Source organism: Parabacteroides sp. B2-S-102, assembly GCF_023656665.1.
GTDB classification, from domain to species: domain Bacteria; phylum Bacteroidota; class Bacteroidia; order Bacteroidales; family Tannerellaceae; genus Parabacteroides; species Parabacteroides distasonis.
Genome location: NZ_JAMOKM010000001.1, coordinates 57,672 through 115,342 on the forward strand (window position 1 = coordinate 57,672; position 57,671 = coordinate 115,342).

The 57,671-nt window shown below is 48.9% G+C and carries 36 protein-coding genes, 1 tRNA gene and 2 pseudogenes (2 of these 39 cut by a window edge); 28 read left to right on the plus strand and 11 right to left on the minus strand.

What is annotated here, in order from left to right; translation table 11 throughout:
• The 6 genes from NBH07_RS00265 to NBH07_RS00290 form a co-directional block, all read right to left on the minus strand.
• On the minus strand, window positions 1–181 hold the 5' end (the start) of the coding sequence (locus NBH07_RS00265) for a redoxin domain-containing protein (RefSeq protein ID WP_009017794.1). It extends 944 nt beyond the left edge of the window; 181 of the gene's 1,125 nt are visible here — the first part of the coding sequence; its start codon is at window positions 179–181; the stop codon falls past the left edge of the window.
• A gap of 140 nt (window positions 182–321) precedes the next feature.
• Entirely contained in the window at window positions 322–3,300 is a 2,979-nt protein-coding gene (locus NBH07_RS00270; RefSeq protein ID WP_156682644.1) for a M26 family metallopeptidase, read from the minus strand.
• 12 nt (window positions 3,301–3,312) lie between these two features.
• The gene (locus tag NBH07_RS00275; protein WP_009017796.1) at window positions 3,313–6,180 is read right to left on the minus strand and encodes a hypothetical protein; all 2,868 of its coding nucleotides are present in this window, start codon (window positions 6,178–6,180) and stop codon (window positions 3,313–3,315) included.
• 142 nt (window positions 6,181–6,322) lie between these two features.
• A complete protein-coding gene (locus tag NBH07_RS00280) occupies window positions 6,323–9,328 on the minus strand; it encodes a M26 family metallopeptidase (RefSeq protein WP_009017797.1) in 3,006 nt (1,001 codons plus the stop codon).
• 14 nt (window positions 9,329–9,342) lie between these two features.
• Window positions 9,343–12,246, minus strand: coding sequence for an autotransporter outer membrane beta-barrel domain-containing protein (locus NBH07_RS00285; RefSeq protein WP_009017798.1), 2,904 nt, complete (start codon window positions 12,244–12,246; stop codon window positions 9,343–9,345).
• A gap of 119 nt (window positions 12,247–12,365) precedes the next feature.
• Window positions 12,366–14,075, minus strand: coding sequence for a helix-turn-helix domain-containing protein (locus tag NBH07_RS00290; RefSeq protein WP_009017799.1), 1,710 nt, complete (start codon window positions 14,073–14,075; stop codon window positions 12,366–12,368).
• A gap of 551 nt (window positions 14,076–14,626) precedes the next feature.
• Here NBH07_RS00290 and NBH07_RS00295 point away from each other — a divergent pair.
• The 5 genes and pseudogenes from NBH07_RS00295 (at window position 14,627) to NBH07_RS00310 (ending at window position 24,188) form a co-directional block, all read left to right on the plus strand.
• Window positions 14,627–16,270 carry a diphosphate--fructose-6-phosphate 1-phosphotransferase gene (locus NBH07_RS00295; protein WP_005855923.1) on the plus strand — a complete coding sequence of 548 codons (1,644 nt, stop codon included), beginning with the start codon at window positions 14,627–14,629 and terminating at the stop codon, window positions 16,268–16,270.
• A gap of 129 nt (window positions 16,271–16,399) precedes the next feature.
• Window positions 16,400–18,277: pseudogene (locus NBH07_RS00300) on the plus strand (glycoside hydrolase family 35 protein); the annotation flags it as partial.
• A 60-nt stretch (window positions 18,278–18,337) separates the two neighbouring features.
• A pseudogene (locus NBH07_RS22720) lies at window positions 18,338–18,697 on the plus strand (DUF302 domain-containing protein); the annotation flags it as partial.
• Between the two features lie 382 nt (window positions 18,698–19,079).
• Window positions 19,080–22,370, plus strand: coding sequence for a SusC/RagA family TonB-linked outer membrane protein (locus tag NBH07_RS00305; RefSeq protein ID WP_250833438.1), 3,291 nt, complete (start codon window positions 19,080–19,082; stop codon window positions 22,368–22,370).
• Window positions 22,371–22,409: 39 nt separating this feature from the next.
• A complete protein-coding gene (locus NBH07_RS00310) occupies window positions 22,410–24,188 on the plus strand; it encodes a RagB/SusD family nutrient uptake outer membrane protein (protein ID WP_156682643.1) in 1,779 nt (592 codons plus the stop codon).
• Between the two features lie 532 nt (window positions 24,189–24,720).
• Here the strand turns inward: NBH07_RS00310 and NBH07_RS00315 are convergent.
• Window positions 24,721–25,218, minus strand: coding sequence for a glucosaminidase domain-containing protein (locus NBH07_RS00315; protein ID WP_005868062.1), 498 nt, complete (start codon window positions 25,216–25,218; stop codon window positions 24,721–24,723).
• Between the two features lie 41 nt (window positions 25,219–25,259).
• Window positions 25,260–25,712 (minus strand): HU family DNA-binding protein, encoded by a 453-nt coding sequence (locus tag NBH07_RS00320; protein WP_039848681.1) that lies wholly within the window; start codon window positions 25,710–25,712, stop codon window positions 25,260–25,262.
• Between the two features lie 200 nt (window positions 25,713–25,912).
• On the opposite strand from NBH07_RS00320, the gene NBH07_RS00325 reads away from it, so the two are divergent.
• Both NBH07_RS00325 and NBH07_RS00330 read left to right on the plus strand, forming a co-directional pair.
• Window positions 25,913–26,905, plus strand: a complete 993-nt coding sequence (locus tag NBH07_RS00325; protein WP_009017804.1) for a virulence RhuM family protein — start codon at window positions 25,913–25,915, stop codon at window positions 26,903–26,905.
• Between the two features lie 41 nt (window positions 26,906–26,946).
• On the plus strand, window positions 26,947–27,168 hold the full coding sequence (locus tag NBH07_RS00330; protein ID WP_005868065.1) for a DUF4248 domain-containing protein: 222 nt from the start codon (window positions 26,947–26,949) through the stop codon (window positions 27,166–27,168).
• Between the two features lie 301 nt (window positions 27,169–27,469).
• Here the strand turns inward: NBH07_RS00330 and NBH07_RS00335 are convergent, their stop codons facing one another.
• Together NBH07_RS00335 and NBH07_RS00340 are read right to left on the minus strand one after the other, a co-directional pair.
• Complete coding sequence (locus tag NBH07_RS00335) at window positions 27,470–29,626, minus strand: virulence-associated E family protein (protein WP_009017805.1); 2,157 nt, start codon at window positions 29,624–29,626, stop codon at window positions 27,470–27,472.
• Window positions 29,627–29,745: 119 nt separating this feature from the next.
• On the minus strand, window positions 29,746–30,090 hold the full coding sequence (locus NBH07_RS00340; RefSeq protein WP_005855952.1) for a hypothetical protein: 345 nt from the start codon (window positions 30,088–30,090) through the stop codon (window positions 29,746–29,748).
• 163 nt (window positions 30,091–30,253) lie between these two features.
• Here NBH07_RS00340 and NBH07_RS00345 point away from each other — a divergent pair, with 163 nt between their 5' ends.
• The 11 genes from NBH07_RS00345 to NBH07_RS00390 all read left to right on the plus strand — a co-directional run bounded on the left by NBH07_RS00345 (window position 30,254) and on the right by NBH07_RS00390 (window position 44,144).
• Entirely contained in the window at window positions 30,254–30,946 is a 693-nt protein-coding gene (locus NBH07_RS00345; protein ID WP_009017807.1) for a hypothetical protein, read from the plus strand.
• Window positions 30,943–33,696, plus strand: coding sequence for a TonB-dependent receptor (locus NBH07_RS00350; protein ID WP_156682642.1), 2,754 nt, complete (start codon window positions 30,943–30,945; stop codon window positions 33,694–33,696). The genes NBH07_RS00345 and NBH07_RS00350 overlap by 4 nt, the downstream gene beginning before the upstream one ends.
• A gap of 12 nt (window positions 33,697–33,708) precedes the next feature.
• Window positions 33,709–34,869, plus strand: coding sequence for a DUF4249 domain-containing protein (locus tag NBH07_RS00355; protein WP_009017809.1), 1,161 nt, complete (start codon window positions 33,709–33,711; stop codon window positions 34,867–34,869).
• A 10-nt stretch (window positions 34,870–34,879) separates the two neighbouring features.
• A complete protein-coding gene (locus NBH07_RS00360; RefSeq protein WP_009017810.1) occupies window positions 34,880–36,562 on the plus strand; it encodes a hypothetical protein in 1,683 nt (560 codons plus the stop codon).
• Between the two features lie 55 nt (window positions 36,563–36,617).
• Window positions 36,618–36,719 (plus strand): DUF6722 family protein, encoded by a 102-nt coding sequence (locus tag NBH07_RS22540; protein WP_307822229.1) that lies wholly within the window; start codon window positions 36,618–36,620, stop codon window positions 36,717–36,719.
• 283 nt (window positions 36,720–37,002) lie between these two features.
• The gene (locus NBH07_RS00365; protein ID WP_009017811.1) at window positions 37,003–38,025 is read left to right on the plus strand and encodes a threonine aldolase family protein; all 1,023 of its coding nucleotides are present in this window, start codon (window positions 37,003–37,005) and stop codon (window positions 38,023–38,025) included.
• A 14-nt stretch (window positions 38,026–38,039) separates the two neighbouring features.
• Entirely contained in the window at window positions 38,040–39,926 is a 1,887-nt protein-coding gene (locus tag NBH07_RS00370; protein ID WP_009017812.1) for an endonuclease/exonuclease/phosphatase family protein, read from the plus strand.
• Window positions 39,927–39,934: 8 nt separating this feature from the next.
• The gene (locus tag NBH07_RS00375) at window positions 39,935–41,260 is read left to right on the plus strand and encodes a nucleobase:cation symporter-2 family protein (protein WP_156682641.1); all 1,326 of its coding nucleotides are present in this window, start codon (window positions 39,935–39,937) and stop codon (window positions 41,258–41,260) included.
• Window positions 41,261–41,266: 6 nt separating this feature from the next.
• Window positions 41,267–41,833, plus strand: coding sequence for a xanthine phosphoribosyltransferase (gene xpt, locus NBH07_RS00380; RefSeq protein ID WP_005855972.1), 567 nt, complete (start codon window positions 41,267–41,269; stop codon window positions 41,831–41,833).
• Between the two features lie 10 nt (window positions 41,834–41,843).
• Complete coding sequence (locus tag NBH07_RS00385) at window positions 41,844–42,257, plus strand: PaaI family thioesterase (RefSeq protein WP_005855973.1); 414 nt, start codon at window positions 41,844–41,846, stop codon at window positions 42,255–42,257.
• Window positions 42,258–42,284: 27 nt separating this feature from the next.
• Complete coding sequence (locus NBH07_RS00390; RefSeq protein ID WP_009017815.1) at window positions 42,285–44,144, plus strand: serine hydrolase; 1,860 nt, start codon at window positions 42,285–42,287, stop codon at window positions 44,142–44,144.
• Window positions 44,145–44,339: 195 nt separating this feature from the next.
• Here NBH07_RS00390 and NBH07_RS00395 read toward each other — a convergent pair.
• Window positions 44,340–44,411 (minus strand) — tRNA-Met (locus tag NBH07_RS00395).
• A 150-nt stretch (window positions 44,412–44,561) separates the two neighbouring features.
• On the opposite strand from NBH07_RS00395, the gene NBH07_RS00400 reads away from it, so the two are divergent.
• From NBH07_RS00400 to NBH07_RS00445, 10 genes are all read left to right on the plus strand, one after another.
• Complete coding sequence (locus NBH07_RS00400) at window positions 44,562–45,155, plus strand: TetR/AcrR family transcriptional regulator (RefSeq protein WP_011966477.1); 594 nt, start codon at window positions 44,562–44,564, stop codon at window positions 45,153–45,155.
• Window positions 45,156–45,171: 16 nt separating this feature from the next.
• The gene (locus NBH07_RS00405; RefSeq protein WP_005855976.1) at window positions 45,172–46,116 is read left to right on the plus strand and encodes a 3-oxoacyl-ACP synthase III family protein; all 945 of its coding nucleotides are present in this window, start codon (window positions 45,172–45,174) and stop codon (window positions 46,114–46,116) included.
• A gap of 20 nt (window positions 46,117–46,136) precedes the next feature.
• On the plus strand, window positions 46,137–46,883 hold the full coding sequence (fabG, locus tag NBH07_RS00410) for a 3-oxoacyl-[acyl-carrier-protein] reductase (protein ID WP_008771802.1): 747 nt from the start codon (window positions 46,137–46,139) through the stop codon (window positions 46,881–46,883).
• A 1-nt stretch (window position 46,884) separates the two neighbouring features.
• Window positions 46,885–47,559, plus strand: a complete 675-nt coding sequence (locus tag NBH07_RS00415; protein WP_009017818.1) for an RluA family pseudouridine synthase — start codon at window positions 46,885–46,887, stop codon at window positions 47,557–47,559.
• 279 nt (window positions 47,560–47,838) lie between these two features.
• A complete protein-coding gene (locus NBH07_RS00420; RefSeq protein WP_009017819.1) occupies window positions 47,839–49,005 on the plus strand; it encodes an efflux RND transporter periplasmic adaptor subunit in 1,167 nt (388 codons plus the stop codon).
• Complete coding sequence (locus NBH07_RS00425) at window positions 49,002–52,166, plus strand: efflux RND transporter permease subunit (RefSeq protein ID WP_009017820.1); 3,165 nt, start codon at window positions 49,002–49,004, stop codon at window positions 52,164–52,166. Before NBH07_RS00420 ends, NBH07_RS00425 begins: the two co-directional genes overlap by 4 nt.
• The gene (locus NBH07_RS00430; RefSeq protein WP_009017821.1) at window positions 52,163–53,542 is read left to right on the plus strand and encodes an efflux transporter outer membrane subunit; all 1,380 of its coding nucleotides are present in this window, start codon (window positions 52,163–52,165) and stop codon (window positions 53,540–53,542) included. The genes NBH07_RS00425 and NBH07_RS00430 overlap by 4 nt, the downstream gene beginning before the upstream one ends.
• Window positions 53,543–53,804: 262 nt before the next feature.
• Window positions 53,805–55,040 (plus strand): DUF4934 domain-containing protein, encoded by a 1,236-nt coding sequence (locus NBH07_RS00435; RefSeq protein ID WP_009017822.1) that lies wholly within the window; start codon window positions 53,805–53,807, stop codon window positions 55,038–55,040.
• Between the two features lie 49 nt (window positions 55,041–55,089).
• Window positions 55,090–56,022 (plus strand): homoserine O-acetyltransferase MetA, encoded by a 933-nt coding sequence (metA, locus tag NBH07_RS00440; RefSeq protein ID WP_005855991.1) that lies wholly within the window; start codon window positions 55,090–55,092, stop codon window positions 56,020–56,022.
• Window positions 56,023–57,671, plus strand: the 5' portion of a protein-coding gene (locus NBH07_RS00445; RefSeq protein WP_156682640.1) for a peptidase U32 family protein. The gene runs 196 nt beyond the window's last position; only the first 1,649 of its 1,845 coding nucleotides appear in the window; it begins with the start codon at window positions 56,023–56,025; its stop codon lies off the right edge, out of view.

The window sequence follows — 57,671 nt, forward strand, 5'->3', positions numbered from 1 at the left end:
TGCCGTTCTGCACCAATGCGCTATCCATTGGGGCGGCGTCTTGTACGCCATATTCATACAGGTAAACGTATTTTCCGTTTAGATCGGTGTTCGCTACGGTACCGTTGATCTCGTAACCCGGTTTTTCGCTGCATGCGGCTAGGAGCAGGGCTGATGCGGCAAGAATAAGATACTTTTTCATTTTGTATTCGTGTATTAAGTAATGTATATGAGATATAAACTTCGCAAATATACGAAGTCTTTTGTGATAATCGGGCGCAAACCGATGAATAGTTTGCACCCGATTTGGATATATATAGATGATGTTAAAAGGGGCGTATCTTATGGGTTGTATTTTGCGAATTGGAAATAACAAGATTGCAAATAAGGGAGTTGTGCGCATATTTGGTTGTATGTTCCTCCTATCTGCCAAGTTCCTTGGAAATCGAATCCGGAATATAAAGTCTTTTCGCTTTCGTCTCCTTTACGGCTATCTGGCAGGGTTGCGGTTGCTGCGAAATCTTTTCCCGTATCCTTTACTAAATAGCTCGACTTCATGTTTTTATCGGTAAGATACCCGGCAAGGGCATTCCCATAGTCCACTTTTGCGGCGTTTATGACGAAGTGGCAATTTGCGTCTTTTCCCATATTTCCGACAATACCTCCCCTGTAATCTCTCCTTCCCCAGGATGTTGAGTGCTTTTGCCCTGTGACAGTTCCTTGGTTATAACAATCTGTTATGTTCCAATTGCCTGCTTTCGTATGTTCGATGCTACCGATAAGACCACCTATACCGCCATTTTCTTTTTCAGAGTCTCTGGAGAGATCTATATTTCCCCAGTTACAACAACAATTAACCCATGGAATACTACAGTTTGCGTATCCTAAAATTCCACCTGCGCCCCAATAGTCTTTACTTGCTGTGACATGTCCGTGATTTACGGAGTTATGGATCTGCACATTCATCGAAGAGTAGCCAACGATACCACCTATGGCATCGTTTTTATCCCATCTTCCTTTTTTACCGCTGATATCTCCGTAATTTGCAGAGTGATAAATTTTAAGTACGCTTGTTCCCGAAATGTACCCAATAATACCACCTATTCTATAATTAGCGGTTAAATTTTTGAGATTTACGACTTTTCTCAATGTAATGTTTGAGGAACAGTCTGCATGTCCGATTATACCTCCTATACCATCTCCGACATCATTAATGGATGTATAATTCACCAAATTCTCGTAGTTGCACGCTTTGTTGTTGGATAAATATCCGATGATTCCACCCAACGAATAGACTTCGCTATAACTTCCGTTGTTAAATACGCCACAATTGGCTGCGCAGTTGTAGACGGTTGTGTTATTTACGCTTCCGGCGATTCCACCGACGTATCGATTGCCACATAAAGAAGGAGTGACATAGAAGCCATCTATACTTGAATTATCTACGCTTCCCGCTATACCACCTATGTATTGGGCACTAGAACTCTTGTCGTCAGAATTGATTTTACCTGCGAAGAATGACATATCGTCCTTATTGGTAATCACATCGGTATCGCTGAAGTTTGGCTTATAGTCTCCTTTGAGATTCGTTGATACAATTATTCCGGAGAAACCTCCTAATCCACTGTTTCCTCTAATAGACATTAAAGGGCTTAATTGTACTTTTTGTGTATTTACATTAATTGTTCCACCGTTTTCCAATGAACCGGCGAAACCTCCCGCATACTGATTGGCCTTTATGTTTGCGATGTTTAAATTTATTTTGGCGGAATTGTTAAATTCTATCTTTGTTTGTTGCGCTTGGCCTAAAACACCCCCCGCATATTTGCCAGAAGAAGTGATAGGGGATGTGATTGTGGATTCCCCGATTAATTTTAAAATGATATTACCTTGTTTTGCGGATGATAAACCGATTAGTCCTCCTATCTTACTTTCTCCTTTAATAGGTTGATCTCCTTGAGATCCCGTAGATTTGTTATAAGTGTCTATGCTTAGCGTGAAAGAACTCGTTGAAGATGCATACAGCTTCCCAATCAATCCTCCCACTTCATCGTGTCCATCAATAGGCAGATTAATCGTGATATTATTTAAAGAGGAAGAATTGGTCATATAGAATTCTCCTATCAATCCTCCGGTACGATTATTTCCTGTGATGATCTTCATATTCGGATCATCGGTGGTGTGTGTCAATTTAATGTTATTGGCGGATATTGTACCATACAATTTACCGATTAAACCTCCTGTATTATCTTTTCCGGTTAATATGCCGAAGGGAGAGGATGTTGTTATATTATTGATATCCATTTGTACGCTTTCGGCCCATCCAACCAATCCTCCGACATAAGACCCGTTATCAACGAAGGTTACATAGAATTTAGTATCATTGATCGTGAGGTGGCCTTGTTTGTTGCCTGCTTTTTCCGCATAGCCAATCAGCCCTCCGATTTTATCTTTTCCCATATTAATCGTACCACGTACCTCCACGTTCTCTATACGTACCTCCCCTTGTGCTACTCCTGCAAGAAGACCGCATTTGGAGCCTGGACTTTGGATATTCGCACCCATAAGGGTAAGGTTACGGATGATGGCTCCGTCAAGGAGCGTGGAAAATAGGCCAACTGATTCTTCCGTGGAACTTCCAGTGAACGCCATACCCTGTATTTGTTTCGAGTTTCCATCGTATATGCCGGCAAAGGGGGCGCATTTATAACCATTTCCTTGGTAAAGACAGTCGGTGACAGGCGCTAAAATATCGGCTACCTGTTTAAAATATTGGTTTTTACCATGGCTACTGTCATACATAAGGAGCTGCTGTACCATATATGCGAAGTCCTCGGTGGACGTGATCAAATAGGGATGATCTACTGTGCCTTCTCCTTGCAATTGGTCATATTTATGTACAGTGGCAAGTACAGCGCTTACCATTTGCTCTTGGAACGTAAGGCGATAACCTTGAGGGTATAAATTTCCTTCCATTTCGCTCCGTATCCACATTATATAATCCCCGTCGGCGATTTCTTGATTGTTCGGGATATAGATTTCGCAAGTGAGATTTCCCGAAAGGAATCTTAAGTTTCCCTCGAAATCGAGAGTGCTATTGTCACTCAATGACGTGAGTTGTAGGTATATGATTCCGTCCTTATTGATGATTTCACTATTCTCTTGGGGCAAAGTAAAGGAGCTGACCGAATGGTCGCCGTTTTCTTTCAAGGAAGAACCGATGCTGTTTCTCCGCATATCGTCATCTGAACAACTTCCGGCCAGCGATAAGATGAACAGGTATAGAAGTAAGTGCCAGATAGGCTTATTAATCGTTTTCATATTTGCTTGTTTTTATAATTGGGGTTCTTTGTATTGCATCTCAGATTGATAAGGAACCGGGAAGTAGCCCAGTCCTGTGTAGGGAATCTTCCAAAGTCTTTGGAAATCCCAGCCTTGGAATGTGGAAGTGGTCGATAATTGTGGCAGGGTTAAGCCGGTGGCGCCATGGATATTTCTATTTTCGATCGTATTTTCTAGGCAATAGTTATCTTCAAATCGGCTTAGTGCATTACCCGTATAGGCGAAATTTTTCCACTGGCTACCGATATTCAGGCATTTTTTTACGACAGCTTGCTTTTCCGGACTTCCTACCGTAGCTCCTCCTATTTTATTGCCATCGCTTCCGTTTAGGCAATCCGATATCAGGCAACCTTCATCAAAATGTCCGATGAGTCCTCCGTTGTAATCGCCGTACGGGCCTGTTTTCGCCCTAATGTTTCCGAAGCTGACACATTGGCTGATTACCACAGCATTTTCTTGGAAATCGTCCGCTATAGCTGTTATGGAGTTTGCGTATCCGACCACACTGACGACCACACCGGCTGCGGCGATTATCGTGCTGACACCACCTGTGGCAACGAATCCGGCGACAAAAGCGGCTGTGCTGGCTATAAAACATACCCCGTCTGCCAAGGTATGGATGATCTTTTCTGTTTTCTTGATATCCAGTATTTGATTATAGCGAAGATTTCTTTTGTAATTCATTGCGTCACGGAAATCCTCATGGTTTTTGCCGGTCTCATACCAAGCAATCACTTTTTTCCTGTATTCGTTCATGAATTGATCGATCATTCGCCCATATTGAAGATTGGGTGTGCTAAACTGAAGAGCTGATAATTTATTTCGCAGTATATTATCCATATCTGTTTCCAGTTTTTCCATCCCCTTGGTGACTAATCCACTAAGCGAAGTTGTGTAGTCCTTTCGTTGCATTGGACGGAAAAGGTCGGCCATTTCTTTTCCCAATGAATAGGCACTGATACTTTCCATTACTGCGTCGTGTGACGTGATTAGATTGTTAAGGATCGTCGTTCCCGCATCAGCGATACCGACAACGGTATTAAAAACTGAAAGGCCAAGCTCGATAGTGGCGAATATGGCGGAGCGTTTCTCGGCCTCTGTCCATTCCCTTGAATCGCCGACTTCTCCGATTAATCCGGCGATATACCCATTTCCTTCTACATCTGCTAAGTTAGCGCAATAGTTCATGGATAGGCAACCTCCTGCGATACCGGCCATCCCTCCGATATATGTACTCCCCGAGATCTTGCCCATATTCACATTTAACGCCAATGATCCGCTTTGTATTTGTCCGGTCATGCCGCCACTGAACCGTGAGGCAGATACAGTTCCGAAATTGATTGTGTTGGTGATACTGGATAATGGGGTAGCCCCGATTATGCCACCGGCATAGTAGCCATCTGCTGTTACCTTTCCTTCATTGTAAGATTTGTAAGTTCCTAATTGTGCTTCACCGCATAGTCCGCCTACATTCTCTTTTCCGTTGACTCTGCCCTTATTAGAGCAACATCCTATAAATGTATTATTATATGTTGCCGGATTAAGAATGACTAAAGTACTTCCTATGATCCCTCCAACACCTCTCTGGCCATTTACGCTCCCCTCGTTCCGGCAGGTTATGATTGAGCTGATTCCGCTTCCGCCGACGATACCTCCGGTACCCATGAAACCAGATAATCGATCAGGTTTGTGTGAGTGTGTGCCGCCTTTTACCTGCGATTTGTTCGTGCAGAGATAGACGTATAAGGAATCAGCGTAGCCGACAATTCCTCCTGCGTTCATGTAATATGCCTCTACCTTGCCTTTTTCGTTACTGGAGTTGGTGATTTGTGTTGTCGAAAGTACGTTGGCCCCGCCAAGAATACCGCCTACGGCTATAGCTCCTTGTACGGTATTATCGTCTACTTTGCATGAATCGATCCATAATTTAGTGTTTGGATCTACGGAACCTACAATTCCACCGATTCCCATACCGTCCCCTTGACTTTGGATGGTCGATGATTTTACCGTGCATCCCTTGATAAAGGTTGGATCTTGTCCACTTCCCGATGTGACGATCGCTCCAGCTATGGCGGATACGGCACAATAGCCGGTGATGTCTGCGTTTTGGATTGTCAGGTCCATGATGACAGCCTTGTTTACGTATCCGAACAAGCTGGCGGCAATCTTGTTTGGATCTTTGAGGGTCATGTTCTTTATCGAGTATCCGTTCCCGTAATAATATCCGGTAAATGGATAAGTTGCGGATTGCCCGATCTGGTACCAATTTCCCTCCCAGCCGCATTTGTCGTTATAGCCGGTCATGTCAATATTGTTTTGTTGGGAATAACAAGTGGAAGAGGACACATATCGGTTGGATATCCCGGTTCTGATCTTATTCAAGTCATCATTTGATCCGATCAGATAAGGATCATCGGGGGTACCGGCTCCGTAAAGTTTCATATTGGAGTTATAGGTGCTTTCTATCCGGATACCATCCGGGGTTATGTTTATCTGGCAACATAATCCGAATTGGCGTTTCAGTCCGTCGATTTCCGGACAATCCGATTTCACGGTATATTCCATATAGAGTAATTGGTATTTACCCTCTTTCAGTCCCTTTTCCATGATGAAATGGGATATTCCAGAAATCCGTTGGTGCTTAGCCTTTCGTTCGATAATACTTCCGTCTGGTACCTTGATATAGAAAGCTAGTTCTCCATACGTGAAGTCCTCGGTTTCATTTGAAAACTTGATTTGATCATGAACCCCTTCATACGTATCGTTTGTATTTGGGGGTAATTCCGGTGTTATTTTATCATCCGAACATCCGGTAAGGATGATAAAGAAAAAGTATAGGAAAAAATAATTTGTCTTCATAATATAAATTTGTTTCTAGAATTATCATGCCATCCATAATATTTTCTCGGTACTTCTCAGAGAGACCTTGAAATTTACCAATCTTCCAGCTTTACGTTATAGCTATGGGAATGCTTGCTACCTTGTATAGTTTGTCAATCCTTTATGGGGCATATTTTGCGAATTGGAAATAACATTTTCCTGAATGCAAGTAGGGTAGCATTTTATTCTCCGAGCTATATGTGCCACCCAGAACCCAGACCGGTTGCCGGTTTGGATCATGATCTCCCGTGAAGTCGAATCCTTGGTAAATATTTTTATCTTCTCTGGTTGGTTGGGGGATATACGTTGCCCCAAAGTCTTTGCCTGTACCGGGCGAGATATAGATATGTGTCAGGTTCTTCTTGTTGCCGTATCCGACACCTGCGTTTCCAAAGCGGACATAGCCCCCGTTTACGGCCCGGTAACATCTCCCGTGGCTTCCGAGGTTTCCTACGATCCCTCCCCGGTAGTCGGTACCAAGCGTGCTGATCGCTTTTTGCTGTCCGTTGATTTCTCCCATATTGTAGCAATCCAGTACGTAACTGTCGTCGTTATCGTTAGCCTTTTCTATGCTACCCACGATACCTCCAATGCCATGGCTGTCTTCTTTATCTTTCGGATAGTCTATATTTGCCCGGTTACAACAGTAACGGACATGTGCTCCCCCTTGCTTCACATACCCCAAGATACCTCCTGCTCCATAATACTTGGCATTCCTGTTTATGGTGATATTTCCGTGGTTAACGGATTTATAAATTGTAATGGCATCCTCGGCGGCACCGGCTATACCGCCCACTCCGTATTCTTTATCTCCTGCGATACCTTGGATTACGCCGAAATTAGCCGCGTCATAAACCTCTATGTCTTTTCCTGAAGTTTTCCCTATGATACCGCCTACGTTATTTGTGGCTGATATCTTACCTAAATTCACGACTTTATTGATCTTTACGCTAGTTCCTGCTACCATACTCCCGAAAATGCCTCCGATATAATTGGATCCTGAGGAGATATCACTGTAATTTACTAGATTGGAAAACTCACAGTGGGATGAGCACGATGCTTGTCCGATAATTCCTCCTACCATAATGGCGCTATTATTCCCATTATTAAATGTTTCTGTTTTCACGCCACAATCTGATATTTGAGTATCGCTCGCATATCCGATGATTCCTCCGACAGTACTTCTGCCGTAAATGGAAAGTTGCGTGAAGAGTCTTCTGAGGGTAGATTTATCGGCATATCCGACAATTCCTCCAACAGAAGCGGCATTTTCTCGATAGGGTTTTTCCGAATTTATGTTACCCGGGAAAATAGGTCGTGGAATCTTGCTCACGATTACGTTCGTGGCACTGAATTCGGGGGTATAGGTTCCTGTCAACGTCCCATTATATAATGTTCCGATGATTCCTCCTACGTTATTTCCTCCTTTTATTTTGATGTTGGGATTAATCACCAATATTTCCGGATCCAAAAGAATTTCTTTCCCCGGTTCTTGGTAAGATAAGGCTCCGGCTAAAGTGCCACAAATCCCTGAAGAAGCTTCAAGGGATTCATTATCCATATACAATCGTGAGGCCGGGGTAAATTGTATTTGGGTATCATCTAAAGAACCGAAAATACCTCCTATAACAGACTGCCCGGTTATCGAGGCATGAAACAAGGATTCCCCTTTAAGCTCTATCGTAAATGCGTTTGCGTGTGTTTTGTGGGAATATCCGATCATTCCACCCACATAACTACCCCCTTGGATTTGAGACCGATTTGCCGGATTGGACAACTGGAAGTTCTCGATGGTGATGAGGGTACTGGTAGGGGCTTCCGACCGGATCTGACCGATTAACCCGCCGACATAGGAGCTACCTTTGATCGGCATGTCGATGGTTATGTCTTTGAAACTGGATGCCGCCTGTAAGAATGCCTCACCGATCAATCCGCCTACGTTCTGGTTTCCGGATATCGGGAAATCGTTTAAGGTGGTATGTTGCAGCTTAATTTTTCTGGCATCGATTTGACCATATAATTTCCCGATCAGACCGGCCACATGATTATTCCCTCTCAAGTTTTTGAAAATCCCGTCGCTACTGATATCCTCCACTTGAATGGAAGCGTTCTCGGCCCAGCCGATCAACGCTCCGATATAAGAGCTGCCGGATTCCGAGAATGAGACGCCTAATCGCACATTCCGGATACTGATTTGCGCCAACGACTGGGCGTTGCCCTCGATATAGCCTATTAAACCGCCAACCTTATCCTTCGTGGACTTGATATTACCGTTTAAGGTTAAATTCTCGATTCGTATATTCCCGTTAGCTACTCCCGCAAGCAATCCGCAACAATTCCCCGGATACTCTATATCCGCTCCTTCTATATCAAGATTCCGGATCACTGCCCCGTCGTGTAAAATGGAGAAAAGCCCGATTGCGTCGCTTTGCTCTCCGCCGTTCGTCCCGAGATAGGTTAGGTTTAGTATCTTGTGGGAATCACCGTCGTAGTTTCCTGCGAACGGGGCGCTTTTATAAGCGTTGCCTTGATACAGGCAATTGGGGATAGGAGCTTTGATGTCGGCTATTTGCTTGAAGAATTGCCCGTATCCGTAATTACTGTCGTACGTGGCTAATTGAGACACGAGATAGGCGAAATCGTTGGTGGAAGTAATCAGATAAGGATTTTCTTCCGTACCTTCGCCATTCAGCATCTCGTAAATATATTTAGTATCACGTACCATACTGACCATCTTGTCACGGAATGTCAGATGATAGCTTAGTGGATAGACGCTGCCTTCTTCATCGAATTTTAACCAAAGTATATAGTCTCCATCTTCTAATACCAGATTATTGGGGATAAACATTTCACAGGAAAGAATCCCCGCGTTTTTCCGGATCTTACCTTCCATGAGCTGTATGGAGTTATCGCTCAGCGATCTCAACTGGAAAAAGATCTGTTCTCTCGTATCTTGTATGGGAGTTTTGCCTTCCGGCAAGGAGAACGTGCTTATTAGATGAGATTCTGTCTCTTGCAAGGTCGATCCGCAGTCGTTTCGTATGATGTCATCGTCCGCGCATCCGCCGAGCAAGATGATAAGCATGCATGCGCATATATTCCATATTGTTTTAGTGTATGTTTTCATGTTTGTTCGTTTATTTATAAATTAGGTTTATCAAATTGCATCTCGGATTTCTTAGGGATCGGAAAGCTGCCTGTTTCGTTGGATGGTATTTCCCATTTTACATCAAAGTCCCATCCAGTAAAGGTCTTTTCCGATTTTAAGTCTTGTAAGCTGAATATGCTCATAATCACAGGATTCGGTTGCTCTACAGTGCCCAGCATGCAGTAATTCCCAAAATAAGAAACGGATGCGGGAGGTGCGAAAAGATACCAATTCTCCCCGACATTCAAGTTCCTGCCTACCCTTACGTTTGGATTGACAACTCCAATTAGGGCATTGGCTCTTTTATTTGAGCGTCCCATATTTATACAATCGGAGATAAGGCAGCTTTGCTGAAGTTGGCCTACCAAGCCTCCGCTGCTATATTGGCCAATCTCTCCGGCGTTCAAGCATTGTGTGATAACGACGGAGTTTTCCACGAAATCATCAAGAGTGGCCGAAACCGAATTGCCGAAACTGACTAACGCTAGCGCACCTCCCATCAAGGCTACAGCGGGAACACCTTCGGGGAAAGTGATAACTGTAACAAAAAGCAAGGCTGAATTGACCGCGCAACAAACACCACTGACAACCGTATGTAGAACTTCTTCGTTTTTTTTGCTTTTAAGGATCTGTTTGGAGAGTAATCCTCTCTTATAATTCATCGCGTCACTATAAATCTGGTGGTTTGCCCCACTTTCAAACCATTCTGTTAATGCCTTTCGATTAGACATGAACCTATTTGTCATATCTTTGCTCCTCAGTTTGATGCTTGCGAACGATAGGTTATCTATTTTATTGGCCAGTTTCGTGTCCATGTCTGATTCCAACATGGCGATATCATGGGTAATGACACCTTTCAGCCTCTCTGTTTCTATAATCTCCGGATGACCGTGTGAAATAAGCCCGAATACGCTAAAACCTTCTGATAAAATATCGATATCATTTAAGACGAGGCTAAGTACTGTAAGGGCGCAGTTAACAAGGATTTCTCCGCTTTCTCCCACGATTTTAGCGAAAGGGACAAATCCGACAAGAGTAGACGCTAGTTCGAATGTGGCAAACCCCAAGGATACGCCGTCCATGATCGTCCATTTCCTTGCGTCGCCTACCTCGCCGATCATACCACCGAGGTATGAGGAACCTGATATCGGTGCGAAATTGGAACAATAGTTCATGGCAAGCGTATTCCCTGCCCTTCCTATCATACCACCGGCATATTCATGGTAGGAGGCTACTTCCCCCAGATTCGTGTTAATACCCAACGAGCCGGCAAGGATGGAACCGGCTATTCCTCCGCTATAAGAGGAGGCGATTACTTTATTGAAATTCGCCGTGTTGGTGATGGAGGCCAAGGGAGCGAATCCTAAAATTCCACCAGCGAAGGATGAATTAGCCTCGATCATACCCTCATTATACGATTTATAAGCGCCAAGTTGCGCCTCACCGCATAATCCTCCTATATAACTGTCGCCGTTTATATTCCCCGAGTTCGAGCAAAAACCGATAAACGTGTTATTATAATAAGTTTTCGGCTGGGTAGTTACCAGTGTGCTTCCGATAATTCCCCCTACGCCCCTGCTTCCTTGCACCGTCCCGCTGTTTCGGCTGGAAATGATGGTGCTCAATCCGCTTCCTCCGGCGATCCCGCCCGCTCCTACATTATATATAGAATTGGCAGGAAGGTTTCCGGGAGGAGCGGTTGTGGATGCGGCACCTTTGATAGAGCCATTATTGCTGCATGAATATACATAGAGCGTATCGGCGTACCCAACGATTCCTCCGGCACAATTGTAAGATGCGGTTACCTTGGTATTCCGGTTGTGGGAGTTCGTGATTTGTGTCATTGAGTACACTGTTCCTCCGCCAAGGATTCCTCCTACGGCAATCGCCCCGTTTATAGTGCAATCCTCTACCGAGCAGGAATCTATCCAGAGATTTACGTTTGGGTCTACCATGCCGGCGATCCCGCCTATGGCCATGCCGTCCGTGACTACGCCATCGCTACGGCTTTCGATGGTGGATTTTTTTACTATGCACCCTTTTATGAATGTCTTATTGATGCTTCCCCCCTTGGTGGTAACGGCTCCTACGATAGCCGATAGCGCCCCATAGCCGGTTATGGTGGCTTTCTCGATGGTGAGATTCGAGATGATGGCTTGATTTACGAAGCCGAACAAACTAGCGCCCACGGCGTTTTTATCTAACATTTTCAGATCCCGGATCGTATAGCCGTTGCCGTCATAGTAACCCGTGAAAGGATAACTGGCTGATAATCCGATCTGGTACCAGTTGCCCTCCCAGCCGCATTGGTCATTATAGTTGGCCATGCTAATGTCATTTTGTTGCTTGAAGCAGGTGGAGGAATTAACAAGGTTACCATTGTTGTGGAAGTTGAGGATCGCTTCTTGTATCTTCGCCAAATCATCGGCAGAGGTTATCCGGTACGGATCTTCCGGCGTACCGTTCCCATACAGGCCGATTCGCTCGTCACGGTTGGTTTCGGTGGAGATCCCATTCTCGCTGACGGTAATGTAGCACCCCATGCCGAACTCCCCATTTCGCCCGTCAATGTCCGGGCAATCCGATTGGATGGTATATTCCATATATAGTAGCTGGTATTTACCCTCCTTCAGCCCTTTTTCCATGGTGAATAGGGAAGTTCCGGATAATCGCCGGTGCTTGGCTTTCCGTTGGATAATGTTCCCGCCGGGAGTCTTGATGTAGAAAGTCAGGTCTCCATACGTGAAATCTTCGGTTTCTTTCGTGAAACTGATCAGATCGTGTACTCCTTCATAGGTGTCCTCTGTGGAGGCCGGGATATCCGGAATGTTTTTGTCATCCGAACATCCCATCAGAATCAAAAGAAAGAAAAGGAGAAAAAAATAATTTGTCTTCATATATAGTTTGTTTTTAGGATTAACAGATATCGCTTCAATATGCGAATAGTAATCCTAAAAGCTGTCCGTGTGGCGCAAAACATTTGTCCGTGTGGCGCAAGTTTTTGAAATATAGTATTTTAATTTTCTTTTTCTTTCTCCGCAAGTTTTCGATATTCGTTAGGAGACAGACCATAGCTCTGTCGGAAAAGGCGGTAAAATACCGAGCGGGAAGCGAACCCGGAGTCATAGCAGATTTGATCGATCGAGAGGGCGGAGGGAGAGGAGAGCAGTTCGGCGGCATGCTTTAGACGAAAGTCATAAATATATTCGCGGACGGTCATATTCCCGCCGTAAGTACGTACGGCTTCCATCAAATAGGTACGGTTGGTCCCCAAACGTTGTGCCAGATCATCCCGGTTCAAGGTGGGATCGGTGTATAGTTTTTCTTTTTTCAATAACTCGTTCAAGTTTATGAATAAACGTAATTCCCGGGAAAGATCGTTCTCGGGTATTTGCTTAATGGTTTCCACCGCCTTATTCTCCTGCCGGATCTGTTCCTGTATACGTCTGTAAAGCACTTGATTCTTTGCTTTTAGAGATTGGGAATAAATGATATATCCCGCTAGCAAAAGGACAAGGAGCAAGCAACCGGTAAAGGCGGCGAACATCCAGTTCCTTGCGTATTGCCTCTCTTGGTTGAGCCGGTCTACCTCGTAAATAGTCCGTAGTTGATCCATCCGAGAGGCGATATCCAACCGGTTTACCGAGTCTTTCGCCTGTATATACGTATGATAGAGCGATATACAGGACCGGGGATCTCCGGAATGAGCCAGAAGTTCCGCTTTCTTCAACAAATCGTCCATATAGAAAGATAGGTCGCCCTCATGAGCAGCTAACAGGATATCCATATCCTTGATAGCCCCTTGGTAATCTCCTGTCATTTCCCGTAATTCTCGACGAGCCTCGTAAAAATGCTCATAAGCGTTGGCCGGGATCTGGGGATGAATAAACCGGGCTGCCTCATCCAGCAATCGTCTCGTCTCTTTTATTTGCCCTTTTTTCAGGAAAGACAAGGCTTGGAGAGAGCGGGAGGTGACAGGATAATGTCCGGTAGGATCCACTTTCCCATGCTCGTCCCTCCATTTGACGAGGGCGGCATAGCTGTCGGCGTAACGGGATATGCGTTCCGTGTCGTTTACCTTCAGGGCGGTCATGAAGAGCCATTCGTAAAGAACGGCCGAGATGTAGAGTACTTGGTTCTCGCCATTCTCGTAAGTGGGGCATATAGCGATCCCTTTTTCCAGCGAGGTGAGGGCTTGGTCGTACAAGCCGAGTTTATAATACATGCTGCCTTGTACCTGCAAGGCCATCGTCATGCCTACCGGTTGTTTAACCTGTTGCGCCGTCTCGAACATGGCTGTGGCTTCCTCACGGGCCTCGTCGAACCGTCTTTGCTTGAACAATCCGGATATATAAGTATTATAGGTGGAGAAGTAGAAACTGTATTGCTTGGCATCCAATATAAAAGGAAGGCTTTCCTGCGCCTCGATGATAGCCGAATCCACGGAGTAGAAATTAAAGAGGCATTGTATACGATTCAATCTTGATTGACAGATAGCCGGAGTATCGCACCGGTCGATAGCGTCGTTGAGCGTAGCGTCCCAGTCGGCGATATCGTTGGTGGACATGGCTATACGCATCAGTAGATCATGCTTTTCTTTACCCTCACAGGTGGCAGCCAATTGCCGTAAGGAATCTGTGGGGGGATGTCCTTGACCTTGTATCTCGTTATGAGACGAGATCAAGCAGATAAGCGATAATAGGAGTGCAAGAGGGCTTTTTCGCATCGAATCTTGTGATTAACTAACGTTAATAGAAGATGTAAATATACGAAGTCTTTTGTGATAATTAGGTGCAAATTGATGAATAGTTTACTCTATTGTGCCATTGAAGTAGCCTACAGAGTAAACGGATTAAAAAAATACAATAAAGCATTTGTTTGAAATGGTTTATAACTGGCTTATAATTAGATGGATATAAATTATGATGGAGATTTGAGTAAAACACGTACATGTTTTCGAAAAAACACGTACGTGTTTCTTGAAAATTACGTACGTGTTTTTGGAAAAACACGACCGGGTAAAAAATAGTCAAGTAAAATATACAGTAAGCTACCTGTTTTCTCGTGTTCACTTCATGATGACACACCCTCTTCTTGTTGAAGGTTGATCGGTTATAATGATGAGGGCAAGTTTACCAGTGATTTCCCGGAAGTTTTTTTCGATGCTATTTTGAATGAACATATCCCCCTTCTCTTTTATTAATACGGATTTTTTTCCTTATATTCGCGTCACTTTTGAACACGTATCAAATAATTTCTAAATAAATCAATTAAGAAATGACAAAGAGTGCATTACAAATCGCAAGAGCAGCTTACCAACCGAAGGTACCCGCTGCGTTGAAAGGTGCAGTGAAAGCCGTTGACGGCGAGTATACTCAATCAGTAGCCGATCAGGAAGAAATCAAGAAATTGTTCCCGAACACTTACGGAATGCCGATCGTTACATTCGAGAAGAGTAACGAGGAGAAGGCTATGCCTGTCATGAACGTTGGTGTGATCCTTTCCGGTGGTCAGGCTCCCGGTGGTCACAACGTGATCGCTGGTTTGTTCGATGGTATCAAGGCTCACAATGCGGATTCTCGTCTGTATGGTTTCATCTTGGGCCCGGGCGGTTTGATCGATCATAAATATATGGAATTGACGGCTGATATTATCGACGAGTACCGTAACACGGGTGGCTTCGATATGATCGGTTCCGGTCGTACGAAATTAGAGACGAAAGAGCAATTCGATAAAGGTCTTCAGATCTTGAAAGAGCTTGATATCAAGGCTTTGGTTATTATCGGTGGTGACGATTCTAACACGAACGCTTGCGTATTGGCCGAGTATTACAAGGCTATCGGCGCCGGCGTACAGGTAATCGGTTGCCCGAAGACGATCGACGGTGACTTGAAGAATGCCCAGATCGAGACCTCTTTCGGTTTCGACACGGCTTGTAAGGTTTACTCCGAGGTAATCGGTAACATCCAACGTGACTGTAACTCCGCTCAGAAATACTGGCACTTCATCAAATTGATGGGTCGCTCCGCTTCTCATATCGCTTTGGAGTGCGCTTTGCAGACTCAACCGAACGTTTGTATCATCTCCGAGGAGGTTGAGGAGAAGAATATGTCTTTGGACGATATCGTTACTTACGTGGCTGGTATCGTGGCTAAGCGTGCCGCTGAGGGTAACAACTTCGGTACGGTATTGATCCCTGAGGGCTTGATCGAGTTCGTTCCGGCTATGAAACGCTTGATTGCCGAGTTGAACGACTTCTTGGCTAAGCACGATGCTGAGTTCAAGATGATCAAGAAGAGCGAGCAACGTGCTTATATCATCAGCAAGTTGACGAAGGAGAACTCTGATCTGTACGCTTCTCTTCCGGAGGGCGTAGCTCGTCAGTTGTCTTTGGACCGTGACCCGCACGGAAACGTACAGGTTTCTTTGATCGAGACTGAGAAGTTATTGTCTGAGATGGTTGGCAAGAAATTGGCTGAGTGGAAGGCCGAGGGCAAGTACGTAGGCAAGTTCGCCGCACAACACCACTTCTTCGGTTACGAGGGTCGTTGCGCCGCTCCGTCTAACTACGATGCGGACTACTGCTACTCTTTGGGTTACACGGCATCTTGCTTGATCGCCGCCGGTAAGACAGGTTATATGTCTTCCGTACGTAACACGACCGCTCCCGCTGATCAATGGATCGCCGGTGGTATCCCTGTTACTATGATGATGAACATGGAGAAACGTCATGGCGAGATGAAGCCGGTTATCCAGAAGGCTTTGGTTAAGCTTGACGGCGCTCCTTTCAAGGCGTTCGCCGCTAACCGTGACGAGTGGGCTTTGACTACTAGCTATGTATATCCGGGTCCGATCCAGTACTTCGGTCCGACGGAGGTTTGCGACCAGCCGACTAAGACTTTGCAGTTGGAGCAAGCTTAATACAGACTTATACATTATATAATATATAAGCTAGAGAGGATGTCATTTATTTGGCATCCTCTTTTTATTTACATACATTTGCCACGAGATCTTAAACCTAAAAATAAATCTTTATAACACATGGATTCCATGAAAAAGAAAATCGCCTATCTATTGCTCCTTTTGATGCTGATACCTGTCGGCTCGTTCGCCAAGGAGAAACGTACGTTCGAGATCAAGGACGGTCATTTTTATGTAAACGGGAAGGTAACCCCGATCCTCTCGGGTGAGATGCATTACCCTCGTATCCCTCATCAATATTGGCGGCATCGCCTTCGGATGATGCGAGCGATGGGCTTGAATACGGTCGCTACCTATGTCTTCTGGAACCTGCACGAGACGGAGCCGGGTAAATGGGATTTCGAGGGAGACAAGAATCTGGCCGAGTATATCCGGATAGCGGGAGAGGAGGGATTGATGGTAATCCTCCGTCCCGGCCCGTACGTATGCGCCGAGTGGGAGTTCGGTGGTTATCCGTGGTGGTTGCAGAATATACCGGGCATGGAGATCCGCCGGGATAACCCGGAGTTCTTGAAACGCACGAAGCTTTATATCGATAAGCTTTACGAGCAGGTCGGCGACTTGCAGGTGTCGAAAGGCGGCCCTATCATCATGGTGCAGGCCGAGAACGAGTTCGGCTCTTACGTGGCGCAACGTAAGGATATCCCCTTGGAGGAACATCGCCGCTACAACGCCAAGATCAAGCGGCAATTGGCGGACGCCGGTTTCAACGTGCCTCTGTTCACCTCGGACGGAAGCTGGTTGTTCGAGGGCGGTTCCACCCCGGGAGCGTTGCCTACGGCGAACGGGGAGAGTAACGTGGAGAACTTGAAAAAGGTGGTGAACGAGTATCACGGGGGAGTAGGCCCGTATATGGTAGCCGAGTTTTATCCCGGTTGGCTGATGCACTGGGCGGAACCATTCCCCGATATAAGCGATTCCGGCATAGCGAGGCAGACGGAGACGTACCTCCAAAACGATGTCTCTTTCAATTTCTATATGGTTCATGGCGGTACGAATTTCGGTTTCACCAGTGGCGCCAATTACGACAAGAAGCATGATATCCAGCCGGACTTGACCAGCTACGACTACGACGCCCCGATCAGCGAGGCGGGTTGGGTGACCCCGAAGTTCGACTCGATCCGCAACGTGATCCGGAAATACGTCACTTATGACGTCCCCGAGGCCCCAGCCCCTATACCGCTGATCGAGATCCCGTCGATCTCCTTGACGAAGGTAGCCGATGTGTTGGCCTTGGCGAAAGAAGGGGAACCGGTAGCGTCTCCGACACCTCTCACGTTCGAGCAATTGAACCAAGGATACGGCTACGTCTTGTACTCTACCCATTTCAACCAACCCCTGAAAGGCCGTTTGGAGATACCGGGCTTGCGTGATTACGCTACGATCTACGTGGATGGCGAGCGTGTCGGCGAGTTAAACCGTTGCTTCAACCAATATGCGATGGAAATCGATATCCCGTTCAACGCTACCTTGGACATCTTGGTGGAGAACATGGGGCGTATCAATTATGGCGAGGAGATCGTACGCAATACGAAGGGGATCATCAGCTCGGTCAAGATTAACGGCAGCGAGATATCGGACTGGAAGATGTACAAGCTCCCGATGGACCGGATGCCGGCTTTGGTCTCCGGCGAACCTTATGTCTATAAGAATGGCTCGCCCGAGGTAGCGGCGTTGGGGAATAAGCCGGTTCTCTACGAGGGAACCTTCCATCTGTCCGATACCGGCGATACGTTTATCGATATGGAGGATTGGGGAAAGGGCATTATTTTCATCAATGGCATCAATATCGGTCGCTATTGGTACGCCGGCCCTCAGCAAACGCTTTACATACCGGGCGTATGGCTGAACAAAGGAGAGAATAAAATCGTTATTTATGAGCAGCTGAATAATGACCGGAAGTCGAGCGTACGGACGGTCAAGACTCCTGTCTTGACAAAACTAAAGAAAATTACAGCCATGGAGAAAAAGAATCGTTTGATGGATAAAGCGGTAAGCCCGTTTAGCGTGGATGAGACGATGCGGCGGATCGAGGAGATTATCAAGTCTCAAGGAGGTTCCGTGTTCGCCGTGTTCGATCATGGGCGAAACGCTAGCGAGGTAGGGATGAAGCTGCCTCCGAATAAGGTGATCGTCTTCGGCTCGCCGAAAGTCGGGACTTTATTGATGCAGCAAGATCCGTCTATCTCTTTGGAGCTGCCGCTACGTATCTCCGTTTGGGAAGATGCGGACGGCAAGGTTTGGATCGGTTCCCCGAATCTGGAGACGATCGCCTCCGAATACGGGATGGAAAACAGCGGCGTCATCGAGAAGATGCAAGAGGCCGTAACGAATATCGTGAGTAAATCGATAGCCGGCAGCCGGTAAGGCTCATGGATCTAATGCGATAAGAGCTTAGGAGGATGTCGGTAAAACGGCGTCCTCTTTTGTTTTATATGGCCCAAGAGACTCGTTTACCGTGCTGTAGATTGATAATAAGGTTTAAAAGTCTTCGGAAAAATTAGGAATAGATTGTATTTTTTTTATGCGGTTTTTAACATATTGTTGATTCTTGTGAAGGTGTCTTTTTGTTAACAAGAATAAGCCTTATTGGGTCTATAATAGCTATTTGTACGAACACATATCCGCAAGTTCAAGGGAATGTGAAAAAAATATGCATACTATTGTTGTTTATTAAGAATAATAATTTATATTTGTACCCGTATCCGAAGAGTGGATATAATTATTAATGTTAACCTATTTTTGTGTTATGATGAACAAACAGTTGGCTTTTGTTAAAAGCGGGCTGGGTTTGGCACTTTGTTTCCTTATGGTCGGTGCGGGTGTAACCCCTCCAATCCATGCGTCTAACGCGAATGTGTCCATCTCCCAACAAGCTAAGAAAGTTACCGGTACGGTAACTGACGCAAAGGGTGAACCCCTTTTGGGTGTAAATGTTGTAGTAAAAGGTACTACAAACGGTACGATTACCGACCTTGACGGTAAGTATTCCTTGGAAGTTGAGCCCAACTCCATTTTAGTCGTTTCCTACATTGGTTATGTATCTCAGCAAATTCCTGCTTCGGGAGAAGTGGTAAATGTGACATTGAAAGAAGATACGCAAAACCTTGATGAGGTCGTAGTAGTAGGTTACGGTACGCAGCAGAAGAAAGATATCACAGGCTCCGTGGCAGTAGTCGATACGAAGGACCTTTTGGCATCTTCCGGATCTTCCGCTACCCAGCAGTTGCAAGGTAAGGCGGCCGGTGTATATATCGGTCAGACCGGTTCTCCGGGTTCTCCTTCAATGGTTCGTATTCGTGGTATCAATACGGTTAATGATAACGGCCCATTATACGTAATTGACGGCGTGTCAACACGTAATCAGGATCTAAGTACTTTGAATCCGAACGATATTGAGAGTATGCAGGTATTGAAGGATGCCTCTTCTGCCGCTATCTATGGTGCGCAGGCTGCGAACGGTGTTATCTTGATCACGACGAAGAAAGGTACGAAGAGCGGGCAACCGAGATTAACGTACGACGGTTATATTGGTGTCCAGAAGACGGGTAAGAAATATGACGTGTTGAATTCTATGGATCGCTTGAACCAAGATTGGGAGGCGCAGAAGAATAATATTGCTATGCGTGATATCGGAGGTTATCCAAGTAATCCTCAATTTGGTACGGGGGATAGACCTTCTATCCCGAATTACTTGACACAATCAGGTGCTCAGGGTTCTACTACAATAGATCCGAGCGACTATGATTATCCTACTACAACTTACGCACCATTCTCAGATACGGACTGGTGGGATGAGTTAGATCGTGCCGCCATGATTCAAAATCACCAGATCGGCTTGTCCGGTGGTACGGAAAAGGGACAGTATAACTTAAGCGCAAACTATTTCAAACAAGACGGTACGGTAATTGATTCTTACTATCAGCGTTATCAAGTGCGTGCGAATACCTCTTTCAATGTACGTGACTGGTTACGTGTGGGTGAGAACTTAACGTATGCTTTCACGAAAGATAATGGCTTGAGTGCGAATGGAGCGGAATCTAATCCTTATTCGTGGACATATCGTGCTTCTCCTTGGGTTCCGGTATATGATATCGCAGGTAATTTCGCTGGATCAAAGTTCTCCGGTACGGGTAACTTCCAGAATCCGGTAGCCAATCAAGTCCGTAATAAGGACAACTATTATACTCGCAACCGTATCTTTGGTAACTTATGGGCTGAGGCGGATATTTTCAAGGACTTGACATTCCGTACGAACTTCGGTATCGACTATACGAACCGGTATTATTATCGCATGGAAAAGAAAAATCCGGAGTTCTCAGAGTCTATGGGACAGAATAACTTTGAGGAACAAAGTGAGTTTAATTATCGTTGGGTATGGACGAATACGTTGACCTATAACAAGACTTTTAATGATATCCATAAACTTACCGTTCTGTTAGGTACGGAGGCTATCCGTGACGGTCTGGGACGCAAGTTGACCGGTCGTCGTTACAATTATTTGTTTGAGGATAATACGAATAGTTGGGTGCTGAATATGGGTGAGAATAACAACCAGCGTTTGGCGAATTCCGAATATAAGGGTGAGTTTGCTTTGTTTGGCTTGTTCGGCCGTGTAGATTATTCTTTCAATGATAAATATTTGTTCACAGGTATCATCCGTCGGGATGGTGTATCTCGTTTCTCAAAATCTAATCGTTATGGTGTGTTCCCATCCGCTTCTTTAGGTTGGCGTATTTCCCAAGAGGATTTCATGGAAAGTACGAGAGATTGGTTGGACGATTTGAAGTTGCGTGTCGGTTATGGACAGACAGGAAACTCTGAGGTTCCTCGTATTACGAACTATGCTATGGAACTTGCAACTTACCCGAAACGTTCTGACTACGATTTGAACGGACAGAATAATTCTACTACAACAGGTTTCATCTTAGATAAATATGGAAACGAGGATACCAAGTGGGAGTCTACAGAGATGTGGAACGTCGGAGTGGACGCTACTTTCTTAAATGGTAAATTCAATATTGGTGCTGAGTGGTATTGGAAGAAGACAACGGATATGTTGATCGAGGCTCAATATTCAGCGTTTGCTAACCCGGAGATCAAGAAACCATATATCAATTTCGGTGATATCAAGAATACGGGTGTCGATTTGAACTTGAATTATAGAGATTCAAAAGGTGATTGGTCTTGGGACGTAAGTTTGAACCTTTCCCATTATAAGAACGAGGTACTGCGTATCTCGGAGTCGGATGATGCCTCTTTGTGGGGAGCGGGAACTCGCTTGGATGGAAACGTGACCCGTACGACGAAAGGACATGCTATCTCTGAGTTCTATGGTTACAAGGTGAATGGTTTCTATGAGAACGTTGACGAGGTTTTGGCCTTGCCGCCTCTAGGACAATCCGGATTGAACGCTGAGTCCGCCAAGGCTTGGGTCGGTAAATTTAAGTTTGATGATGTGGATAAGGATGGTAAGTTGACGGAAAGAGACCGTACGTTCATCGGTTCTCCCCATCCTGATTTGATCGCTGGCTTAAACGCTACGGTTACTTGGAAAAACTGGGACTTCACGATGTTCTGGTATTCAACTATTGGCAATGACCTGTTTAACAATACGAAATATTTTACGGACTTCTGGATGTTCAACGGTAACAAGTCTGAGCGTATGCGTGATCAATCTTGGACTCCCGGTGCTGATAATAGCAATGCCATTTTGCCGATCTTGGATTCGAACGATGGTTATTCTGGTAAATTCTCGAACTCTTATTACGTAGAGAATGCTTCGTTCTTGCGTTTGAAGAATGTGGTTTTGGGTTATACGCTTCCGAAGAGCGTGTTATCTAAGGTGGGTATCCAAAACTTACGTTTGTATGTACAAGCCGAGAATTTGCTGACTATTACCGGTTACTCTGGATTGGATCCGGAATATACGAATGCGGATATGGGCAAAGAAAGTGGGGGAGACCTACAGAGAGGTGTTGATATGGGTGGATGGCCTTCAACGATGCGTTTCTTGTTCGGTGTAAATTTCGCTTTCTAATGTTTAGGGATTTGATTAACTTTTAAAATGAATTTTATTATGAAACACAACAAATATATATTAGCGTTGGCTTTTGCCAGTATGCTGACTTTAGGGTCTTGTGGCGATGATTTCTTGGGAAAGGAGCCGCAAGGAGTTTTGACCCCGGAGGCTTTGGCGAATGCTCAAGGTGTGGAGTTGCTGGTTACTAGTGCTTATGCGGGTTTAGCCTCTCCTGTGGAAGGATACGATCCCTATCAAGCTTCTCCGTTTAACTGGGTATGGGGTGGTATTTATGGGGGTGATGCTAACAAGGGATCAGACCCTAACGACCAATCTACGGTGAATGAGATAGAATTGTATAATACATTGTCGACCAATGGCTATATCAAGCAAAAATGGGTTTGGGTGTATCAAATGAGCAAACGTGTTAACTTGGCTCTTCAGGTCTTGGAAAATGCGGAGGATATGAAGGAGGAAATTCGCCAAATGCGTAAAGGCGAGTTGAAATTCTTACGAGCCTTGGCTTATTTCGAGGGAATGCGTGTGTTTGGTGTTTATCTCCCCTATATTGATGAGACTAATCAAGAGAATGACCCAAAGGTGCATAATGACAAAGATATCTATAGCTTGGTCGTTGCCGACGTGGATGATGCTATAGCGAATTTATCAGATGATCCTGAGGTTGTTGGTGAGGTTGGCCGGGCGAATAAGTCCGCTGCGAAGGCTCTGAAGGCTAAGATCTTGATGTGGCATGGTGATTTGGCGGAAGCGCAACCTATCTTAGCGGATGTGTTGACGAATGGTGTTACGTCTAAGGGTATGGCTTATGGACTGGAAGATGATCTGGACAATAACTTCAATGCTTTGACAGAAAATGGTAAGGAATCTATTTTTGCGGTACAATATTCAAATGCGGCAGAGAATATGGGAGGTGCTGCCTTCTGTTTAGCATATCCGCATAATACGGGTCCCGGTGGATGTTGTGGTTTCTACCAGCCTTCTTTTGAGTTGGTGAATTCGTTCCAAGTAGATGCGAATGGCCTTCCTTACTTGAACGGTGAATATCGTACGAAGAAGAGTGTATCTGTTCGTAACTCCGATAGTTCCCAAGATGCTGTGCTAGCCGTTAACGATAATAACATTGCGGTCGATCCTCGATTGGATTTTGCTGTAGGTCGTTTTGGTATTCCTTATAAGGATTGGGGATTCCCAGAGAATGGATGGGTACGAGATGCTACGAATGGTGGTATCTTTATGCCGAAGAAGCATGTTTATAGTAGTGCGGAGAATGCGGCTGGTATGAAAGCGTTGTATGGTGGTTGGGCACCGGGTTCTGCTATGAACTTGCAATATTTAAGTGTTCGTGACTTAACTTTATTATATGCTGAATGCTTGGCTAACGCTGGGAATCTGAAAGGTGCGATGGAGCAGGTTAACAAGATTCGTCGTCGTGCGGCTTTGGATGTTAATATTGTTAAGTTAGATGATGGGACTCCAGCCGCTAATTATAAGATTGCCGAATATCCTTCTTCACATGCCGCATTCTCAAACAAAGATGTTTGTATCAAGGCGATTCGCATGGAGCGTAAGTTAGAGTTGGCTATGGAAGGTGAGCGCTGGTTCGATTTGTCCCGTTGGGGTGGTGATGTGATGGCTAGTGAGTTGAAAGCCTATGTGGACTATGAGAAACAGTATATCTCTAAGTTTGCGGGTGCCTCTTACCTGCCGGCAAATAAGACAATGTTGCCCGTTCCTGACGATGAGATCTTGACTTTGGGTACAGATCCGGAAACAGGTACTCCGTACTTGGTACAGCCGGAAGCTTGGAGAAACTAAAGGTTTATGGCGATAAGGAAGGCAGGGGACTTCCTTATCGTTTTTATTTTGAATGGTGCTTACAGATTCTTGCTCTTAAAGAGTTTGTCTTGAATAATTGATGGTTATATGTTCTTTTATAACCACAAAAGGAATAGATGGTTTAATAAAAGTTAAAGGGTATGCATCACGGCATACCCTTTTTGCTTGAAGAAAATAGTATTCTTCAAATTCCCATTTCCTCTAATAACCCCAGTACTTCAAGAGGCACCCTGCGCACCCCGCTATGAGGAGGGTGTAGCCGGAGATACCCAGCCAGTCCGCCCCGGGGGGCGGTGGGGAGGAGGGGTGCCGTCGTGGCGGAAGAGCGTCAGCGAGGCGCCGATCGCCGCTAGCGTCACCTCCGTCTCCCGCATGAGGAGGGAGAGGAGGGCTAGCAGGAGAAGGAGCAGCGCCGGTAGCGTCTGTCGTTTCGGGAACAGGGGGATGCTGCGGGAAGATGACCCGGAGGAGCGCCGTGAGGCAACGGAGGATGAGTTCAAGGTATTTCATTTTAGTTGACAGTTGATGATAGGGACGGCATCTGCCCGCCCTTTTGATTAACGATTGATAGTTGCGAGCTGATTTTTCGGCAAAGCTGGACGATCAGCTTACGATAGGCTTCCCGGTTGTCGCCGTTCACCTCGCTGATGTAGGGGCTGTAGGCGATCTCCTTGGCGAAGGCCGTAGGGTTGGCGCTCATGTCGGCCGCCCGGGGATAGGCCGAGCGAAGCAGGCGGCAGTAATCCATGAACGAGCACTTATCGTCCGGGTAGATCCGGAAACGTAGCGAGCGGGGCGACAGCTCCGTCCACCGGCCGGTCCACCATACGTTGGGCAGCCCGTAGGCCGTGATGCCGAAAAAGTTATGATACTCCCGGCAGAGCGTACTCTCGCCCCAACCCGTCTCGATGGCCGCCTGTGCCAAGATCACCACCGGATCGATCCGGAACGCCCGCCCGGCCTCCCCAGCCAGCGGAGCGTATTCACGTATAAAAACAGAAATCTCCATACCACTTAATTTTCAATTTTCAATTCTCAATTTTCAATTCCCTAAATCTCGTCCGGGCTCTCGGAATCGCCCCCGCCCGGGGTCACCTCTCCGTTCGAGTACTCGGTGTACTCACGGAGCTTGGCCGTCAGCTTGAGCGAGGCGCTGGAGAGGTTGCCCGTGGCACGGGCACGAAGGCGTACGCCGATGATATTGCCTTGCGTGGAGAAATCCTCCGGCGTGACGGCCCCCTTCGAGCGGATACCCACGCTGAAGATGCCGAGGTCGTCTATCTTCACGTTCTTGCCGTCCATCAGCAGCTCCTTGATACAATTCACCATGTCCTTCAGCATGCCGTGGATGGCGCCGGTGGAGAAGGGGGTGTTGTGGGTGGACATGTGCTCGGCCAAGGCGGCGATGTCTACCGTCTCCTCGCATACGGCACGGGCGTACCACTTGTTGAAGGTTGTCACGTTCTTCTCGTTCTTGTTTTGATACTTCTTGTAGCGGATCATAATGTGTTGTTTTTTAATGTTGATACAAAGATACGGCAGGGCGTGGGGGCTTTGTCGCTTTGGGTGACTTAGGGTGATTTCGGGTGAATTATAAGTGAAGAAATTGAAGTGCCTTTGCGAAATTCTTTGAAGACACTCACTTTTTGTATTGAAATAGTTTATCTTCGCATTGTGGGAAGAACTTCTATGATTAGGAAAATATGGAACAGAACATAAACAACATAGTGATATACCAAGACGAAAACGGGGTGACGAAAGTCAATGCCCGCTTTGCTAACGATGATGTATGGTTATCCCAGCAACAGTTGGCGGAGATCTATGATACGACCCAGCAAAATATAGCCTCACATATCCAGAATATATTTTCAGACAATGAATTATCGGATAGCGAGGCAACTCACAAGAAATTCTTGTTAGTTCGCAAAGAAGGGCAACGACAAGTACAACGTAATATAGACCATTACAATCTTGATGTGATTATTGCGTTGGGATACAGGGTACAGTCGCAGGTGGCCACACGGTTCAGGCGGTGGGCGACAGAACGATTGCACGAATATATCCAAAAAGGCTTCACGATGGATGATGAACGGTTGAAGCAAGGAGGAAATCGCTATTTTAGGGAATTATTGCAACGTATCCGTGATATCCGGGCTTCCGAACGTAATTTTTACCAACAGGTAACGGATATTTATGCCACTTCCATTGATTATGACCCTCGTGCGGATATGACACGGGAGTTTTTTGCCACCGTTCAGAACAAGCTTCATTATGCGGTTCATGAACATACTGCTGCCGAAATAATCTATGAACGAGTAGATAGCGATAAACCGATGGTTGGTATGACAAATTTCAAAGGGAATTATATAACCCGGGATGATGTTAAAATAGCCAAGAACTATCTTTCCGAAAACGAATTGAAACGGTTGAATCTCCTTGTATCCCAGTTTCTTGACTTTGCGGAATTTCAAGCACTTGAAATGCGGGAAATGAGGATGTCTGATTGGATAAAAGCACTTGATAATCAAATAATAATGCTTCAGCGCAAACTACTCGAAGGGAAAGGTTCGGTATCTCATAGGCAGGCTGTTGAAAAAGCTGAGAAAGAATTCAATATCTATCGAAAAAGGGAAATGCAGCAGTTGGAGAGTGATTTCGATAAAATGATGAAGAATTTACCGAGAAATAATGGTTGATCCATGATGGATATATGCCGGAGATTCACTATCTTTAGGATATGGAAACGACATTCAAGATACGAGCGTACGGGCGGATGGAGCTGGCCGAGGTCTACCTGCCCGATCTGCATCCCCGCTCGGCCCACCGCAAGCTGCAACATTGGATAACGATCTATCCCGGCCTGCCCGGTCGCCTCCTCTCGCTGGGTTATCACGAGGGCGAGCGGGTCTATTCGCCCGCCATGGTGCGGGCCATCATCGAGTCGCTCGGCGAGCCGTGAGAGCCGGATGGTATCCGGGTGGAATAGGGGCGCTAAGTCAATGGAACGCAAGACGGATTCCATTGACTTAGCGACCGTATCTCATTGGTTTTCCGGTCATGTTTCTTAATCCCGACGAATATCGGTGCCGGGGTTAGGGCGCAAAAGGCGCATCTTTACGTGCCTATATAAAACTTTTCTTGTAAATATATTTTTTCATCACACTGCTATAGTGTGATATATATTTATCTTTTTGTAAAATGTTTTTCCAGACACTGTTTTTTGCGCCTTTTGCGCCCTGCTCATTTTAGAAAGTCAGTTTTTATTCCGGCTTATCTTCTTGACCCTTAAAGATATCATTCTCCTTTTGGGCTCTATCCTCTTCCTCTTGCCTAGGGCGCAAAAAATTGGCTTTTACCTGTTCCGAGGTGATCTCGGCGACCTCAAACAGTAGTTTTCCTCTAGTTTTCGTGAGCTTAAAACCATGTTTTTTCAGCACCTTGCTCAACGTAACTATATTGGAACGTGTCGGCGTGATACGTGTAAATACACTTAGTTTCGTCATAATATCGCTCGCCGTAAGATACTGTGGCGTGTCGAAACGCTCCGGTTTGCGGAAATAGGTGAAGAACAACTCCTCCTCGGGGCTTCGCTGGCGGAAGGTCTCGTTGTTCTCGTTGATCTTCCGGATGTCTTCGCCGGAGAACCAGTATTTCTCGCCCCGGCGGAAGAGGGCGAGAGCTTGGGCGTAGATGTCGGCGTGTCGCACGGGCGACTGGTAATCGATCCGTGTGGCCTCGAAGCAGAGGAAGCGGCGAGACTCGTTATCGTCCGGCAGCGATTGCAAGTCGTTCACCGTGGCGGCGAAGGAGGCGTGGCGTATCTGCGTCTCGGCATAGTGTCCGTACGGGCGGCGCAGGTAGATGACCCCGGTGGAGGTGAGCGCCTTGAGGCGGTTCAGATCGGCGTAGCTCTGGCCGGACATCTCGTCGATGACGATCAAGAGGCAGTCCACCATCATCTGCGGGAAACCCTTGCTATAGGGATTGACATTGCCCGTGAAAAGATAGTCCCGCAATTCGGGCGGCACGAGGTTCCGCAGCCACGAGGTCTTGCCCAGCCCCTGCCCGCCGGCCAGTAGCAGGATGGTATGGTTTTCCACGCCTAGCTCCATGGAGCCGGCCACTTGCGCGATAAGCCAGCGCTTGAGGCAACCCCGCCAGAAGGCGGGCCGGGTGGTGCCCACGGTATCGGCCAGCTGCCCGATCCAGTCCGTCACCCCGTCCCACGGGGCCAGCCCCTCGAAATACGAGCGGAAAGGGTGGAACGTCTCGCTGAAGTCCGACATCAGTATGGCCCGGATGTCGTTATGCGAGCAGTAGTGGCCGTCCTTCAGGAGACTCCGCCAGAGCGAGTTCACCCAGTAGTCGGTCACCGGCTTGAAGACCGGCTTTTGACCGTTCCGCTTTTTCTTCGTGGCTACCTCCACGTACCCCCTCACGGCGTTCTTGCGGGTGAGGAAACGCTCGGATATATAATTCTCCACGGCGACCACGTCCAGCGGGCCCCCGCCCTTTTTCCGGGAGGTGGCGGCGCTCGTCTCGGCGGCGTGCTCCTCCACGTGGCTGTAGGCGCTCTCGATGGCGGCGAGGCGCTCCTCCGCCGGCAAGTCGGCGAAGGCGGTAGCGGCGTAAGCCTCCATCTCGGCCCGCTTCACGCCCAGCCGGTTCGCCCGTGCGGCCATGACGAAGATGAAGTTATTGCGGTTGCCCTCGGCGTAGGCGCCTTTCCGCTCGGCGGTCCGGCGTGCCTTCTCCAGTGGCGAGGCCACCTTCCTTTCCTTCGCCCCGGGAGCCGTCTCGCTAACCTCCTCCTTCCAAGTAAGGGGTAGCGGGGCGAGGCCCTCCGGTAGCTCGCCGGTACCCTCCAGCCAAGGGCGGTAGGCAGGCGAGAGGTATAGGGTGGGATCGTCCGATACGAAGCAAAGCCGTCCGATGTCGCTGCCCGAGGTATCCAGCTCCACGCCGAGCCGGGCGGCGTACCAACGGCTCATGGCCTCGTAGACCCTCCGGTGATTACCCGGCGTGGCGGTCTCGTCCGTGGCGGCGTAGGCGATGAGTTTCGCCCCATCGCCGCTGGGACTGCGGAAATACGCCACGGTGTAGGGCGCTTCCGTGGCGAGCGGGGTGATACGCTCCAGCTCCCGTTCCCCTACGTGGTCGATGTCGAGTACCACCAATTGGTTATAGCGGGTGATGTGAGGGTCGAGGCGTTTCCCGGAGTAGGTGGCCTGTGGGGTGAAAGCGGGCAGTTTTTTCTTTAGTTTGGCGGCCAGTTCCTTATCGCCCGACGCTAGCGCCTCCCGCGTCTCGTCGATGAACTGCTTGTACGTTCCTCTTTGGATGTTTTCCAGTACGCCCGCTAGCGAGGCGTCTCCCTTGTATCGTCCGAAAAGGGCGAATAATGACGTGTTTATCATACTATATTTTTAAGTGATAAAAAAAGAGCCAGTGTCTCTGGCTTGATGCCGCTAAGGTAGGGAGGCGCTTTGGGACGCCTCCCAAGTTTTAACTTTTGTTGTGAAAAACGGGAAGCTTGTTATTCATGCGCTTTCCCGTATTCCTCCTGCGCCGTCGAGAGGATGCTCCGGAAGCTCCTTGGCTCCGGGCAGCCGTTGGGGTGTATCTCGAACACCTCGTCCAGCGCCCGTATCATGGCTTCCCGGTTCGTCTGCCCGTTCACCCGGAAACGTTGGTCATCGAGGATGGGCAGCGTCAGCCGCACGAAGTCTTTCACAGAGCCCGTGTAGATGATCTTCTCCCGTTTAACCAGATCCTCCTCCGGCTGGTAGTCTTTAAACAACTTATGCGCCCCCTTCGCGTCTTTTTTCAAGTCCACCCATGCCTTTTGGGCATTTTCCAAACTATCCAGCAGCTTTCTCACGCTTGTTTCCGCTTCCCGGAAACTGATTTTTTTTCATATATGATTAATTGTTAAAGTTAAAAACGTCGCAAAGGTATATTATCCACGTGATAATTCCTCGGAAGTTGTTGGTTTGTCGGATATATATGCTTACATTTGGCATGAAACTTTAAATCTGGATCTTATGAGAAAGCTTCTGGGGTTTTTATGCGTATGCGCGTTGGCTATCGTTACGGCTAGGGCACAAGATGCGGTGGATGACTATGTCTCTTCCGCCGCCGGCCAATCCGTGATCTACCATGGGAAGGAGCAATTAAAATATCCCACCTCGATAAGAAATCACCCCTATTTGAAGAGCGAGAAATACGTATCCGGGGATCTTAGCTTCGAAGGCATTCTCTACAAGGGCGTGAAAATGCGCTTAGACCTGTACAAGAATGAGTTATTACTGCTCTCTCCGGACAATCGCTATAATATCGTCTTGCCGAGCGATCGGGTAGACTACGCAGAGTTTCATGGGTACGATATCTTCTACAGGTATCCGGACGAGCGGTCGGGCAACTTGCCGGAAGGTTATTACCTACGGTTGTATGAAGGGAAGTGTACCGTGCTGGGGAAATGGTCTTGTATATTATCTAAAACGATAAAAGATATGCAGGTCGATGAATCCTTCGATCAGTCCGTAAAATATTATATCCGGAAGGAGGGTGTTTACTATACCGTGAGGAGCAAAGGCTCCGTGTTGAAGGTCCTCAAGTCCAAGAAAAAAGAGCTGGCCCGGTATATCAAGCGGCGAAAGCTGGATTTCAAGCACGCTCCCGAGGAAGCCATCGTAGCCGTGGTGAGACAGTATGAACAGTTAAACGAGATCCCATGAGAAAGAGCCTATATATCGGTATGGTAATGTGCCTGCTGTCCGGCTGGACGGCGAGGGCGCAGCGGACGGTCGATCTGGATTTCCGGCAAGTAACCTTAAATGTCGTGTTCGACGCTATCGAGCGGCAGACCGGACAGCCCGTCTACCGGCAACCCTTGGAGACGGACTCCATGGTCGTTAGCGTACACAGTGAGAAGGAAGAGCCCTTGGTGGCGTTGCGGCGTGCGTTGGAGGGGACTCCCTTCCAAGTATCCTCGTATGGCGGCGCCTTCTTTGTATTGAGAGATAACACCTTGATGACCTCCCTGCCCGAGAACTTCTTCCTGCGGGAGAAGCGGAGAGAGGGCGATGGCGACGAGGAAGGCTCCGGTATCTCCCTGATGGCGGGCCGGAAGCAGCAGAAGGCTACCTCGGAGAACAAGGTCTACGAGATCGGCGACGCCTCGGGCAAGGCGGCGGACCGGGTCACGGTGACCGGCAATATTAGCGATTTCAAGACCGGCGAGCCGATGGTGGGCGTGGCCGTGTTCGTGAAGGACCCGATGATCGGGGCCACTACCGACGCTTACGGCTATTATACGCTGCGCCTCCCTCCCGGACGGCACGAGCTGTACATCCAAGGCATGGGCATGAAAGACACCCGGCGGCAGATCATGCTTTATTCCGACGGCAAGCTGGATATAGAGCTGGAGGAACAGGTCTACACCTTGAAGGAGGTCACGATCTCCTCCGAGAAGATCGCCAACGTGCGGAATACGACGATGGGAGTGGAACGCCTGAAGGTGAAGGATATAAAGAATATACCGATGGCATTCGGGGAGGTGGATATCATGAAGGTAGTCATGTCGCTCCCCGGCGTGAAGGCGGTGGGCGAGGCCTCTAGCGGCTTTAACGTGAGGGGCGGGGCGACGGACCAGAACTTGATCCTCTTCAACGACGGCACGGTCTATAACCCGACCCACCTGTTCGGCTTCTTCTCCGTCTTCAACCCCGACGTGGTGAAGGACATGGAGCTGTACAAGAGCAGCATCCCCGCCAAGTATGGCGGACGTATCTCCTCGGTACTCGACATCAACAGCCGGGAGGGTAACAAGAAGGAGTTCAAGGGATCGGCGAGCATCGGCTTGCTGACCAGCCGCCTTACCTTGGAGGGGCCTCTCTTCTCCGAGAAGACCTCCTTTATCGTGGGCGGACGTACCACTTACTCGGACTGGATCTTGAAGAAACTCCCCGAGAAGAGCGGCTATAAGGATGGCAACGCCGGGTTCTACGACCTGAACGCCACGATTAACCATAAGTTCGACGAGCGGAACAACCTCTATCTGAATGGCTACTACAGCCACGACCGTTTCCGCTTTAACGCGGATGAGCGGTATGCCTACGAGAACGCCAACGCCTCGGTGAAATGGAGGCATATCTTCTCGGATCGTTTCACGGGAGTCCTCACCGCTGGCTACGACCATTATGGCTACAATACCCGTAATACGGATAACCCGGTGAATGCTTATTCCCTCGCTTTCCGTATCGACCAGATGTACGGGAAGATGGACTTCACGCATTACCTGAGCGATAAGCATACGCTGGATTTCGGCGCCAGCTCGTTGTTCTACGGCTTGGAGCCGGGGAAATACCTTCCCTATGGCGGGGAGTCGTTGGTGAAGGAGGACCGGATGGAGAAGGAGAAAGCGGTGGAGTCCGCTATCTATGTGGGCGATCGTTGGGATATCACCTCCCAACTCTCCTTGAACGTGGGAGTCCGTTATTCCATATTTAACGTATTGGGGCCCCGTACCTATAATCTCTATGCCGACGACCAGCTGCCTTCCTTGGCTACCGTGACGGGCACGGTGGATAAGACCGGGGCGTTCAAGACCTACCACGGGCCCGAGTTCCGCATATCCGCCCGCTACGCCTTTACCGAGGACTTCTCCGTGAAGGCCGGCTTTAATACGATGCGGCAGAATATCCATAAGCTATCCAACACGACCATCATGTCGCCCACGGATACGTGGAAGTTGAGCGACGCTAACATCAAGCCGCAGACGGGTATGCAAGTGGCCGCCGGGCTATACCGGAATTTCTTGAGCAATACGATCGAGGTCTCCTTGGAGGGATATTACAAGACGATGAAGGATTACCTAGATTACCGGAACGGCGCCGAGCTGCTGATGAACCACCACATCGAGACGGACGTGCTGAGGACCGAGGGGCGTGCCTATGGCGTGGAGCTGATGGTGAAGAAAACGCAAGGGAAGTTGAACGGCTGGGTAAGCTATACCTACTCTCGCACGCAACTGCGGCAGAACGACCCGATGATCGTGAATCCCGTGAACAAGGGGGATTGGTACGCCGCCGACTTCGATAAGCCGCACGACCTGAAGTTCGTGGGTAACTATAAGTTCACGCATCGTTTCAGCTTCTCGCTGAATTGCGACTATAGTACGGGACGGCCGATCACCTTGCCGGTCTCCAAATATCATTACGGGGGCGGTGAGTTTGTCTACTATTCGGACCGTAATCAATACCGCATCCCGGACTTTTTCCGGATGGACGCCTCGTTCAACATCGAGCCGAGCCACCACCTGACGTTGCTCACGCATAGCACGATCTCTTTCGGGGTCTATAACCTGACGGGGCGAAAGAACGCCTACTCGGTGTATTATATATCGGAGAACGGGAAATTAAAGGGATATAAGATGGCGATATTCGGGGTGCCTATCCCGTTTGTCTCTTATAATATTAAATTTTAGGGGGGAGTTGAGATGAGGAAAGAAGCGAAGATAAAAGATTCTATAAAAGGCTTTCATTGGTGGCTGGGGGCTTTGCTGTTGTTATTGTCCGCCTGTGTCACGGATTACGAGCCGAAGGGCTTGGAGCAGGTACGGGATTTGTTGGTCGTGGATGGTATCATCACGAATGGCGAGACTACGATAAAGCTCCGGAGAAGCGTGGGCCTGACCGACGATTTCACGGAGGATGAGTTCGTGAATAATGCCAAGGTGGTGGTGGAGCGTGAGGATGGAGCTGTTTTCACTTGCGCTAATTCTTCCGGGAAGGGAGAGTATAAGGTGGATATGGGAGAGCTGGACCCGGGTAGCCGGTACCGGCTACATATCTCGCTGGATGGGCTGGAGTATGAGTCGGACTATCTGGGACCGGAGATAACGCCTCCGATCGACTCTCTCTCCTTGCTGAAGAAGGGGCCGGGAGAGGAGGTCCGTCTCTGTGTGTCTACGCATAATGCCCCGGATCGATCCTCTTATTTCCGCTGGATGTATAAGGAGAATTGGGAGGTGAAGGCGGAGATCTTTATGGCCGCCGAGAAAATGGGTAATACGGTCGTAATATATGATTTACTTACATCGAATAATTGGTATTATTGCTGGGGAAAGGACAGCTCGAAGGTGATCTCCCTAGGCAGTTCCGATAGGCTGACGCAGAACGTGATCGCTAACAAAAGTATCGCCTCGTATCATCCCAGCGATCGCCGTTTCTCGATGTTGTATCATGCGGAGGTGGAACAATATGCGTTGCACCGGGAGGCTTACGACTACTATTTTAATTTGCAGAAGAACATAGAGGAGTCTGGTAGCTTGTTTGCCCCTATTCCTTCGGAGATGAAAGGGAATATCCGTTGCGTGACGGACCCGGAGGTTCCGGTGATCGGTTTCGTGGAAGTAGCGACAGTGACTCGCCTCAAGCGTTTCTTTCCGGAGATAGAGAAGGTATATGAGGCCGAGGTTACGGGCTGCGCAAGCACGATCGTACAGGGATCGGAATATGATAATAATCCGGATTACGGATATGTTTCCTATAATCCGATGAATGCGGAGAGTAATACGTATGCGCTGAAACGTTGTATGGATTGCGGCCGTTTTGGTTCGAAACAGAAGCCCTCTTGGTGGCCTACCAGTCATTTATAATTTAGTTGCTATGAAGAAGTCTATGATAAAACAATGTATCTTGTCGCTCCTCTGCCTTTTATGGGCGGGGCAAACGCTTCTCGCAGGGGAATTGCGAGAGCGGGTTTACCTGCAAACGGATAAGCAATTTTATCTGTCGGGCGAGCTTGTATGGATGAAATTCATTGCCACGGATTTGGACCAACGGTTATCCGACGTGAGCAAGGTCGGGTATGTGGAGCTTCTGGATAGCGCCTCGGCGGTCGTGCAAGCCCGACTCGTGCTGGAGAAGGGGGTGGGCGATGGTTGTCTGCAGTTGCCTTCTACCTTGCCGACCGGAAACTACCGGCTGGTGGCCTATACCCGTTATATGCGGAACGAGGGGGAGGAGGTCTTCTTTGAGAAGCCGCTGGCGGTGGTGAACACTTTCGTGACGAACGAGACCCTGCTGACAGATACTTTATTGCCCGCTTACTCTTTTACGAGGCGAGAGGGCCCGGTTTCCGTATCACCGGACCGTATGACCTATGATACCCGTTCAGGGGGGGAGATCCGGATAAACGGCCTGCCCCCGGATCTACAGACCCTATCGGTCTCTATCGCCGGGATTGACTTGTATAAACCTTCCGCCCGGAGCGGTATCGTTGATTGGAAACAAAGCATGCCTACTACGGGATCATCGCCTGCCGATCGTAAATTCTTGGCGGAATACGAGGGGCCGATCCTGACGGGGAAAGTGATCGATCTGTCTACGGGCGAACCTTCGTCTAAAGAGGCGGTGAGGCCTTTATTGGGCTTTTCCGGGGGTGAGATCCGTCTTTTTGGGGGGCAACTGGGCCCTGCCGGGGAGGTGACTTTCTTTACGAGACACATATCCGGGACGCACGAGATCGTGACGGTGGCTTTATCCCCTTCCTCTTCTCGCTACCGGGTGGACATCGAATCTCCTTACGCTACGCATCCGGAGAAGGAGCTTCCCGCCTTGAGATTGAATCCCGCTTGGCAAGACGAGTTGGTGAAGCGGAGCGTGGGGCTACAGGTGTTGCATGCTTACCGGTCTGATTCCTTGGTTCGGGAAAAAGCGGAGAAGCCTTGGTTCCAGTGGCAACCGGATTGGAGTTATCTTTTGGACGAGTACACCCGTTTCACGACGATGGAGGAAGTCGTTATCGAGTTTATCCCCGGCCTTCGTTTCCGTAAGATGGATGGGGTTCGCCGGTTGGCGGTCCTGACCGAGGAGCGGATCGGGTATACGATCGGTAACTCATTGGTTTTACTGGATGGCATCCCCATCGCCGATCACGAGATCATTTTTAAGTACGATCCCCTAAAAATCCGGAAGATCGATGTGTATAAAGGTAAGTACGTATTCGGTGGGCAGATATTCGACGGTATCGCCTCCTTCTCCTCTTATGAGCATAATTACCCGGGTCTGGTAGTCGATAACTCCACCCAGCTCTTTGATTATGAGGGCACGCAAGCCCAGCGCATCTTCTATATGCCCGCTTACCGGACAGAGGCCGAGAAGCGATCTCCCGTTCCGGATTTCCGCCATACCTTACTTTGGCGACCCGATATCCGGACAAACGGCGAGTCCTCTATATCCATCCCCTTTACCACCTCCGACCTGACCGGTGATTTCACCATCACCATCGAAGGCCTGACCCAAACCGGCGAGGCCCTCTACGCGACGGAACAATTTCAGGTAAAATAGCGTGCGATATGGATTATTCTATTTATCTTTGTCTTGACAAATAAAAAATCTTACTATGAAAAAAGAAATCGGAAAATGGTTGATGGATATCGCTAAGTATGTAGTGACTGGCGGAATCATTAGTACATTCATCAGTAATTATCAACAGCAGAGTTGAATTATTTATATAAATGCGGCAATTGTTGCTATAATTACTTTTTGGGCGGGTACCCGCTATTTTAAGGAAGGAGAAAGGGCTGAAAACAGTAAAAAAAGGAGGAAATAGTTATGGGACCTTATTTATTCTTTTGTAGTATAGTGGTTATTCCTTGTGTCGTTTATCTGATATATTCATATACGCATACAAATAAGAATAACATAATGGATAGCGATAAATAGTTACTTGGATATCCTCATTCTCATCTTAAATCCGTACTTTTGACGAAAAATCAGATTTAAAGATGAGAAGTTTCGCTAGTGACAACAATTCCGGCGTGCATCCCCGGGTAATGGATGCGATCATCAAGGCAAATGATAATCATGCGGTTGGATATGGTGATGATCCTTGGACAGAGGCCGCTACGAGTAAGATACAAGAAGTGTTCGGCAAGGATGCTTCTCCTTTTTTCGTGTTTAACGGGACGGGGGCGAACTCCGTGGCCCTGCAAGCCGTGACCCGTCCGTTTAATAGCATCCTGTGCGCCGAGACCGCCCATATCAACGTAGACGAATGTGGTGCTCCCGCACGGATGACCGGTTGCGCCATCGTCACGATTCCTACGACGGACGGTAAGCTGACACCGGAATTGATCCGTCCCCATCTGAAGAACTTCGGGGTTTGCCACCATTCGCAACCCAAGGCCGTTTATATCTCCCAAGTATCGGAATTAGGTACGATCTATACGATAGAGGAAGTGAAAGCGATCGCCGATCTCTTACATTCGTACGATATGTATCTGCATATGGACGGAGCACGCTTGGCGAACGCCTGCGCTTACCTGAATTGCTCGATGCGCCAAGTGACTGTAGACGCAGGCGTGGATATCTTGAGCTTCGGAGGCACGAAAAACGGTATGATGATGGGAGAAGCCGTGGTCTCGTTCCGCCCGGAGATCACGGAGAACTTGCGATTTTACCGGAAGCAATCCGCCCAGCTAGCCTCGAAGCTACGTTATCTCTCCGCCCAGTTCATCCCTTATCTGGAAAATAACCTCTGGTTGGAGAACGCTATGAAAGCGAATATCAGCGCCGCCAAGCTAGCGGACGTGCTACGACAATACCCGGAAATTCATTTTACGCAGAAGATCGAGTCCAACCAGCTCTTCTTCACGATCCCTGCCGAGGCGTTGAGGAAGTTGCAAGATAAATATTTCTTCTATATGTGGAACGAGGAGATCAACGAGGCCCGTCTCGTTACCTCTTGGGATACTTCCGGCGAGGATATCGCTGAGTTCGAGCAGTCATTGAAAGAGATATTCGGTTAAGGTATAGATATAAAATGAATATAAACATTAGATCGAATCCTATGAGGAAATGGTTTATTTGGGCGATCGTTATGATCGGATGTTTGCCCATAAATAAGGCATTGGCACAGCAAAGCGGCGATGCCGAGCGGAATACGTTGCGTATCATGAGCTATAATATCCGCAACGGAAGGGGCATGGATGAGGTGACGGACCTCGGGCGTATAGCGGACGCTATATGTAAGGTAGCCCCCGATGTCGTCGCCGTACAGGAGGTAGATAGCGTGACCGTAAGAAGCGGCGGGATCGACGTGCTCCGGACGTTGGGAGAACGCACCCTGATGTTCCCTACCTACGCCCCGGCCATCGACTTCGATGGCGGTAAATACGGAGTAGGTATGCTGAGCAAGGAGAAGCCGGTGAGCTACCGCTATATAGCCCTTCCCGGACGGGAGGAGGAACGGGTCTTGCTATGGGTCGAGTTTGAGAGATATATCTTCTGCTGCACGCACCTTTCCTTGACACCGGAAGACCGGATGCTCTCCTTGCCGATCCTTCGGCGGGAAGCAGCTTTCGCTCATAAGCCCCTGTTTATCGCCGGGGATTGGAACGCTACGGCGCATTCCCCCTTTATCACGGAAATCAGCAAGGATTTCCAGCTATTGAGCAATCCTAAACAGGCTACATTCCCGGCTTCCACGCCGGATAGCTGTTTGGACTATATAGCGGGTTATGTAAAGAATGGACAGCCCTTTACCCGTTTGTCCGCATGGGTTCCCGAAGAGGCGGTGGCATCGGATCATCGCCCGGTCGTAACGGAGGTTCGCCTGAAGGCCAAGCCGGAAGAGATCTTTTATGCGGCGCCCTATCTGCAAAATCCTACGGAGGGCGGCATAACGGTGATGTGGCAGACCCGTGTCCCTACGTATAGTTGGGTAGAATACGGTACGGACACGCTGAATTTGAAGAAGGCTCGCACCATCGTGGACGGTCAAGTGATATGCAACGGCTTGCATAATAAGATTCGGCTGACGGACCTACGACCGGGGCAAACCTATTACTACCGGGTATGCTCGCAGGAAATCATGCTTTACCAAGCCTATAAGAAAGAGTTTGGCGAGACGGCGGTATCCCCGTTCTACACCTTCACGCTCCCTTCCGCATCCCAAAAGGATTTCACGGCCTTGATCTTTAATGACCTACATAAGCATATCCCGACCCTAGACGCCTTATACGGGCAAGTGCGTGATATCTCTTATGATTTCGTGGTATTTAACGGGGATTGTATAGACGATCCCGCCAATGAGAAAGAAGCTTTGTATCATTTGGCTTATTTATGCGGGAAGGTGGGCGCCAGTCATGTACCCGCTTTCTTCCTAAGAGGCAACCACGAGATACGCAACGCTTACTCGATCGGCCTGCGTGCCTTGTTTGACTATGTGGACGATAAGACATATGGGGCGTTCAGCTGGGGAGATACCCGTTTCGTCATGCTGGATTGCGGCGAGGATAAACCGGATAGCACATGGGTGTATTATGGCCTGAACGATTTCACCGGTCTCCGGAAAGATCAAGTGAGTTTCCTCTCGAAAGAATTGAGCGGCAAGGAGTTTAAGCAAGCCTCGAAGCGGGTTTTATTGAACCATATCCCTATCTACGGAAACGGGGATGCCTATGAGCCTTGTCCGGAGCTTTGGGGAAGCCTGTTGGCGAAAGCCCCTTTCAACGTGAATATATCCGCCCATACGCATCAATACGCCTTCCACCCGAAAGGCTCGTTGGGAAACAACTTCCCGGTGATCGTAGGCGGGGGGTATAAGCTCGATTCGGCTACGGTGATGGTATTGCGGAAGAAAGGAGACGAGATGAGTGTACGAGTGTTGAACGCAAAAGGGGAGACCTTATTAGACTTGAAACTATAAGAGACAGGATGAATACGGATTTGATTTACGGGATCGATGACCGTCCGCCTTTGAAAGAGACGCTTTTTGCCGCCATCCAGCATCTACTGGCTATTTTCGTGGCGATCATAACACCTCCCTTGATTATCGCCGGGGCGCTGAAACTGGATCTGGAGACGACCGGTTTCTTGGTTTCCATGGCTCTGTTTGCCTCCGGGGTATCCACATTCGTTCAATGTCGTAAATTAGGACCGGTCGGGGCGGGGCTGCTATGTATCCAAGGGACCAGCTTCTCGTTTATCGGCCCGATTATCACGGCTGGTTTGGCGGGAGGGCTTCCCCTTATTTTCGGCGTTTGTATCGCCGCCTCTCCGGTAGAGATGATCGTGAGCCGTACTTTTAAGTATCTGCGCTCGGTGATTACTCCCTTGGTATCGGGTATCGTGGTGTTGCTCATCGGCTTGAGCTTGATCAAGGTTGGAGTGGTCGCTTGCGGTGGGGGGTATACGGCTATGGATAACGGTACGTTCGGTAGTTTGCGTAATATCGGGGTAGCTGTGTGCGTCTTGTTGAGTGTCTTGTTCTTCAATCGTTGTAAGAACAAGTACTTGCGGATGAGTTCCATCGTGCTAGGGTTGTGTATCGGTTATGCGATCGCTTTCGCCATGGGGATGGTGGATATGGAGGCTGTCTCCTCGCAAAACCTGAGAGGGTTTAATATCCCGGTTCCTTTCAAATATGGATTGGATTTTAATATCTCTTCATTCGTGGCGATCGCATTGATCTATCTGATCACGGCGATCGAGGCTACGGGGGATATTACGGCCAACTCGATGATATCGGGAAAATCGATCGAGGGAGAAGGCTACCTGAGGCGAGTCTCCGGCGGGGTGCTGGCGGATGGGGTGAACTCATTTATCTCCGGTGTTTTTAACTCTTTCCCGAACTCTATCTTCGCCCAGAATAACGGGATCATCCAGCTGACGGGAGTCGCCAGCCGGTACGTGGGGTATTATATCGCGGGTATGCTGATCCTGTTGGGATTATTCCCGGTTGTCGGCGTTATCTTCTCCTTGATGCCCGATCCGGTGCTGGGAGGAGCTACCCTGCTGATGTTCGGTACGGTGGCGGCAGCAGGTATCCGTATTATCGCCGCCCAAGATATCAACCGGAAGGCCACGTTGGTGTTGGCGGTTAGTTTGTCCTTGGGGTTGGGGGTGGAGCTGATGCCGGATATTCTAGGGGCCGCTCCTCAAGTGATCCGTGGCATTTTCTCCTCCGGCATAACGACGGGTGGCTTGACGGCCATTCTGGCGAATTTATTTATACGTGTAAAAGAAGATCAAACAGAATAACAAATTATGGAATTATTGAAGCAACGCATCTTGCAAGACGGCCGCTGTTATCCCGGCGGTATCCTTAAAGTGGATAGTTTTATCAACCATCAAATGGACCCGATGTTGATGTATAAGATCGCCGAGGAATTTATCCGTCGTTTTCAAGATCGTAAGATAAACAAGATCGTGACCATCGAGGCGAGCGGTATCGCCCCGGCCATTATGGTGGGTTATATCATGCAGTTGCCGGTGGTCTTCGTAAAGAAGAAGAAACCGAAGACGATGGAGAACATGCTCTCTACCGTGGTCCATTCCTTCACGAAGGATCGTGACTATACGGTATGTATCAGCAATAACTTCTTAACCCCGGAGGATCATATCCTGTTTATCGATGATTTCTTGGCTTACGGAAACGCCGCCATGGGAATGGTCGAGTTGGCGGAGCAATCGGGAGCCGTGATCGAGGGTATGGGTTTTATTATCGAGAAGGCGTTTCAAGATGGCGGGAACCTGCTGCGTGAAAAGGGCATACGTGTGGAGAGCCTCGCCATTATCGATAATCTGGATGATTGTAAGATAACGGTTCGTTAAAGGAAAAGATATGGATGAGAGAATAAAAGAAAAGTTGATTAACCGTGCGAAGACGAATCCTTATGTGAATTTTCTGGGGATCGACTTCACGGTTATCGAGGAAGGTCGTGTAGAGGCGCATATGCCCTTGCATGACGAGCAGAGACAATATAGCGGCGTGACGCATGGGGGTGTCTTGGCTGCTTTGGCGGATACGATCGCCGGTTTCGCCGCCTATACGATGACCCCGCTGGAGAAAGACGTGCTGACGGCAGAGTTGAAAATGTCTTTCTTACGGGCCGCTTGGGGTAATGAGCTGATCGCCAAGGGTACCGTGATCAAGGCGGGACGGAATATACATTTTTGTGAGTGCGAGATTTATTGCGACGATAAGTTGGTGAGCAAATCTTCCGGCACCTTTTGTGTGGTCCATCCCCAAGTATAGAAAAGATGTTACTTATTTATCAATATCATGAAGACTTCAAATGTAAAAAGAATCCTTTGCGGCTGCCTGTTGTTCGCCGCTACGTGGCCGGCATTCAGCCAGCCTGCCACGAATCCCCGCCTGATCATCCGTGCGGATGACATGGGGTCGTTCCGTTCCGCCAATATAGCGTGTATGGAAGGGTATAAGAATGGGGTGGAGACCTGTATAGAGGTTATGGTTGTCACCTCGTGGTTCCCCGAGGCCGCCCGGCTGTTGAGGGAGAACCCGGGGATAGATGTCGGGCTTCACCTGACGTTTACCAGCGAATGGGATAACGTGAAATGGCGTCCGCTGACGCATTGTCCCAGCTTGACTGATAGCAATGGTTATTTCTTGCCGATGATGTCTCCGAATCCCGCCTACCCGGGTCTGGCCATTCTGGAGAATACATGGAGCTTGGCCGAGATCGAGCAAGAGGCCCGGGCCCAGATAGAGATGGCCTTGAAGAACATTCCCCAGATCAGCCATATCTCCGGCCATATGGGATCGACTGGTTTCGATCCGGAGGTGGTGAAGCTGATGCGCCGCTTGTCCGAGGAATATCATCTGCCGGTCGTGGATCGGGTAGAGGCGATGCAGGAATACGATTTCACCTATTCCGGATATGATGGAGCCTCCAAGACTCCGGCCGAGAAGGAGGCCAGTTTCATCCGGATGTTGGATAAGTTGGAACCCGGTAAACGCTATATGTTCTTGGATCACCCGGCCTTGGATAACGAGGAGATGAAAACCGTCGGGCATATCGGCTACGAGAACGTGGCGATGGACCGTCAAGGCGTGACCGATCTTTTTACCAGTCCGAAGGTGAAGCAAGCCTTGAAGGATAAGAACATAGACTTGATCAGTTATAACGATCTGACCAAGGAGCTTCCTCGTGCGGAAGCCTCGAAAACCTTGGATAAGGCGTTCGGCAATTATCTGCGGGCGGTGAAAAAGGCGGATCAAGACTTGCATAGTATCATGATCCTCCAGCATGGAAAGGTCGTAAAGGAACAATGGCTGGGTGAGGGCGACCGCCATACGCCGCACGTCTTGAACTCCGTCAGCAAGACCTTTACGGCTACGGCTATCGGTTTCGCCGTCGCGGAGGGTAAATTGAAGGTCACGGACAAGGTGATCTCCTTCTTCCCCGACCAATTACCGGCCGAGGTAAGCCCTTACTTGAAAGAGCTGGAGATACGTCACCTATTGACCATGTCCTCCGGTCATGATGTCGATCCCACCGCTTTAGTACGGCAGGAGGGGAACGAGAATGCCGATTGGGTAAAGATTTTCCTCTCGGCGCCGTTGGTACATAAACCGGGAACCTATTTCGTATACAACAGTCTCGGCACGTATATGCTTTCCGCTATCATCCAGAAGGTGACCGGTGAGAAGGTGATCAATTATCTCTATCCCCGTCTGTTCCGTCCGCTGGGTATCGTCGGCGCTACTTGGGAAGAGAGTCCCCAAGGCATCAATTGCGGCGGTTGGGGTTTGTACCTCAAGACCGAGGATCTAGCGAAAATGGGTCAGTTTTTCCTGCAAAAGGGAAAATGGAACGATAAGCAATTGCTTCCCGAAAGCTGGATAGAGGAAGCTACTACCTCCAAGATAGCCTCTTTGCCCGCTGGTATGAGACCGGAGAACTTGAAGATGAAACCGAAAGATAGCGACTGGTTACAAGGCTACGGTTACCAGATGTGGCGTTGCCGCCATAACGCCGTTCGTGCCGATGGAGCCAATGGACAATACATTATTATATTGCCCGAGCAAGATGCGGTAATCGCCATGACCGCGAATATCGGCGATATGCAGGCCGAGATCAACTTGATATGGAAATATATCTTGCCTGCCTTGAGATAGGAGATGTAGGCCCTACGTCCGGGAAACCAATAAGAGCCCCCGGACGTAAGCCTATGACTTGTTGGGCGTAAGCGAATGGTTTACGGTACGTAAGTCAATGGATTGCGGGAAAAACTCAATGATTCCCACCCCGTAAACCATTGGGTTACGAAAAAAGAAAAGCCTTCTGGTCACAGACCGGAAGGCTTTTCTTAGTTGCGGAGGCAAGACTCGAACTTACGACCTTTGGGTTATGAGCCCAACGAGCTACCACTGCTCCACTCCGCGATATAGTTGCTATCATTTCTTGATTGCGAGTGCAAAGGTAGGGATATTTTCTTACAAAACAAATTTATTGCAAGTTTTTTTTAATATACTTGGTAGATACGATCTTTTTTAAGTACTTTGCGCACAGTTTTAATCAAAATGTGCAATACAATGCCGATGACAGTTTCTAAAACACGTGACATGTTGGTGGATGTGGCCAGACAATTGTTTGCCCGCATGGGGGTTGATAACACGACGATGAACGATATTGCACAGGCATCTCGTAAGGGGAGACGTACGCTTTATACGTACTTTAAAAGCAAGAACGAGATCTATTTGGCGGTAGTGGAGTCGGAGCTGGACCAGCTTCATAAGATGCTGGTGGACGTGGCCAGCAAGGATCTGCCGGCGGACGAGAAGTTGCTGACGTTTATCTATAGCCGCTTGGACGCTGTAAAGGCGTTGGTATTTCGGAACGGTACGTTGCGAGCTACCTTCTTCCGTGATATATGGCGGGTGGAGAAGGTACGCAAGAGCTTCGACCTTCGGGAAGTGGAGATCATTAAGGGAATATTGGACGATGGCGTGAAGGAAGGTGTATTCAGCATGCCGGACACGGACATTACCGCCCTCGTGCTCCATCATGCCTTGAAAGGACTGGAGGTGCCCTATATCCGGGGGATCATGGGTGATAATATCAGCCAGCGGATTAAACGTAGAGACAATGTGATGAATTTAATATTCAACGGAATAAAGATTAAGTAAATCAAAGACACTAAGGATGTTTATTAATGCGACAGGGTTTTATGTGCCTGAAGAACGGGTAGATAACCAACATTTTCTTGAATTAAACGGGTTGACGAGTGAGTGGATTGAGCAACGGACGGGCATTCATACCCGCTCGAAAGCGAAAGAGGAAGAGAATATCAATACCATGAGCCTTGAGGCCGTGAAGGACGCTCTTCCCAAATTGCCTTACGATATCACGGAGGTAGACTTGATCGTCTCCGCTTCGTATTCTCCCTATGATACGGTTGCGACGGCCGCGCATACGGTTCAACATGAGTATACTATCGCTGACGCGAAAGCTTTATATCTATCCTCGGCTTGTTCTTCTTTCTTGAACGCCTTGGAGGTTGTGGAGGGATATTTCGCCATGGGGAAGGCTTCCAAGGCTTTGGTGCTTTCCGCTGATAAGAACTCCGCTTATTATAATGAGACAGACCCGAAGGCGGGCCATTTATGGGGTGATGCCGCCGCCGCTTTCTTTATCTCCAAGGAGCGGATCGGTGAGGGCGACGCCGAGATCGTAGAGGTTTACACGCAAGGTCTCGGCCATTTGTCGAAAGCGATGGAGGCGGTTCACTTGCGTCCTCGTGACGGCGGTATCTTGATGCCGGAGGGGCGTGACGTATTTATCCAAGCTTGTACCTATATGCCTAAGAATGTCCTTCATTTGTTGGAGAAGAACGGTTATACGCTGGATAACCTTACTTATTTCATCGGCCATCAGGCGAATATGCGTATCATGGCGAATATCGCCAAGCAATTGAACTTGCCGGACGAGAAATTTTTACACAATATCGAGGAGCTGGGAAATACGGGTTCCGTAAGCTCGGCCTTGGTATATGCCCAGAACGATAAGAATTTCAAGAAAGACGACTTGATCGCTATCACGGTATTCGGCGGTGGCTATTCAACGGGAGCTTGCTTGATTAAACATTGATATTAAAAAATTTGAGTAATATGAAACTATTAGAAGGTAAAGTGGCTGTCGTAACGGGTGCCGCTCGTGGTATTGGTAAGGCTATCGCCTTGAAGTTTGCCCAAGAGGGCGCTAACATCGCTTTCACGGATCTAGTGATCGATGAGAATGGCTTGGCTACACAGGCTGAGATCGAGGCCTTGGGTGTAAAGGCGAAAGGATACGCTTCCAACGCTGCTAACTTTGAGGAGACTCATAACGTCGTTGCCGAGATCGTGAAGGATTTCGGACGTATCGATATCTTGGTGAACAACGCCGGTATCACGAAAGACGGCTTGATGATGCGTATGAGCGAGGGACAATGGGACGCTGTGTTGAACGTGAACTTGAAGTCCGCTTTCAACTTTATCCACGCTTGTACCCCGGTCATGATGAAGCAACGTGCGGGTAGCATTATCAATATGTCTTCTGTCGTAGGTGTTCATGGTAACGCCGGACAAGCTAACTACTCCGCTTCCAAGGCCGGTATGATCGGCTTGGCTAAGTCTGTCGCTCAGGAGTTGGGTTCTCGTGGCATTCGTGCGAACGCTATCGCCCCGGGATTTATCATCACGGATATGACCGCCCAGTTGTCTGAGGAGGTACGTGCCGAGTGGTGCAAGAAGATTCCTTTGCGCCGTGGCGGTACGGTCGAGGATGTGGCTAATATCGCTACCTTCTTGGCTTCGGATATGTCTTCTTATGTATCCGGACAGGTTATTCAGGTTGACGGCGGTATGAACATGTAATATGGAGGTTATTTACGAGGATAATCATATTATAGCGGTAGATAAGACTTGTCGTGAGATCGTGCAAGGCGACAAGACGGGCGATAAGCCTCTTTCGGAGATGCTGAAGGCATGGCTGAAGGAGAAGTATTGCAAGCCCGGTAACGTTTTTGTCGGTGTCACGCACCGTCTGGATCGTCCGGTGAGCGGGGTCGTGATTTTCGCCAAGACGAGCAAGGCCCTCTCTCGCTTGAACGAGATGTTTCGTGTCGGTGAGGTGCGCAAGACGTATTGGGCGATCGTCAAGAACCGTCCCCCGCAGGATGAGGGTGAGTTGGTGGATTGGCTGGTGCGGAACGAGAAGCAAAATAAGAGTTACGCTTACGATACCGAGCGGCCGAATGCCAAGAAAGCCATCCTGCGTTATAAATTGATCGCCCATTCGGATAATTATTATCTGTTGGAGATCGATTTGAAGACGGGGCGGCACCATCAGATCCGCTGTCAGTTGGCGAAGATGGGATGTCCGATCAAGGGGGATCTGAAATATGGTTTCGATCGTTCCAATAAGGATGGGGGCATTAGCTTACACGCTCGTAGCGCGGAGTTTATCCATCCGGTTTCAAAAGAGAACGTGCGAATTGTCGCTCCCGTGCCGGATGATAATTTGTGGAAAGCGTTGTCGGTTGACCGATAATAATTGATATTGATAAAGATCTGATATATGTGGAATCCTTTCGGATGGAGAAAACGTTTCATTCGAAAGGATTTTGTTTTTAAAGTGTAGACTTACCCAGTAGGTGTGGATTTATTCCCCGGTTGGATACACCCTAATTTTAGTATAAATGTTAACATAAACGCTATACGATTTGTTATTAAGTGAAGTAATGTTAATTATCGGTCTCCTCGAGAAAAATGGAATGATTCTTTCTTTCTTTACATAACAAATGTGACATAAGTAATTTATATAGGTAGAATGAGCAGGAAAAGATTGGCAAAAGTACAGGTTATCTTGATAGCCCTTGTAGTAGCGATGACGGGTTGCCGCCATAAGGAAGAGCAGCAATTGCCCATCGTGATCGTAGACAAACCCTCAAAAGAAGACGTGCAGATTTATGGCGAGTACGTGGGACGTATCCGTGCCGCCAGCTTTGTCGAGGTACATGCCCGTGTGGAGGGATTCCTAGAGAAAATGTTGTTTGAGGAAGGTAAACGGGTGAAGCAGAATGAGCCCCTGTTTATGATTAATCCCGATAAATATCGTGCTAGGGTAGAGAAGGCGAAAGCCCAACTGAAGAAAAGCCAAGCCCAAGCGGCCAAGGCCCGGCGTGACGTGGAACGCCTGAAACCGTTGTACGAGCAACACGCCGCCAGCCAGCTGGATTTGGATAACGCCACGGCCGCTCTGGAAGACGCCGAGGCGAATATCGCCATGAGCAAGGCGGATCTGGATCAAGCGGAGATGGAGTTGAGCTATACGGTAGTGACCTCGCCGCTGTCCGGGTATATCAGTGAGCGTTTCGTGGATGTGGGCGCTTTGGTGGGCCCGGGTGTCAATTCGAAATTGGCGGCTGTCGTGAAGAGCGACACGGTATTGGTCGATTTTAAGATGACCGCCTTGGATTACCTGCGTGCCGAGCGTCGTAACGTGAAGTTTGGCGAGCGGGATACGACCCGTTCGTGGCAGCCTACCGTTACGGTTACTTTGGCGGACGACTCTGAATACCCGGTAAAAGGTATCGTGGACTTCGCCGATCCGCTGGTGGACCCGAAGACCGGTACGTTTGGCGTTCGTGCGGAACTATCCAACCCGAACCAGAAATTATTGCCCGGACAGTTCACGAAAGTGAAGCTCCTGCTGGATGTCCGAGAGCGTTCGATTGTCGTTCCCCGGAAAGCGCTCTCGATCGAGAAAGGAGGTGCGTTCATCTATATCATCCGTAGGGACGATATCGCCGAGAAGCGTTTCGTGCAGACCGGCCCGGAGATCGGCAACAAGGTCGTGATCGAACGAGGCTTGGGCGAGAACGAGCGAGTAGTGGTAGAGGGTTATCATAAATTGGTACCGGGCGTGAAGGTACATGCGGTAGAGGCCGGCGACGAGAAGGCTATCCAAGCGCTTAGAGAGGAGGAAGAACAATGAAACCGGGATTCTTTATAGACCGTCCTGTCTTTTCGACCGTCTTATCGATCCTGATCGTGATTGTCGGAATCATCGGATTGGCATTGTTGCCTGTGGACCAGTATCCGCAGATTACGCCCCCCGTGGTGAAGATCAGCGCCACGTATCCGGGAGCGAGCGCCCTGACAGTGTCTCAAGCGGTCGCTACCCCAATCGAGCAGGAGCTGAACGGTACGCCCGGCATGATTTATATGCAAAGTAGTAGCTCGAACTCGGGTAGCTTGAATATTACGGTGACCTTCGATGTATCCGCCGACGCGGACTTGGCGGCTGTCGAGATCCAGAACCGTGTGAAACTGGCCGAGAGCCGTTTGCCCGCCGAGGTGATCCAGAATGGTATCACGATCGAGAAGCAGGCACCCAGCCAGTTGATGACCTTGAGCTTGATGTCCGACGATCCGAAGTTCGACGAGATCTATCTGAGTAACTTCGCCACGATCAACGTGTTGGACGTATTGCGCCGTATCCCGGGCGTAGGCCGTGTATCGAATATCGGTAGCCGTTATTACGGTATGCAGATCTGGGTGTATCCGGATCGGTTGGCCAATATGGGATTGACGGTAAAGGACTTGCAGGATGCCTTGAAAGACCAGAACCGGGAATCGGCGGCGGGCGAGCTGGGTAAGCAACCTGTGCTGGACGTGGATGTCACCTTGCCTATCACGGCCCCGGGACGTTTGTCCACCGTGAAGGAGTTTGAGGATATCGTGGTGCGGGCGAACCCGGATGGCTCGATCGTCCGGATGAGCGACGTGGCCCGGGTATCGCTGGAGGCTTCCTCGTATTCTACGGAGAGTGGGATCAACGGGAAGAACGCCGCTATCTTGGGTATCTATATGTTGCCGGGAGCGAACGCTCTGGAGGTCGCCACGAAGGTGAAAGAGGCGATGAAGGATATCAGCAAGAACTTTCCGGAAGGCTTGGAGTATAATTTCCCGTTTGATATGACGGAATATATCTCCCAATCCGTGCATGAGGTGTATAAGACCTTGTTCGAGGCCCTCTTCTTGGTCGTTCTCGTGGTGTTCCTCTCGTTGCAGAACTGGCGTGCGGCCTTGATCCCGACGATCGCTGTCCCGATCTCCTTGATCGGTACGTTCGGTTTCATGTTGATCTTCGGCTTCTCGTTGAATATGCTAACCTTGCTGGGATTGATCTTGGCGATCGGTATCGTGGTGGACGACGCTATCGTGGTGGTGGAGAACGTGGAGCGTATCATGGCCGAGGAACGTGTGACCGCCCGTGAGGCTACGCATAAGGCGATGCGGGAATTATCCGGTGCCTTGATCGCTACCTCCATGGTATTGGCCGCCGTGTTCGTGCCGGTGAGTTTCTTGGGGGGTATCACGGGGCAGTTGTACCGTCAGTTCTCCGTCACGATCGTGGTTTCCGTGTTGCTGTCCACGGTAGTGGCCTTGACGTTGAGTCCGGCGATGTGCGCCATCATCTTGCGTCCGTCTCATAAGAAGAAAGCGTTTATTTTCCGTAAGATCAATCTGTGGTTGGCGAAAGGAAATAAGAAATATACGAAGTTGTTGCGTATCTCCATCGCTAATCCCCGCCGTATCTTGGCAGGGTTCGGGATGGTGCTGGTGGCTATCTTCGTCTTGAACCGGGTGTTGCCTACCAGCTTTATCCCGGAGGAGGATCAAGGATTCTTCACCGTAGAGCTGGAGATGCCCGAGGGTACTACCTTGGAGCGTACACGTGCCGTGACAGACCGTGCGATCGAGTTCCTCGACCATCATCCGGCCGTGGCCTACGTACAGAACGTAACCGGTAGCAGTCCCCGTGTCGGTACGAACCAAGGGCGTGCCACGCTGACGGTGATCCTAAAACCGTGGGAAGAGCGTAAATCCTCCGGTATGAAGGTAGAGGACGTGATGGCCGATGCCCGCCGGGAATTCTATTATTACCCCGAGGCTAAGTCGTACGTGAACCGTCCGCCGGTAATCCCGGGCTTGGGCGAGAGCGGTGGCTTGGAGATGCAGTTGGAGGCTAGGGGAGACGCTAGCTGGGATAATCTGGTAAGCGCCACGGATACCTTCCTGTATTACGCCTCGCAGGCGCCGGAGCTTCAAGGCGTGTCTTCCGCCATGCAGAGCGAGATCCCGCAGTTGTATTTCGACGTGGATCGTGACCGGGCGAAGTTCCTCGGCATCCCTTTGTCCGATATCTTCTCGACCATGAAAGCTTATCTGGGCTCTGTGTACGTGAACGACTTCAATATGTTCAACCGTATTTACCGTGTATATATCCAAGCGGAGGCGCCTTACCGGGCTACCCGGGATAATCTGGATTTGTTCTTCGTCCGCAGTAAGGATGGGGCGATGGTTCCATTGACTGCCTTGGGCACGACCCAATATACGACCGGTCCGGGAACGATCAAGCGTTTCAATATGTTCACCACGGCCTCGATCAACGCCGTAGCCGCTCCGGGATATAGTACGGGTGAGGCGATGGCTGCGATGGAACGGATCGCTAGGGAGCATCTGCCCGAGAATATCGGTCTGGAGTGGAGCGGTCTTTCCTATCAAGAGAAACAGGCCGGTGGGCAGACTGGTTTTGTCTTGGCGTTGGTCTTCTTGTTTGTCTTCTTGTTCTTGGCGGCTCAGTATGAGAGCTGGATCGTGCCGATCGCCGTATTGCTTTCCTTGCCGGTAGCTACGCTGGGCGCCTACTTGGGCATCTGGGCGACAGGGTTGGAGAACGATATTTATTATCAGATCGGTCTGGTAACCTTGATCGGTTTGGCGGCGAAGAACGCTATCTTGATCGTTGAGTTCGCCAAGGTACAGGTGGATAACGGGGTAGATGTGGTGAGAGCCGCTATCCATGCCGCCCAGATGCGTTTCCGCCCGATCTTGATGACCTCGTTGGCCTTCGTGTTGGGTATGCTTCCGATGGTGTTAGCCAGCGGACCGGGCTCAGCTTCCCGCCATAGTATCGGTACGGGCGTGTTCTTCGGTATGCTGGTGGCGATTACGGTAGGTATCGTGTTGGTTCCCTTCTTCTTTGTTTTGATCTATAAGATAAAGGGAAAGATGCGTATGGAACGTATCGCTCAAAAGAAAGAAGTGGTAACCTCTATTTTAAAGAGACACAAAAACGGAAAATTATGATGACAAAGAATTTCTATATAGCCGCTTTCGTCGTTTCTATGCTGGCGTTCTCTTCCTGCAAGATCGGAAAGCGGTACGTACGTCCGGAGTTGAACCTGCCGGACCGGATCGAGGCTTATACGGATACGACCGATACGGCATCCGTGGAGAATATCCCATGGGAGAGCCTTTACGCCGATGAGGCCTTGAAGGATCTGATCAGAAAGGCGCTGGATAATAATAAGGATATGAAGATCGCCGCCGCCAAGGTGAAGGAGATGATCGCCGCCAAGCGGATCTCTTTCGCGAGTATGCTGCCGGAGGTGGGAGCGAATATCTATGCGCAAAAGGAACGCTTGAATTATGGAGGGGATAACCCAAAGCCCGATCCAGAATTTGGGGCGAAGCTGACTTTGTCTTGGGAATTAGATTTATGGGGCAACCTTCGCTGGGCGAATGAGGCAGCCATCGCTTCCTATATGGAGACCGTGGAAGGACAACGTGCCTTGCGATTGACCATCATCGCCGAGGTTGCCGCCAATTATTATCAACTTTGCGCCTTGGACCAAGAGTTGTCGATCGTACAGCAAACTTTGGACGCACGCCGTGAGGGTGTTCGCTTGGCGAAGCTTCGCTATGAGGGCGGACTTACTTCCGAGACGGCTTACAACCAAGCCCAAGTGGAGTTGGCCCGTACCGAGACCTTGATCCCCTCGCTGGAGCGTCAGATCAAGATCAAGGAAAGCGACCTCAGCACGTTGTTGGGCGAGTATACGGATGATATCCCCCGTGGTCTTTCCTTGAGCGACCAGCACTTGCCGGATGCCTTACCGATCGGCTTACCGTCTTCTTTGCTGGAGCGCCGACCGGACATGCGTCAAGCGGAGTTTAAGCTTCGGGCGGCGAACGCTCAGGTAGGTGTGGCGCAAACGGACTTATTCCCGAAGATCCGTTTGACAAGTAATTACGGTTTCGAGAGCGATGAGTTAAGCAGCATCTTGAAGAGTCCGGCTGGTTTTATCGCCGGAAGCCTGTTGCAGCCGATCTTCGCCATGGGGAAGAACAAGGCGAAAGTGAAAGCGGCGAAGGCTCGTTACGAGCAAGAGGTCTATAGTTATGAAAAGAGCGTATTAGGCGCTTTCAAGGAGGTGAACAACGCTATCGTGACCGTCCGCAAGGTGAAGGAGATCCGTGCTTCCCGCATGAATCTGGAAGCCTCCGCCAGTAAATATCTGGAACTCGCCCAACTGCAATACATCAACGGTGTCATCAGCTACATGGACGTATTGGATGCCCAGCGTGGTTTGCTGGACGCCCAGATCGGTTTGAACAATGCCGTGCTGGATGAGTTGCTGTCGGTGGTATACCTGTATAAGGCTTTAGGGGGAGGGTTCTAATCCTTATACCTAAAGCAGATATATGGATATCAATCTATAAACCAATGGACTCCATCCTATAACTCAATGGAATACGAACAAGATCCCATTGAGTTATAGGATGGAGTCCATTGGTTTTCTTATTTATAATAACCATTAAATAATGAGATATTTACGAGTTTTTCGAACAAATCTTTGCGTAGCCATTAAAAATTCCCTATATTGCGCAAGGTGAATGTTATTTGCCTTTATCCTTAAATTTAAACTAAAAGAAAAGACTATTATGAGACAGAGCTTGATAGCGGCGGGAATGTTTTTATTAACGGGAGGTATGGTTGGTTGCGGTACCTCTTCTACCCAAGAGAAAGAGGATCTTATCGTGGTGGACGTATCGAAGGATTATCCCAAAAAGGAACTGATCTTGCAAGATCTTTTTGACGTGGAATATATTCCGTTGGAGACTACGGACGAGTTCGTGACGCTAGGCTGGTTGCAAGCGATCGGGAAGGATGTGATGATCATACGGAATATGTTTGCTGCCGATGGTGACATTTTTATTTACGACCGGAAAGGTAAGGCTATTCGGCATATCAATCGGAAAGGGCAGGGGAACGAGGAGTATGCCGCAACGAATGGCATCTATCTGGACGATGAGAAAGGAGAACTGTTTGTTGGTAATCTGCGGCAAAGAAAGATAATGACTTATGACTTGTTTGGGAATTTCAAGCGAAGCTTCACGTTCAAGGAAGGAGAAGACGAGGATACGAAATCATGGGTTTATTATAAAGCGATCTTCAATTTTGACAGGGATCACTTCATCTGCCAAGATGCTAGTAGTGGGCGTAATTTCAATGGGGCTTATCAGGATCTTGAGCCTAGGAATATATTCCTGATAGTATCCAAGCAAGATGGGAGTGTGGTAGAAGAAATAAAAGTCCCTTTTGAGAAAAAGGTGTCGCAAGTATTGTTCGACGAAAAGGGCATAGGTATGGTTAATAACCCTTGTATCGTCCCTTACGAGGATCGTTGGCTACTTACGGAGCCATCTTGCGATACGGTCTACACCTACTCGTCCGCCGAGGGATTAAAGCCTTTTATCGTAAGGACTCCCTCTATTCAATCCATGAGCCCGGAGATCTTTCTTTTCCCGGGTGTGGTTACGGATCGTTATTGTTTTATGCAGACCGTAAAGAAAGAGTTGAACTTGGCGATGATGGATACCTACTATCGGTTGATGAGAACCGATTTGGTGTACGACAGGGAAACAAAGGAAGTATCTGAGTATGTCCTGTATAACGATGATTTCACGAAAGAGGTACCGATCGCCAACCTCGTGGACGAGATTTTCGACCTCACGGTCTTCAATAACGACGAGATCGCCTTCACGTGGCGGATAAATACCCCCGAACTTGTCGAGGCCTATCAAGAAGGACACCTCAAAGGCAAGCTAAAGGAGATCGCCGCGGGTATGCATGAGGAGGATAACCCGGTGATCATGGTGGCGAAGTATAAGCGATAATGAGAAAATTCTCATTATCTTTGCGCTCATATAAAATCAGAGATAGAAAATGCCATTAAATTTACAAAAGAACTTACCGGCTATCGAGCTGCTGAAGAAGGAACATATCTTCGTGATGGATTCCTTGCGTGCGTCGGAGCAGGATATCCGCCCCCTTCGGGTAGTCGTATTGAATTTGATGCCCCTTAAGATAACGACCGAGACGGACTTGGTTCGCCTCCTCAGTAATACACCCCTGCAAGTGGAACTTGATTTCATGAAGATCAAGGGACATACGCCGAAGAATACGCCCATCGAGCATATGCAAGAATTTTATAAGGATTTCGATGAGATGGCGGATGATTTCTACGACGGGATGATCGTGACGGGCGCTCCCGTGGAGCAGATGCCTTTCGAGGAAGTTAGTTATTGGGAGGAGATCACGCAGATATTCGATTGGGCCCGTACGCACGTTACCTCCACGCTCTATATCTGCTGGGCGGCGCAAGCGGGGCTATACCATTTCTATGGGGTGCCTAAATATGATTTGCCGGCCAAGATGTTCGGTGTCTTCCGTCATTCGCTCCGGGAACCGTTTGTTCCGATCTTCCGGGGGTTCGATGACGAGTTCTTCGTGCCTCATAGCCGTCATACCGAGATTCGCCGGGAGGATATCATGAAGGTGCCCGAGCTCACCTTATTGTCCGAGAGCGAGGAATCCGGCGTCTATATGGCGATGGCTCGTGGCGGACGGGAATTCTTCATCACCGGCCATTCCGAGTATTCGCCCTATACGCTGAATGATGAGTATATGCGTGATTTGGGGAAGGGATTGCCCATCAACAAGCCTCGTAATTATTACCGGAATAACGATCCGGCGCAAGGTCCGGTGGTACGTTGGCGGGGGCACGCGAACCTGCTGTTCACCAATTGGCTGAACTACTACGTATACCAAGAGACCCCGTTCCGCCGGGAAGATATTAAAAAACTAGGAAGCTTGTAAATGAGAAAAGAACCCCGTTCGATAGAACTGTTATCTCCCGCTAAGGATCTGATTTGCGGCAGGGAGGCGATTAACCATGGTGCCGATGCCGTGTATATCGGTGCCCCGAAGTTCGGAGCCCGTGCCGCTGCCGGTAATACGCTGGACGATATACGGCAGCTTTGCGATTACGCCCATCTCTATTCGGCTCGTATTTACGTGGCCTTGAACACTATCTTGAAAGAAGAGGAGCTGGCAGAGGCCGAGCAAATGATCTGGCAGCTTTACGAGGCCGGGGCAGATGCCTTGATCGTTCAAGACATGGGTATCACCCAGTTGAACCTTCCGCCCATCCCCTTGCACGCCAGTACGCAAACGGATAACCGTACGCCGGAGAAGGTGAGATTCCTGCAAGAGGCAGGTTTCACGCAAGTCGTATTGGCGAGAGAGCTATCACTGAACCAGATACGGGAGATCGCCGAGCGAACGACCGTGCCTCTGGAGGTCTTCGTGCACGGGGCGCTGTGCGTAAGCTATAGCGGCCAGTGTTACCTGAGCGCCGCCTTGAGCGGACGAAGCGCCAACCGGGGGGAATGCGCCCAGTATTGCCGCCTGCCTTATAGCTTGATCGATGCGGATGGGAAGGAGATCGTATCGGGTAAACATCTCCTATCCTTGAAAGATATGAACCGAGGGGAATACTTAGAGGAGCTGTTGGATGCCGGTGTCTCTTCCTTGAAGATCGAGGGTCGTTTGAAGGATGTATCTTACGTGAAAAACGTAACGGCTTGGTATCGGAAGAAACTGGACGCTATCTTGGCTCGTCGGCCGGAATACCGTCGTGCCTCGGCCGGGCATAGCACTTACACATTCCAGCCTGTGGCGGAGAAAAGCTTCAACCGGGGTTTCACGCCTTTCTTATGGAAGGAGCGCACGAAGGATATCACCAGCTTTGATACGCCTAAGTCCTTGGGTGAACCGGTGGGTACGGTGAAGGAACTGAAAGGAAACTCTTTCACGATCGCCGGACTGAAACAATTGAATAACGGAGACGGGCTTACCTTCTTCAACGAGAAAGGGGAGTTGGAGGGTTTCCGGGTAAACCGTGTGGAGGCGAACCGAATCTTTACGCTGGATCGCCCGGCGATCCGTCCGAAGATGCCTTTGTACCGGAATTTCGATCAAGAGTTTGATAAACTGCTATCCAAGCCATCCGCCGAGCGGAAACTCTCTGTCCGGATGGAATTTCAAGATAACGCCTTTGGCTTCACGTTAAGTATGGCGGACGAGACAGGAGCCCGTATCATGCTCACCAAGCCGTTCGAGAAAGAACCGGCCCGGAGGGAGCAGGCGGAGAATATCCGTACCCAGCTCTCTAAGTTGGGGAACACGCCTTTCGAGGCGGAGGAAGTTGCCGTGGCGATGTCCGATAACTGGTTTGTCCCTTCTTCTTTATTGGCCGAGATGCGTAGGCTAGGGGTGGAGAGGCTTATCTCTACCCGGCGGATTCGTTACCGCAGGGAAGAGGCTCGTCCGTTTAAGCCGTGTGTAGGCGAGACTCCGGAAGCCCCTTTCCCCGAGAAGTGTCTGACCTATTTAGGGAATGTATCCAATAGCAAGGCTGGTGCCTTTTATAAGGCGCATGGCGTGACTGCCGTGGAAGACGCTTT

Coding starts and splice junctions, on each gene's coding strand:
- NBH07_RS00270 (WP_156682644.1), bottom strand. CDS start 3,300: ATGAAAACGATTAATAAGCCTATCTGGCACTTACTTCTATACCTGTTC.
- NBH07_RS00275 (WP_009017796.1), bottom strand. CDS start 6,180: ATGAAGACAAATTATTTTTTCCTATACTTTTTCTTTATCATCCTTACC.
- NBH07_RS00280 (WP_009017797.1), bottom strand. CDS start 9,328: ATGAAAACATACACTAAAACAATATGGAATATATGCGCATGCATGCTT.
- NBH07_RS00285 (WP_009017798.1), bottom strand. CDS start 12,246: ATGAAGACAAATTATTTTTTTCTCCTTTTCTTTCTTTTGATTCTGATG.
- NBH07_RS00290 (WP_009017799.1), bottom strand. CDS start 14,075: ATGCGAAAAAGCCCTCTTGCACTCCTATTATCGCTTATCTGCTTGATC.
- NBH07_RS00295 (WP_005855923.1), top strand. CDS start 14,627: ATGACAAAGAGTGCATTACAAATCGCAAGAGCAGCTTACCAACCGAAG.
- NBH07_RS00305 (WP_250833438.1), top strand. CDS start 19,080: ATGATGAACAAACAGTTGGCTTTTGTTAAAAGCGGGCTGGGTTTGGCA.
- NBH07_RS00310 (WP_156682643.1), top strand. CDS start 22,410: ATGAAACACAACAAATATATATTAGCGTTGGCTTTTGCCAGTATGCTG.
- NBH07_RS00315 (WP_005868062.1), bottom strand. CDS start 25,218: ATGGAGATTTCTGTTTTTATACGTGAATACGCTCCGCTGGCTGGGGAG.
- NBH07_RS00320 (WP_039848681.1), bottom strand. CDS start 25,712: ATGATCCGCTACAAGAAGTATCAAAACAAGAACGAGAAGAACGTGACA.
- NBH07_RS00325 (WP_009017804.1), top strand. CDS start 25,913: ATGGAACAGAACATAAACAACATAGTGATATACCAAGACGAAAACGGG.
- NBH07_RS00330 (WP_005868065.1), top strand. CDS start 26,947: ATGGAAACGACATTCAAGATACGAGCGTACGGGCGGATGGAGCTGGCC.
- NBH07_RS00335 (WP_009017805.1), bottom strand. CDS start 29,626: ATGATAAACACGTCATTATTCGCCCTTTTCGGACGATACAAGGGAGAC.
- NBH07_RS00345 (WP_009017807.1), top strand. CDS start 30,254: ATGAGAAAGCTTCTGGGGTTTTTATGCGTATGCGCGTTGGCTATCGTT.
- NBH07_RS00350 (WP_156682642.1), top strand. CDS start 30,943: ATGAGAAAGAGCCTATATATCGGTATGGTAATGTGCCTGCTGTCCGGC.
- NBH07_RS00355 (WP_009017809.1), top strand. CDS start 33,709: ATGAGGAAAGAAGCGAAGATAAAAGATTCTATAAAAGGCTTTCATTGG.
- NBH07_RS00360 (WP_009017810.1), top strand. CDS start 34,880: ATGAAGAAGTCTATGATAAAACAATGTATCTTGTCGCTCCTCTGCCTT.
- NBH07_RS22540 (WP_307822229.1), top strand. CDS start 36,618: ATGAAAAAAGAAATCGGAAAATGGTTGATGGATATCGCTAAGTATGTA.
- NBH07_RS00365 (WP_009017811.1), top strand. CDS start 37,003: ATGAGAAGTTTCGCTAGTGACAACAATTCCGGCGTGCATCCCCGGGTA.
- NBH07_RS00370 (WP_009017812.1), top strand. CDS start 38,040: ATGAATATAAACATTAGATCGAATCCTATGAGGAAATGGTTTATTTGG.
- NBH07_RS00375 (WP_156682641.1), top strand. CDS start 39,935: ATGAATACGGATTTGATTTACGGGATCGATGACCGTCCGCCTTTGAAA.
- xpt (WP_005855972.1), top strand. CDS start 41,267: ATGGAATTATTGAAGCAACGCATCTTGCAAGACGGCCGCTGTTATCCC.
- NBH07_RS00385 (WP_005855973.1), top strand. CDS start 41,844: ATGGATGAGAGAATAAAAGAAAAGTTGATTAACCGTGCGAAGACGAAT.
- NBH07_RS00390 (WP_009017815.1), top strand. CDS start 42,285: ATGAAGACTTCAAATGTAAAAAGAATCCTTTGCGGCTGCCTGTTGTTC.
- NBH07_RS00400 (WP_011966477.1), top strand. CDS start 44,562: ATGCCGATGACAGTTTCTAAAACACGTGACATGTTGGTGGATGTGGCC.
- NBH07_RS00405 (WP_005855976.1), top strand. CDS start 45,172: ATGTTTATTAATGCGACAGGGTTTTATGTGCCTGAAGAACGGGTAGAT.
- fabG (WP_008771802.1), top strand. CDS start 46,137: ATGAAACTATTAGAAGGTAAAGTGGCTGTCGTAACGGGTGCCGCTCGT.
- NBH07_RS00415 (WP_009017818.1), top strand. CDS start 46,885: ATGGAGGTTATTTACGAGGATAATCATATTATAGCGGTAGATAAGACT.
- NBH07_RS00420 (WP_009017819.1), top strand. CDS start 47,839: ATGAGCAGGAAAAGATTGGCAAAAGTACAGGTTATCTTGATAGCCCTT.
- NBH07_RS00425 (WP_009017820.1), top strand. CDS start 49,002: ATGAAACCGGGATTCTTTATAGACCGTCCTGTCTTTTCGACCGTCTTA.
- NBH07_RS00430 (WP_009017821.1), top strand. CDS start 52,163: ATGATGACAAAGAATTTCTATATAGCCGCTTTCGTCGTTTCTATGCTG.
- NBH07_RS00435 (WP_009017822.1), top strand. CDS start 53,805: ATGAGACAGAGCTTGATAGCGGCGGGAATGTTTTTATTAACGGGAGGT.
- metA (WP_005855991.1), top strand. CDS start 55,090: ATGCCATTAAATTTACAAAAGAACTTACCGGCTATCGAGCTGCTGAAG.